44 protein-coding genes, 4 tRNA genes and 1 pseudogene (1 of these 49 only partly in view) are annotated in these 48,824 nt (G+C 66.1%); 15 read left to right on the top strand and 34 right to left on the bottom strand.

Going from position 1 to position 48,824, the window contains the following annotated elements; genetic code table 11:
• Positions 1–380 (bottom strand): annotated as a pseudogene (locus LTH93_RS10340) (histidine kinase); the annotation flags it as partial.
• Between the two features lie 586 nt (positions 381–966).
• A complete protein-coding gene (locus LTH93_RS10335; RefSeq protein WP_241470907.1) occupies positions 967–1,470 on the bottom strand; it encodes a sigma-70 family RNA polymerase sigma factor in 504 nt (167 codons plus the stop codon).
• Between the two features lie 823 nt (positions 1,471–2,293).
• Between LTH93_RS10335 and LTH93_RS10330 the strand changes: the two genes are divergently transcribed.
• Complete coding sequence (locus LTH93_RS10330; protein ID WP_241466304.1) at positions 2,294–2,596, top strand: histone-like nucleoid-structuring protein Lsr2; 303 nt, start codon at positions 2,294–2,296, stop codon at positions 2,594–2,596.
• Positions 2,597–2,950: 354 nt separating this feature from the next.
• Here the strand turns inward: LTH93_RS10330 and LTH93_RS10325 are convergent.
• From LTH93_RS10325 to LTH93_RS10315, 3 genes are all read right to left on the bottom strand, one after another.
• A tRNA-Phe gene (locus LTH93_RS10325) sits at positions 2,951–3,023 on the bottom strand.
• A gap of 62 nt (positions 3,024–3,085) precedes the next feature.
• Positions 3,086–3,159, bottom strand: a tRNA-Asp gene (locus LTH93_RS10320).
• A gap of 125 nt (positions 3,160–3,284) precedes the next feature.
• Positions 3,285–3,357, bottom strand: a tRNA-Glu gene (locus LTH93_RS10315).
• Positions 3,358–3,461: 104 nt separating this feature from the next.
• Here LTH93_RS10315 and LTH93_RS10310 point away from each other — a divergent pair.
• Together LTH93_RS10310 and LTH93_RS13335 are read left to right on the top strand one after the other, a co-directional pair.
• Positions 3,462–3,827, top strand: coding sequence for a metallopeptidase family protein (locus tag LTH93_RS10310; protein WP_241470906.1), 366 nt, complete (start codon positions 3,462–3,464; stop codon positions 3,825–3,827).
• A 597-nt stretch (positions 3,828–4,424) separates the two neighbouring features.
• Positions 4,425–6,290 carry a C40 family peptidase gene (locus LTH93_RS13335; RefSeq protein ID WP_304653872.1) on the top strand — a complete coding sequence of 622 codons (1,866 nt, stop codon included), beginning with the start codon at positions 4,425–4,427 and terminating at the stop codon, positions 6,288–6,290.
• A 148-nt stretch (positions 6,291–6,438) separates the two neighbouring features.
• Here LTH93_RS13335 and LTH93_RS10300 read toward each other — a convergent pair whose 3' ends face one another.
• The 4 genes from LTH93_RS10300 to LTH93_RS10285 all read right to left on the bottom strand — a co-directional run bounded on the left by LTH93_RS10300 (position 6,439) and on the right by LTH93_RS10285 (position 11,166).
• Positions 6,439–7,614, bottom strand: coding sequence for a universal stress protein (locus LTH93_RS10300; protein ID WP_241470905.1), 1,176 nt, complete (start codon positions 7,612–7,614; stop codon positions 6,439–6,441).
• 140 nt (positions 7,615–7,754) lie between these two features.
• Positions 7,755–8,789, bottom strand: a complete 1,035-nt coding sequence (locus LTH93_RS10295) for a glycerophosphodiester phosphodiesterase (RefSeq protein ID WP_241470904.1) — start codon at positions 8,787–8,789, stop codon at positions 7,755–7,757.
• 109 nt (positions 8,790–8,898) lie between these two features.
• On the bottom strand, positions 8,899–9,855 hold the full coding sequence (locus LTH93_RS10290) for an EcsC family protein (protein ID WP_241466309.1): 957 nt from the start codon (positions 9,853–9,855) through the stop codon (positions 8,899–8,901).
• Between the two features lie 42 nt (positions 9,856–9,897).
• Positions 9,898–11,166, bottom strand: a complete 1,269-nt coding sequence (locus tag LTH93_RS10285; RefSeq protein WP_241470903.1) for an endonuclease/exonuclease/phosphatase family protein — start codon at positions 11,164–11,166, stop codon at positions 9,898–9,900.
• Between the two features lie 465 nt (positions 11,167–11,631).
• On the opposite strand from LTH93_RS10285, the gene LTH93_RS10280 reads away from it, so the two are divergent.
• Positions 11,632–13,734 (top strand): BCCT family transporter, encoded by a 2,103-nt coding sequence (locus LTH93_RS10280; protein ID WP_241470902.1) that lies wholly within the window; start codon positions 11,632–11,634, stop codon positions 13,732–13,734.
• Positions 13,735–13,851: 117 nt separating this feature from the next.
• Here the strand turns inward: LTH93_RS10280 and LTH93_RS10275 are convergent, their stop codons facing one another.
• Positions 13,852–14,682, bottom strand: coding sequence for an aldo/keto reductase (locus LTH93_RS10275; RefSeq protein ID WP_241470901.1), 831 nt, complete (start codon positions 14,680–14,682; stop codon positions 13,852–13,854).
• A gap of 232 nt (positions 14,683–14,914) precedes the next feature.
• On the opposite strand from LTH93_RS10275, the gene LTH93_RS10270 reads away from it, so the two are divergent.
• Positions 14,915–15,571: a hypothetical protein gene (locus tag LTH93_RS10270; protein WP_241470900.1), complete on the top strand. Its 657-nt coding sequence runs from the start codon at positions 14,915–14,917 to the stop codon at positions 15,569–15,571.
• Positions 15,572–15,612: 41 nt separating this feature from the next.
• On the opposite strand, the gene LTH93_RS10265 is transcribed toward LTH93_RS10270, so the two are convergent.
• Genes LTH93_RS10265 through LTH93_RS10245 form a run of 5 tightly spaced genes read right to left on the bottom strand, consistent with a single transcriptional unit; the run spans position 15,613 to position 20,387 of the window.
• Positions 15,613–16,413 (bottom strand): LytR/AlgR family response regulator transcription factor, encoded by an 801-nt coding sequence (locus tag LTH93_RS10265; RefSeq protein WP_241470899.1) that lies wholly within the window; start codon positions 16,411–16,413, stop codon positions 15,613–15,615.
• A 42-nt stretch (positions 16,414–16,455) separates the two neighbouring features.
• Positions 16,456–17,781, bottom strand: a complete 1,326-nt coding sequence (locus LTH93_RS10260; protein WP_241470898.1) for a histidine kinase — start codon at positions 17,779–17,781, stop codon at positions 16,456–16,458.
• Positions 17,771–19,456, bottom strand: coding sequence for a sodium/solute symporter (locus LTH93_RS10255; protein ID WP_241470897.1), 1,686 nt, complete (start codon positions 19,454–19,456; stop codon positions 17,771–17,773). The genes LTH93_RS10260 and LTH93_RS10255 overlap by 11 nt, the downstream gene beginning before the upstream one ends.
• Positions 19,453–19,884 (bottom strand): hypothetical protein, encoded by a 432-nt coding sequence (locus LTH93_RS10250; RefSeq protein WP_241470896.1) that lies wholly within the window; start codon positions 19,882–19,884, stop codon positions 19,453–19,455. Before LTH93_RS10250 ends, LTH93_RS10255 begins: the two co-directional genes overlap by 4 nt.
• Before the next feature lie 20 nt (positions 19,885–19,904).
• Entirely contained in the window at positions 19,905–20,387 is a 483-nt protein-coding gene (locus LTH93_RS10245; RefSeq protein ID WP_241470895.1) for a hypothetical protein, read from the bottom strand.
• A gap of 285 nt (positions 20,388–20,672) precedes the next feature.
• Here LTH93_RS10245 and LTH93_RS10240 point away from each other — a divergent pair, with 285 nt between their 5' ends.
• Positions 20,673–20,999 carry a DUF4212 domain-containing protein gene (locus tag LTH93_RS10240; protein WP_241466319.1) on the top strand — a complete coding sequence of 109 codons (327 nt, stop codon included), beginning with the start codon at positions 20,673–20,675 and terminating at the stop codon, positions 20,997–20,999.
• Positions 20,996–22,672 (top strand): sodium:solute symporter family protein, encoded by a 1,677-nt coding sequence (locus LTH93_RS10235; RefSeq protein WP_241470894.1) that lies wholly within the window; start codon positions 20,996–20,998, stop codon positions 22,670–22,672. The genes LTH93_RS10240 and LTH93_RS10235 overlap by 4 nt, the downstream gene beginning before the upstream one ends.
• Positions 22,673–22,857: 185 nt before the next feature.
• On the opposite strand, the gene LTH93_RS10230 is transcribed toward LTH93_RS10235, so the two are convergent.
• The 8 genes from LTH93_RS10230 to LTH93_RS10195 form a co-directional block, all read right to left on the bottom strand.
• A complete protein-coding gene (locus LTH93_RS10230) occupies positions 22,858–23,718 on the bottom strand; it encodes an NAD-dependent epimerase/dehydratase family protein (protein ID WP_241470893.1) in 861 nt (286 codons plus the stop codon).
• 166 nt (positions 23,719–23,884) lie between these two features.
• Positions 23,885–24,286 carry a hypothetical protein gene (locus tag LTH93_RS10225; RefSeq protein ID WP_241470892.1) on the bottom strand — a complete coding sequence of 134 codons (402 nt, stop codon included), beginning with the start codon at positions 24,284–24,286 and terminating at the stop codon, positions 23,885–23,887.
• 192 nt (positions 24,287–24,478) lie between these two features.
• Positions 24,479–25,780 carry an ABC transporter permease gene (locus LTH93_RS10220; RefSeq protein ID WP_370642751.1) on the bottom strand — a complete coding sequence of 434 codons (1,302 nt, stop codon included), beginning with the start codon at positions 25,778–25,780 and terminating at the stop codon, positions 24,479–24,481.
• Positions 25,777–27,180 carry an ABC transporter permease gene (locus LTH93_RS10215; protein WP_255727519.1) on the bottom strand — a complete coding sequence of 468 codons (1,404 nt, stop codon included), beginning with the start codon at positions 27,178–27,180 and terminating at the stop codon, positions 25,777–25,779. The genes LTH93_RS10220 and LTH93_RS10215 overlap by 4 nt, the downstream gene beginning before the upstream one ends.
• A 23-nt stretch (positions 27,181–27,203) precedes the next feature.
• Complete coding sequence (locus tag LTH93_RS10210; RefSeq protein ID WP_241470890.1) at positions 27,204–28,793, bottom strand: ABC transporter ATP-binding protein; 1,590 nt, start codon at positions 28,791–28,793, stop codon at positions 27,204–27,206.
• A gap of 32 nt (positions 28,794–28,825) precedes the next feature.
• Complete coding sequence (locus LTH93_RS10205) at positions 28,826–29,911, bottom strand: BMP family lipoprotein (RefSeq protein ID WP_241470889.1); 1,086 nt, start codon at positions 29,909–29,911, stop codon at positions 28,826–28,828.
• Positions 29,912–30,054: 143 nt separating this feature from the next.
• Entirely contained in the window at positions 30,055–31,422 is a 1,368-nt protein-coding gene (locus LTH93_RS10200; protein ID WP_241466326.1) for an MFS transporter, read from the bottom strand.
• 124 nt (positions 31,423–31,546) lie between these two features.
• The gene (locus tag LTH93_RS10195; RefSeq protein WP_241466327.1) at positions 31,547–32,176 is read right to left on the bottom strand and encodes a hypothetical protein; all 630 of its coding nucleotides are present in this window, start codon (positions 32,174–32,176) and stop codon (positions 31,547–31,549) included.
• 126 nt (positions 32,177–32,302) lie between these two features.
• On the opposite strand from LTH93_RS10195, the gene LTH93_RS10190 reads away from it, so the two are divergent.
• The 3 genes from LTH93_RS10190 to LTH93_RS10180 all read left to right on the top strand — a co-directional run bounded on the left by LTH93_RS10190 (position 32,303) and on the right by LTH93_RS10180 (position 34,386).
• A tRNA-Lys gene (locus LTH93_RS10190) sits at positions 32,303–32,378 on the top strand.
• A 364-nt stretch (positions 32,379–32,742) separates the two neighbouring features.
• Positions 32,743–33,360, top strand: a complete 618-nt coding sequence (locus LTH93_RS10185; protein WP_241470888.1) for a DUF47 domain-containing protein — start codon at positions 32,743–32,745, stop codon at positions 33,358–33,360.
• Between the two features lie 15 nt (positions 33,361–33,375).
• Complete coding sequence (locus LTH93_RS10180) at positions 33,376–34,386, top strand: inorganic phosphate transporter (protein WP_241470921.1); 1,011 nt, start codon at positions 33,376–33,378, stop codon at positions 34,384–34,386.
• A gap of 42 nt (positions 34,387–34,428) precedes the next feature.
• Here LTH93_RS10180 and pstB read toward each other — a convergent pair whose 3' ends face one another.
• The 4 genes from pstB to LTH93_RS10160 all read right to left on the bottom strand — a co-directional run bounded on the left by pstB (position 34,429) and on the right by LTH93_RS10160 (position 38,259).
• On the bottom strand, positions 34,429–35,199 hold the full coding sequence (gene pstB, locus LTH93_RS10175; RefSeq protein WP_241470920.1) for a phosphate ABC transporter ATP-binding protein PstB: 771 nt from the start codon (positions 35,197–35,199) through the stop codon (positions 34,429–34,431).
• Between the two features lie 124 nt (positions 35,200–35,323).
• On the bottom strand, positions 35,324–36,250 hold the full coding sequence (gene pstA / locus LTH93_RS10170; protein ID WP_241470887.1) for a phosphate ABC transporter permease PstA: 927 nt from the start codon (positions 36,248–36,250) through the stop codon (positions 35,324–35,326).
• On the bottom strand, positions 36,247–37,203 hold the full coding sequence (gene pstC, locus LTH93_RS10165; RefSeq protein WP_241470886.1) for a phosphate ABC transporter permease subunit PstC: 957 nt from the start codon (positions 37,201–37,203) through the stop codon (positions 36,247–36,249). The genes pstA and pstC overlap by 4 nt, the downstream gene beginning before the upstream one ends.
• Positions 37,204–37,284: 81 nt before the next feature.
• Positions 37,285–38,259 (bottom strand): phosphate ABC transporter substrate-binding protein PstS family protein, encoded by a 975-nt coding sequence (locus LTH93_RS10160; protein WP_241470885.1) that lies wholly within the window; start codon positions 38,257–38,259, stop codon positions 37,285–37,287.
• 275 nt (positions 38,260–38,534) lie between these two features.
• On the opposite strand from LTH93_RS10160, the gene LTH93_RS10155 reads away from it, so the two are divergent.
• The gene (locus LTH93_RS10155; protein WP_241470884.1) at positions 38,535–39,680 is read left to right on the top strand and encodes an FUSC family protein; all 1,146 of its coding nucleotides are present in this window, start codon (positions 38,535–38,537) and stop codon (positions 39,678–39,680) included.
• A 112-nt stretch (positions 39,681–39,792) separates the two neighbouring features.
• Here the strand turns inward: LTH93_RS10155 and LTH93_RS10150 are convergent, their stop codons facing one another.
• The 5 genes from LTH93_RS10150 to LTH93_RS10130 form a co-directional block, all read right to left on the bottom strand.
• Positions 39,793–40,722 carry a hypothetical protein gene (locus tag LTH93_RS10150; protein ID WP_241470883.1) on the bottom strand — a complete coding sequence of 310 codons (930 nt, stop codon included), beginning with the start codon at positions 40,720–40,722 and terminating at the stop codon, positions 39,793–39,795.
• A gap of 302 nt (positions 40,723–41,024) precedes the next feature.
• Positions 41,025–41,531, bottom strand: a complete 507-nt coding sequence (locus LTH93_RS10145) for an amino-acid N-acetyltransferase (protein ID WP_241470882.1) — start codon at positions 41,529–41,531, stop codon at positions 41,025–41,027.
• Positions 41,532–41,596: 65 nt separating this feature from the next.
• Positions 41,597–42,286, bottom strand: coding sequence for a hypothetical protein (locus LTH93_RS10140; protein ID WP_241470881.1), 690 nt, complete (start codon positions 42,284–42,286; stop codon positions 41,597–41,599).
• Positions 42,287–42,321: 35 nt separating this feature from the next.
• Entirely contained in the window at positions 42,322–42,846 is a 525-nt protein-coding gene (locus LTH93_RS10135) for an arsenate-mycothiol transferase ArsC (protein ID WP_255727471.1), read from the bottom strand.
• Positions 42,846–43,193 carry an ArsR/SmtB family transcription factor gene (locus LTH93_RS10130; protein WP_241466336.1) on the bottom strand — a complete coding sequence of 116 codons (348 nt, stop codon included), beginning with the start codon at positions 43,191–43,193 and terminating at the stop codon, positions 42,846–42,848. The genes LTH93_RS10135 and LTH93_RS10130 overlap by 1 nt, the downstream gene beginning before the upstream one ends.
• 158 nt (positions 43,194–43,351) lie before the next feature.
• Between LTH93_RS10130 and arsB the strand changes: the two genes are divergently transcribed.
• Genes arsB through LTH93_RS10115 form a run of 3 tightly spaced genes read left to right on the top strand, consistent with a single transcriptional unit; the run spans position 43,352 to position 46,041 of the window.
• Positions 43,352–44,479 (top strand): ACR3 family arsenite efflux transporter, encoded by a 1,128-nt coding sequence (arsB, locus tag LTH93_RS10125; protein WP_241466337.1) that lies wholly within the window; start codon positions 43,352–43,354, stop codon positions 44,477–44,479.
• Positions 44,480–44,515: 36 nt separating this feature from the next.
• Positions 44,516–44,926 (top strand): arsenate reductase ArsC, encoded by a 411-nt coding sequence (locus tag LTH93_RS10120; protein WP_241466338.1) that lies wholly within the window; start codon positions 44,516–44,518, stop codon positions 44,924–44,926.
• A 59-nt stretch (positions 44,927–44,985) separates the two neighbouring features.
• Positions 44,986–46,041, top strand: coding sequence for an A/G-specific adenine glycosylase (locus LTH93_RS10115; protein ID WP_241470880.1), 1,056 nt, complete (start codon positions 44,986–44,988; stop codon positions 46,039–46,041).
• On the opposite strand, the gene radA is transcribed toward LTH93_RS10115, so the two are convergent.
• Positions 46,033–47,457, bottom strand: coding sequence for a DNA repair protein RadA (gene radA, locus LTH93_RS10110; protein ID WP_241470879.1), 1,425 nt, complete (start codon positions 47,455–47,457; stop codon positions 46,033–46,035). The two genes, LTH93_RS10115 and radA, sit on opposite strands and share 9 nt — an antisense overlap.
• Before the next feature lie 101 nt (positions 47,458–47,558).
• On the opposite strand from radA, the gene LTH93_RS10105 reads away from it, so the two are divergent.
• Entirely contained in the window at positions 47,559–48,017 is a 459-nt protein-coding gene (locus LTH93_RS10105) for a DUF3817 domain-containing protein (RefSeq protein ID WP_241466341.1), read from the top strand.
• 119 nt (positions 48,018–48,136) lie between these two features.
• Here LTH93_RS10105 and LTH93_RS10100 read toward each other — a convergent pair whose 3' ends face one another.
• A protein-coding gene (locus LTH93_RS10100) for an ATP-dependent Clp protease ATP-binding subunit (RefSeq protein ID WP_241466342.1) crosses the window boundary here: on the bottom strand, positions 48,137–48,824 show its 3' portion. It continues 1,829 nt past the right edge of the window; the window shows 688 of its 2,517 coding nt (coding positions 1,830–2,517); its start codon lies off the right edge, out of view; it ends in the stop codon at positions 48,137–48,139.

Raw genomic sequence — 48,824 nt, 5'->3', positions numbered from 1 at the left:
GTGGTGAGGTCGGTGAGTCGGATCGGGTTGCTGCTCTGGTTCACCGCGCCCAGGACCCCGTGCCCGGCGGGCAGGTCTCCGATCTTCTCGGCCACGTGCTGCGCCATCCCGACGTGGATGAACCGCTCGAGGGAGCCATCAGCGGCGATGACGCCCAGTGCGGCGTACTCGGCGTCCGCGACGGTCCTGGCCTCCTCGGCGATGCGCCGCAGAACATGTTCCAGGTCCAGATCGCTGGCCACGACGTTGCTGGCGTCGAGCAGGGTCTGCAGTCTGCGCTGGGAGCTGAGGACCCGGATAGTGCGCGCGATGGAATCCCCCACCGCACCATTGGCTTCAAGCTTCGGAAGGTAGGTCACCCGAAGTTCATCCGAATCCATAACCCTCCTGGCAACGAAGCCTGACCATATGCCCGCCTCGGTGGGCCCGAGACCAACCGAGCGCGGTGATCGGGGCGTACTGCTCGGCGTCTTTCTCCGCGTCCAGGCAGTTCTTCCCGTCGCACGTGCGACGGGTGAATCTTGAGTGCAAGTTCCCGGGTCGCCGTGGGGAGGGTGCTCGGCGAGCCTTCGTATAGAACAATCAATCACCTTTTCGGCTGGAGACGTCAGCGCCTCATGGTTTTGTGGCACCACTTAGAGGACCCGGTGCCGCATGGTGAAGGGTCCATAGGGGTGATACGTCACCAACTGCGAGCGCGTTCAAGGTGATTCCGAAATTTCTTCCCGACAGTGTCCCGGAAGCAGTGCCGTGGCGCTGCGCTGACCGATGATCATGGCGCAGCGCTGATCGTGGGTGGATCAATCGGCAACGATCGGTGCCCCGCCTGTGGCGGTCACCCGGGCCACCGACGCGGTCGAGCTCGCGCATATGCACGCCAGGTCCGCGAAGGCCGAAACCAGGAAGGCGTTCATCATCGCGGAGACCGCTCGCACCTTGCCGACCGCACTGCGCTCGATCGCATTCTCAGACTTCCAGTGCCGTCCGCAGCGATCTCAGCCCGTAGTACATGCGCGTCCGCAAGGTCGCGACCGGAACTCCTGTCTGTTCCGAAAGCTCTTGATATCCAACGCCGTGCAGTTGAACAGCAACGATGACCTCGCGGTGTTCGGACGTGAGCGTAGCCAGAGACGCATAGAGGTCCAACCGCTCCACGAGGAGGAGATCCTCTGTCACCGGCTCGGTCGCCCCCTCGCTCCCCTCCGGACCCGATCGCGCCGGGTGCCGAGCGCGAGCTCGCAACGCGTCCGCGACGAGGTCCCGTTCGATGGCGAACAACCAGGTTCTCACCGAGCCCCGTTCACTGCTGTACTGCCCTCTGTTCCGCCAGGCACGGATGAAGACCTCCTGAACACAGTCTTCCGCCTCGGCCCGGTCACCCAGCGCGTTGAGTGCGAACGCAAAAAGAGCAGACCCGTGGACAGCGAACGTTGCACAGACGTCGAAGGGCGCCTCACCTTCGTGACGCATCGAAAGCTCCCTCTGGTGCCTCAGGACTCCGGGATTCATTTCTCTGAGCGCTGCACCCCATGGCGTCACGGCCCGGACAGGTGCCGAAGCGGCGAAACTGCTGTGCGTTCGGACCCCGGATCGCTGGAGAAACAGGGAACCTTGGACCTGGCCACGACGAGAGTCTGCGCTTCCCGGCGGTGCGGGTGAGCCCCACGACGCCCACTGGCTTTCCTTCCCAGTCCGCCGTTGACCGTCTCCAGCCGGCCAGTGACCTCCGGTCGGGCCAGCTGTGCGCTCTGGTGCTGGCGACGGGAAGACTCGCACAGAAGCTGCTTTTCACGGTCAGTTGATCAGGCATCGGAACGGGCCTTCCCGTTGCCAGAGCCGGGCTCCGTGCAAGGAGGCTGACTAGCAACGAATAGCTAATAAAAATTTGAACTAAATCTCTACCAGAGTATCCATCAACCATCCGGGGTCCATCGAATGTGATAAATCTCACAAACAAGCGGGAAGCTTCAGCCCCTCGCACTAAACCTTTCGCCGACCCTGACCAGCTCGTGATCAGTGATGATTCTCGTGCCACCCATAAGACGAGGGTGGTAAATGTGTCTCTGCTTTATATGACCAGACCCACGGTTCAGCCAACCTGTCGGGCACTCATGCCCGGACATCTACTCTTCTTTCGAATTAAATTTTTATTTGGGACAAGCTTGAACGCAGGGCACCTTTCCGGAGTAACCATCATTAGCTATACCTTCTGCAGGACTTCTCCTTGCAGGAGTCGATGCGATGGACGAGGCAGGTACTGCCTCATCCTCGATTAAGCAGTGAGGTGTTGAATATGGCTCAGAGGATTGAAGTGGTGCTCGTCGATGATCTTGACGGCAGTGAAGCGAAAGAGACCGTGGCTTTTGGTCTGGATGCTCGGTATTACGAGATCGACCTCAGCGATGAGCACACGAAGGAGCTGCGTGAGACGCTGAAGCAGTACATCCGCAAGGGGCGGGTCATTGCCCCTCCGTCACCGCAGAATGAGGCTCGGCAGATTCGTGAGTGGGCGGTGAACAACGGTTATCAGGTCTCCACGCGGGGCCGATTGCACCGCGACATCGTTGAGGCCTATCGCAACGCCAAGAAGCGCTAGAGAGCGATGAATACTTCAGATGGGTGGAGCCTGGAAGCGCACGCTTCCAGGCTCCACCCATCTGTGAAGTACAAGCTGCTGCGCCTCTTCTACGGCTTCCCGAGCACTCGGGCATCCCACTGTGCGGGCGAGATGGAATCACAGGCCCTGGAATCCTTCCATCACCCGTGTCGTCTGCATAGACGCTGAAGGCGGCCACGGATGCAGCCAGAGTCGTAGAGAAGCAGCTCGCTGGACTGACCTGAATATCCGGGATCTCCGGAATGCGCGACTGGATGCAGGTTCGCACCTGACCCCAGACACAAGAAAACCCCTGGAGATCCAGGGGTTTTCTCACCCGATACCGGGTAAAGGTGGCTCCGACCGGCGTCGATCCGGTGACCTTTCGATTTTCAGTCGAACGCTCTACCAACTGAGCTACAGAGCCATAAATCGCCAACTGCGACGACGACTCGCTCTCCGCCCAGATTCTCTGTACAGAGAGTGAAGCGACCCTGACGGGACTTGAACCCGCGACCTCCGCCGTGACAGGGCGGCGCGCTAACCAACTGCGCTACAGGGCCTTACTTTGTGCCGCTTGGCACGAAGTGAAACCTTACCAGTCCCACCCCTTCGATCCAAATCACACTTCCGTGAGATTCAAGACCATGATCCGCGACTTGCCATCGCAGTCCCCGTTTCACCGGAGTACCCCCAACGGGATTCGAACCCGTGCCGCCGCCGTGAAAGGGCGGTGTCCTAGGCCGCTAGACGATGGGGGCCCGATCCCTGGTGGGAACCTGTAAAAGTTTAGGTCCAGCACCCCCGGAGAGCAAATCCGCCGGCGAAGACCCCCTCTGGATGCGGGTCTCTCTAGGATGAAGCCATGGTCTTTCCCATGAGCGACGAGGAATTTGACGCCGCCACCACCGAAGCCCTGAACAGCATTCCCGCAGAACTGGCCGACCAGCTCGAGAATGTGGCGGTCTTCGTCGAGGACCGATACGAACCACAGTCATGGGAGGATCCCTCGACGGTGCTACTGGGGCTCTACGAGGGGACCCCACTCACTGAGCGCGGCGGGGAAGGCTGGTCCATGCCGGATCACATCACGCTGTATAAGGAGCCGATCCTGCAGATGTGCCACAGCCGCGAGGAAGTGCTCGATCAGATCACGATCACGGTGATCCACGAGGTGGCCCACTTCTTCGGGATCGACGATGACACTCTGCATCGTCTCGGCTGGGGCTGAATACAGCGGCGCCGAGGATATCGGCCGCCACCTATAACGCTATTAGCACAGTGTCATTGCAATGTCGGGGAGGCTCAACCTTCAACCTACTTGAAGGTTGCAACTAAGGCTTTGTGCCGCTAGATCCCCGGAATGACAGGGAAGTAGCCCTCCATAGCTTGATCACAGGAACGACACGACCTGTTGCCAAGATGACAAATCCACAACTATCGTTACCGGCGTAGCGCCAAAAGGCTCGAATCGCGTTTCCCATCGTTACGCTTCGGCCTCTGGATCACACGGCTATCACCGCACGGCGATCACCTTTTTGATTGAGGGTTTTTAAACTGTCTTTCCCTGGGTCCGCCTGGTCACGTGAGTCCAAGAGCTGAGGCAACCGCGATTCGAACCTTGCCCTGTGAGACGGGCTGCGGCGCTTCCCCAGTGAGGACTAAGTGAGGATCTACCGTGAAATACCGTCGCAATCTTGCGGTGGCCGCAATTACTGCCGCCGTCGTGACGACAGCGTTGGTCGGGACAACTCTCCCCGATCTGGTGGCCGATCGCGCCGCCAATGCCGTCGAACAGAATGATAAGAATTCCGCCGACTCAGTCACTTTGACTGAACTCCCCGCGGTTCCATCCGCCAAAGAGATCTCCACCGCCCGGGACTCGTCCCAGGCCACCGAACAGATGATCGACGAGATCTCTGACCGGATCTCCCAGGCCAGCCAACGTGCGCTGGAGCTGGAATCTGCAATGCAGGAAGAACACCAGGCCGCCGTACAGGCACAGGTCGACGCCGATGAGGCTGCCGCTGCAGCCGATGAAGCGCGCACGGCCGCTGAGGAGACTCAGGCGGCTGCCGTGGAGGCGTACCAGGAACCTGAGACTTCCGTCGCAGAGGTCCTGCTCACCGAAGCGGACAGCCTGGCCGACGCCGCGACTGACACACGGCTTCAGGAGCAGGCTGAACAAGACGCCATCGCCGCAGAGCAGGAGGCCGCCGAGGCCGAGAGCCTTGCCGAACAGGCTCGCCAGAACTCCACCAGCGCCGCTGAGGCCAGCGCGAACGCCGAGCGCGCCACCGAGACCACCCGCACCGACGTCGAACAGGTCGGTGAGCGGCTCCAGGAGCTCCTAGAGAACCTGATGGAGCTTGAGGGCTGGGAAGGTGACCTGCAGAGCTTCTTCGAGCAGATCCTCGGTAACAGTGAGTTCGTCGACGAGAACGGCGAAGTCGATCACGAGCAGCTGAGCTACCGGATCACCGCGCTTCGCGCAGACGCCGAGCAGGCTCGCATCACCGATGAAGCCGCTGAGGAGGCCGCCGAGGCTGAGGCAGCAGCCGCCGCCGAAGCTGAAGAGGCGGCAGCAGCAGAGGCCGAAGCCGAGGCAGCCGCCGCGGAAGAAGCTGAGGCAGCAGCTGAGGCCGCAGCTGAAGAGTCGGAGGCCGCCGAAACGGCAGCGGCCGAAGCAGCAGCAGCCGAAGAGGCCGCCGCTGAAGAAGCAGCCGAAGAGGCAGCAGCTGAAGAAGCCGCCGCCGCGCAGGCAGCCGCCGAAGCAGCAGCAGCCGAAGAGGCAGCAGCTGAAGAAGCCGCCGCGCAGGCAGCCGCCGAAGCAGCAGCAGCCGAAGAGGCCGCCGCTGAAGAGACTTCCTCGGAAGGTGCGGCCGGGGAAGCCGCACCTTCCGAGGAGCCACGGCCTGCGCCGGCCACTGCGCCTGCACCGGAGCCCACGATCGCGTCGTTCAGCAGTCTCAGCACGAGCATGCAGACGCTGATGCGCGAGGGCGCTGAGCTTGAGGCCTCCTTCAGCGGAGGCGCTCAGGACTACTACCGGGCAGTGTTGAGCAACGGAGCACTGACCAACGCGGACGGAAATGCCTCGTGGAACAAGATGCGCTGGCACGTGGACTACCTCGCAGCCCAGGTCGAACCAGAACCTGAGCCCGAGCCGGCACCAGAGCCGGAGCCCACCCGGGCCCCTGCGCCCGTCCCGGAACGCACGCAGGCCCCCGCGCCTGCCCCGGAGCGCACGCAGGCCCCCGCGCCTGCCCCGGCACAGAACCCGGCACAGAGCCAGGCGCAGTCCTCGAACGTGGTCCCGGCCAGCAGCAACTCCAACGGTGTTGAGATTGCGATCAACTGGGCCGTCGCGCAGGCCAACCGCGGCGACGTCAGCTACGTGCTGGGCGCCAACGGTCCGAATGCCTTTGACTGCTCCTCCCTGGTGCAGCAGGCCTTCGGACAGGCCGGAGTCAGCATGAGCCGCACCACGTTCAGCCAGGTCAACGAGGGACGGGCAGTCTCCGTGGGTGACATGCGCCGCGGGGACCTGGTGTTCTTCGGCAGCGCCTCTGCACCGGGCCACGTAGGCATCTACCTCGGCAACGGCCAGATGGTCGATGCCTCGAACCCCGCTCGTGGACTCCAGGTCCGCTCGGTCTACCAGACACCCTCAGTCGTGCGCCGCATGATCTGAACAACCACACGCACAACTGAATGACCTCTCACTGGTTCTCCCGCTCGCGGTAGGGCGGCGAGACGGATCGAAGATGAAGATGATGAGGGCCCCCGGCGTCGGACACCGGGGGCCCTCATTTCTCTGTGTCTGGGTCAAGCGGGGAGCGTCAGTCTCCGAGCATCGGTCCGAACTCAGGGCGGTCCTCCAGCCGCGTGTCCTCGTTGTCCGGGACCACCATCAACGGGCCCTCCGCGTGGTGCAGCACGCCCTGGGAGGTAGATCCCAGCAGCATCCCCGCGAAACCACCACGGCCGCGTGTGCCGATGACGGTGAGCTGAGCGCCACGAGTCTCCTGGACCAGGACATCCACGGCGGTGCCGTCGATCACCTCGGCTTCGATCTGCAGTTCCGGGTAGTGGCTGTGCAGCCAGAGTCGACCCGCTTCGAGCTTCTCGCGCAGCTCCTGCAGCGCCGCGTCGTTGTCGATGCTGGTCGGGATCCAGACCAGCGTCGCGCCCACCGGCGGCAGCGCGCACACGATGCGCAGGCTGGTTCCCCGTTCGCTGGCCTCACGGGCGGCCACCAGCGCGGCGACGCGACCGAAGTCCGATCCGTCCACGCCTGCCGCCACCGGACGCGAGTCCTTGGGTCGGATCGGGTGCGCACCCTCGGCGATCACCGAGGCGGGCGCGGCGCTGCCCGGCGGAGTCGCATGAGTCGTCGTCGCACCCTGGGCCGGCCCACCCACGAGCGGGATGGCTCCGGTGGCGGTGGTCACGGCATTGGACTCCTTGGAGGAGAACTTCAGCGGCACCAGGACGGTCGGACACTTGGCGTGGGCCGGAAGCGCAGATGAGACAGACCCGAGCAGCCGCCCGAGGAACCCGCCCCGGCCGCGGCTGCCGACCACCAGGACCACGGCGTCGTGGGAGTAGTCCAGCAGCACTCCGGCCGGGTCCCCCGACTCGACCTCGTAGCGGACCTCCCCGGGGTAGTCACGCAGGAATTCCGCGGCCTGCTCGATGACCTTCTCTGAGCCTTGACGCAGCGCCGAGTCATCCATCAGCGCGTAGCCGCCGTCCATCGAGGAGGCGGCGAAGGCCGGGATCGAATACGCGGTGACCACGGTCAGCAGCAGCTGGCGGCGATGAGCCTCGGCCGCGGCCCAGTGCGCGGCGCGCAGCGACTGCTCCGAGCCGTCCACACCGACGACGACGCCGCGGACCCTGCCCCGCGCCGAACGGGCCGGGCGCGGTGTCTCTTCTGCCGCGGGCGGGTGGGACGCGCGACCGCTGCGCAGGGAGGCGCTGTCTGGGGGTTCACGGTGCGGTGCGGGGTTCATGATGAGCTCCTGGAGGCCGTGGCGGTCAGCTTGGGCCCATGATATCGCTCCATGTCGACTGAGACATCCGCGGGTGGCCGCGTCATCCGAACGCCGCTGATCCGAGGGTTCGCCGGGCTCGGCGCAGGGGCTCGGCGCGCTCAGCTGGCAGAGGCGACCGTCTGCAACAGTCGTGCGGGGTAGTTCGTGGTGATCTCCTGAACCCCGAGATCGATGAGCAGCGCCGCGTCCTGCGGGGCATCGACCGTCCATACGCGAAGCCGAGAGCCCCGTGCCACCCAGGCCTTGACCTCGGCCCGATGGTCTTTGACGTAGGCGAGTCCGGGACCAGCGATTCCGGCCCGTCCGTTCCAGACCAGCGTCTCGGAGTCGCGAAGGGTTCCGCGCATCACGGCGGCCACCACGGGCCGGACCGCCGTCGCCAGCGGCATCTTCTCCAGCCGTTTCTGCACCTGCGCCTCGGTGACCGAGCTGAGCAGGGCGCAGAGCTTGTCCGGGGCCACCATGTCCGCCAGGTAGAGCAGGGATCCGGGGTAGAAGCTCATGAAGGACACGGTCACTGCATGTTGGCCGAACTCACCGGCGGGAATCGCCGACGTCTCTGGGTCCCATCCGAAGCGCAGCAAGGTGCGCAGCACCTTGGTCTCCAGCCGATCCCCATATGGCGAGGGGTGCTTCAGCTCCACGGCGAGGTCGAGATCGCGACCGGCGTCGATCATCAGCTCCAGGACGTCGGCGAGGGTCATCAGCTGCTGATGCTGGGTGCCGTAGTCGCCGGGAAGCTTCGGCGTCTTCCAACTGGTGACGTCGAGGCTGCGCATGTGGGCCAGACTGAGCTCCGCCACCGAGCCGGTGCCGTTGCTGGTGCGGTCAACCGTGGCGTCGTGGAAGCAGACCGGCTCACCGTCAGCGGTCAGGTGCAGGTCGATCTCCAGGCCGTCTGCACCCTCCTGGATCGCCCGGCGGTAGGCCGCACGGGTGTGCTCGGGAAACAGTCCTGAAGCCCCCCGGTGCGCGAAGACCCTTGCCCGCCGACCGCGGGAGTCCGTTGGTGCACCGAGATCCAGCGGATCCTCCGGAGAATGATCGTGCAGCAGCGCGGTGTCCAGGCTGACCGGTGGAGCCGGCCGAAGCGCGCCGCCGGACTCCTGGTTCTGGGCGAGTTCCAATGTCACAGTTCCAGACTGGGCCTAGAGGGACAACGGGGCGCGTCGATCGGGTGGCACATTCGGGAAAGCTTCAGTGAACATGGAGTGAATGACCTCGCGGTGTGGGGGTGGGTGTTCAGCGCCGGGGCGCGTCTGCCATGGGGCGGGTGGTTTCGAGCGCGTCGGCGGAGGATCTGTCGCCGCGGCGCTTCTGGGATCCACGCGCAGCGAGGATCTCGCGCTTGCGTCCGCGGCGCTCCTTGCGCTCGGCGCGCAGCCGCTCGCGCTCCAGCGCTCGCTTCATGTCCGCCACCAGGGCCGCGGGCGTCTGCTCGGGCAGCTCACCGAAGGTCTTGTGGGCAGACTTCACGATCTGGCTGGCCAGTCGATGGTTCGCGGCACCTCCGACGACCATCCCGATGCCGAAGGGAATAGCGCGGCCGATCATCGTCGTGCCCGAGCGGATGAAGAATCGGCGCATGAACTGCCGCTTGATCTGGTTGACCACCAGTCCGGACACCCCGGAGGAGTTGGCGGAGCTGTTCATCGGGACCAGGGAGGAGAACGGGCCGGCACCCTTGCCGCCCGCCTGTTGGGAGAGCTCCCCCAAGAGCTGGCGGCCCTGATCGCCGAGCATCACACCCATCACCAGCAGCTTCGCCCGTTCGGGGTCTGCGGTGCTGATTCCTGAGAGTTCAGCGATCGACTGCGCGTAGAGCGCGCAGGCCTCGAGGAAGCTTCCCGTGGCCGCCGCGGAGAGTCCGAGTGAGGTCACGGTGCCCACTGCAGGCACTGCCGCGGTAGCGCCGATCAGGGCGCCTCCGCCGGTCATTCCGCGGGTGAAGTCCTTGTCCAGCTGGGCGGCCAGCTGGTGATTGGAGAAGCTGGGGTGCGCCTTGCGCAGCCTGCGCAGATTGGCCAGCACCAGCGGCCGCTGCACGGTGACCGCCCGGGTCAGCCAGGTCTCGGCACGCGGGGTCAGCTTGCCGGAATCGTCAAAGGCGTGACCCTTGACCATGGATACCGTCTGCTGGGCGAAGAAGCCGGAGGCTGCAGCACCCATGAGTTTCCCGTTCCCCGAAGACTTCTTCATGACCTCAGTCTAGGGTGTGACCCCGACCAGATGGGAAGCCATTCAGCTCCCGGCGATGTCCAGCCAGACGAGTCGCCCGACCGGCGAGTCAGGGTCGGCAGGGTCCACCAGGTTGAAGCCGAACTCGCCCTCCGCGGGCCAGAAGACGCCGGAGCTGTCGACGTCGAGTGCGGCAGCGGGGAGCACGTAAGAGGATCGCACGGCATCGCCGCCGGTCAGTCCGTGGGTCGCCTGAGGATCTGCGGCAGCGTCGCGGCGCTGCGGCAGCGGCTCGTCGGTGATCGCCTCGGGGCCCGGGTCCTGGATGGTGCCGTCGTTCAACAGTGAGGCGAGCTCTGGGACCTGGCGGTTGGGCCAGGTCTGAAGCTCCTGCGCGTCGGCAAGGCTGCCGGCGACCACGAATGGCGTGCCGGACTCGAGGCCACCATAGGCACCCTCGTCGTCATAGAGGTACCAGGATGCCCCGGAGACGAACTCTGCGACCATCCGGCGCTGGTCCTCACTGCGGGCGACGTCGGGCGTCGTGGGCCCGGGAGGGCTGTTGAGATCGGTGGCCACGACGTGCACGTGATCCGCCTCGCCTGGAACCTCGACCGGAATGTCCCACAGGCTGGTGCTGGGCAGAGGCAGCACCGACTTCTCAAGATCGGAGAACTCGTCCGCGGGCATGGAATTCTCCGGCATGTCCTGCCAGAGGAACTCCTGGAAGGTGCGGACCTCATCCTCAGCGATGGGGTAGGTGGAGAAGACCGCCATGCCGCGCTCCCCCGCGTACCGTCCGTAGCCCAGCGCGTCGGCGGGGCCACCGATCCGTCCGTCACCGTCCAGGTCCGCACCCGAGTCGATGCCCGAGTTGGTCGGCGCCGTATATACATGGGAGTACTTGATGCCGGTCTGGCCGTTCTGGCCGCGGGAGAGGTACTCGTCATTGACCGTCGTGGCGATCTGCTGGTGCTCGTCGTAGCTGAGCCCGGTCAGCACCAACACGTCGGGGGCATTGACCTGCACGGTCTCGGCCAGGACCCGGGCCTGCGGATGCATCCCGCCGTGGAGCTCTTCAAGGACCTCCGCGGAGGAGGCCCCGCGGATCTGCGCGTGAAGGGTAGCCACCCGGATGTCCCCGGCGGCCTTCTCCACGGTCGTGGTCAACTCCTGGGACTCAGGCGTCACGAGGGGCTGCCCCGGGGTGGGGTAGTAGGAAGCGGTGGTCGCGCCGTCGGCGGCGCCGCTCCCGGTCTCGCTGCTGATGCTGTCGCTGCTGGTGGTCGTGGCGTGCGCACCGGAAGATCCAGCCACTAGCAGACCGGCCACGAGGCAGCTGGAGAAACCGCTGCGCATGAATCCTCTGGCCCGCAGCTCAGATCGTTGCTGGCCATTGGGCATGGGTTACACCGTAATGCGGCACTCTGGCCGTGCCAAGCCCAGAACGCAACTTGTGGAAACAGTTACCAAGGCGTAACAGTGGAAATGAGGAGCGACCGACCTCCGCCGCCGGGCCGGGCCGTGATGAAACTCTCCCCCGGTCGCCAGCAGTTGCATTATAAGACCAACGGGTGTGTAAATAGAAGATATACGCTTCAAATTCGAGAGTGCACGACACTTCTGGCGACGACGCAGAGTTCTGCCGACAGTCGCGTTGGCGCAGGGAACCAACCCCGCCGCAGCGACCGGAGAGCCGACGTCGTCTTTTTCTGTGTCTGGAACGAATTGATCGCTGCGCACTGAATCGTCTTGCACATGACTAGAGAACACTCTCACTTCACCGAGGAGGACCACATGGCTTCGCAACCCGAAGCTCGACTACGGGACTGGTCGCCGGCTGACGCCTGGCGCGGCCTGAACAAGCCCGTATTCATCCCCGCCGTGCTCATCATCGTCGCTGGCCTGATCTTCGCAACCATCTGGGGCGAAGCCAATGGCGCTGAAGCTTTCGAGACGCTGAACGCCACCATCGTGAACACCATCGGCTGGTGGTATGTCCTGGTCGCCACCGGTTTCGTGGTCTTCGCCCTCTGGGCCGGAGCCTCCAAGGCAGGCAACATCCGTCTGGGTCGCGACGACGAGAAGCCTGAGTTCTCGCTCGGCTCCTGGTTCACCATGCTCTTCGCCGCAGGCATGGGCATCGGACTCGTCTTCTGGGGCGTGGCCGAGCCGCTGTGGCACTTCATCGCTCCGCCAGACGTCACGGGAGCCGTCGGCATGGACGCCAGCGGCGAGATGGTCGCGGCGGGCGAGTCAGCCGCCATAGGCGCCGCGATGGGCCAGTCCGTCTTCCACTGGGGCCTGCATGCATGGGCCATCTACGTGGTCATCGGACTCGGCATGGCCTATATGACCTTCCGCCGCGGACGCCCACTCTCGGTGCGGTGGCTGCTGGAGCCGATCTTCGGCCGCAAGCTCATCGAGTCCTGGGTAGGGCACGTGATCGATGTGGTCGCGATCGTCGGCACCGTCTTCGGCATCGTGACCTCACTGGGGATCGGCACTCAGCAGATCGCGGCCGGCCTCGGCTTCATGGGATGGATCGAGGATCCGGCGAACACCGTTCTGTTGACCATGATCGTCGTGGTCATCATGGCGATCGCCACCTTCTCGGTGATCACCGGCGTGAACAAGGGTCTGAAGTGGCTCTCAAACTTCAATATGGTCCTCGCCGCGCTGCTGGCGCTGTTCGTCCTGATCGCGGGTCCCACTCTGTTCCTGCTGCAGTCTCTTGTAGGCAACCTGGGCGAGTACCTTATGGCCTTCCCGCAGCTGTTGTTCGAGACCGGGGCCAGCTACGCCGGCGGTGAAGATGGCGGCTGGTCCGCCGACTGGACCATCTACTACTGGGGCTGGTGGATGAGCTGGGCGCCCTTCGTCGGCATGTTCATCGCGCGGATCTCCCGCGGACGCACCATCCGTCAGTTCGTCATGGGCGTGCTCCTCGCGCCGACCCTGGTCGGACTGATCTGGTTCACCATCTTCGGCTCCTCCGGCATCTGGTACCAGGTGACCGAGGGTGTCATGGTGGGCGAAGACGGCAGCATCGACACCGTCGGTGCAACCTTCACCCTGCTCGAGCAGCTGCCCCTGGCGTCGATCACAGCGGTGGTGGCCATTCTGGTGATCGCGATCTTCTTCGTCACCTCCGGAGACTCCGGCTCGCTGGTCACCGATGTGCTCTCCTATGGCGGACGCACCGAGACACCGAAGCTGACCCGCGTGTTCTGGACTGTGTTCATCGCGATCACCGCCATCGTGCTGCTGGCAGCCGGAGGCGGAGAGGCCGCAGATGCCTCCCTGCGCGTGCTGCAGGTCGCTGCGATCAGCGCGGCGGCTCCGATGTCCATCGTGATGGTTCTGGCCGTGATCGCTCAGGTCCGGATGTTCAACTACGAGACGAAGACGATGCCTCGATACGTCCGCATCCGGCCCACGGCCAGCAAATCGGCGCTGGTCGACACCGCGCGCAATGCTCCGGGCGGCGGGGACTCGGCTCCAGGTGTGCACCGGAACGTGCGTTCGATCCTCACCGGTCAGCGCGCTGCGCTGAAGGGCTTCCTCGGAGGCACCTCAGCAACTCTGGCCGGACTGGACAAGCCCACCTCCAAGGAATCAAGCATCTCCACGCCGTTCGACTCCGACGACATGGTGTTCGCGATCCAGGACGTCCCGCCCCACTCCACCGTGGTCAACCCGCAGACGGGCACCATCGGCTGGGACGAGGACGTCGCGTTCAACGATCCGATCGCCGATCAGGTGTTCGCGACTCCGGAGTTCGCGGATTCCGCCACCGGTCAGCAGTGGGAGTCCGAGCAGATCTACGACGAGGCCGTCGGAAACAGCGAGGTCGAGTCAGATCCTGACACGCCCACGGGTGATGACACGCAGCGCTGATGCACTGCGCGATCTGATCACGTGAAAGAAGGGCGGGCCCCAGTTCAAATGAACTGGGGCCCGCCCTTCTCATCTGCCCAGCCGTGTCCGGCCGGATCAGACACCTCCTGCTCGGGATCAGGAGGGGTTGAACTCACCCGGGTTCGGGCCGGTTCGACCGTCGCGCTCAAGCCCGTCGATGGCTGAGAGCTCCTCCTCGGTGAGCTCGAAGCCGAAGACGTCGAAGTTCGACGCGATCCGATCCGGGGTGACTGACTTGGGGAACAGGATGCGTCCACGCTGAAGGTGCCAGCGGATCACGACCTGCGCGGGAGACACCTCGTGCGCCTGGGCCGCGGCGACCACGGGCTCGTCCTCGAAGACGGCACCCTGCGCGAGCGGGCTCCAGGCCTGGGTCTTGATGCCGTGCCGGTCGTTGGCCTCCTGGATGTTGCGCTGCTGCAGCGCAGGGTGGATCTCCACCTGGTTGATCGCTGGAATCACCGTGCCGGCCTCGACCACACGCTCGAGGTGTTCAGGCAGGAAGTTCGAGACACCGATGCTGCGCGTCAGTCCCTCGGCCTGGAGCTCCTCCATCGCCTTCCACGCGTCCAGGTAGGCCTCGTCGGCTGGTGAGGGCCAGTGGATCAGGTAGAGGTCCACGTAGTCCAGGCCGAGCTTCTGCAGCGAGGTGCGCAGCGCCTGCTTGGTGTTTCCGGCCTTGAAGTCGTTCACCCAGACCTTGGTGGTGATGAAGAGCTCCTCGCGAGGAATGCCCGAGGCAGCGATGGCGCGTCCCACACCCTCTTCGTTTCCATAGACGGCGGCGTTGTCGATGTGCCGGTATCCGACCTTCAGCGCTTCGGCGACCACCTTCTCGGCGTCGTCGGCTGGAACCTGCCAGACCCCGAAGCCGAGCTGGGGGATCGCGGTCCCATCATTGAGTGTGATCGTGGGAACAGTAGCCATCGGCAACCTCTCTCATCCTGCGTACATGTCTGAGGGCAGCCCTGCCCTCGTGTTGTGTGAACCACGCAACAGTCAGGATCATTCCATGAGGTCGGTCGACAAGGGTCCATTTCTGCAGACCCCTCGTCAGAGTGCCTACTCACTGGTCAGCCGATGCAGACGGGCCTAAGCTGAAGTCATAGGAGTGCACCGCGCCGGGCGCCGCTCCTCCGCACCGATCAGAGGATTCATCATGGCCGCAGAGGTCACCGCTTCACGACGCCGAGCCACTGGGCGCACCCTGCTGATCGTCTCAGCCCTCGGCTGCGCGGGATTCGCCGGTTGGTCGTTGGCGCAGCTCCAGCTCACCACTTCCGAGACGTTTCTCTCGGAAGCGTGGCACGCCTTCGGGCTGATCGTCTTCGCGGGGCTCTTCGCCCTCGTCGCCTGGCGCCCCCGGGCCTACCCCGGCCTGATGGAGCTGACCATCGTGCACAGCATCGGAATGTTCGTGCTGGCGTTCCTCAATCAGGACGCGGCCGGCGCCACGGCGACCATGATCCTGCACGGGCTTCTCGCGGTGGCTCTGCTCATCGCCTATGTCGTCCTCGGCTGCATCAAGGCGTGGGGGCACCAGCCGGCGACGGAGCAGCCACCGTCGGCCGCCGCGAAGCGACCCGAGGCCACGCGCGATCCCGTCACCGCCGCGAAGGACTCCAGGACGAAGGGGCAGCAGAGCCGCCAGCCAACTGCCGGGAACACTCCGCGGGGGATTGACCGGACTCCCGAAGCGCCGGCGCAGCCAGGCACCCAGGCAGGCGCCGCACCCCACGCGCAGCCCCCGCGGACCGGCACCGCGCCGACGAGGCCATTGCCGCAGGAGCTTCCCGAAGATCGCCCGCGCCCCTGAGTGCGCCTGGGGACGACCGGACACCCGGAAGGGTCCGGGCCTCACACCCCGAGTCGACGGCGCAGCTCGGGTGCGTGCCGTCGGGAGACCTCTACCCGGCTGCGCTGGCGATCATTGAGCACCAGGACCAGTGCGCCGCGGAAGTCTGGCACCAGCTCCCGGACGTAGCGCAGATTGACCAGATATGAGCGGTGCACCCGGAAGAAATGGCCCTGGAGGCGACGCTCGAGCTCATTGAGCGAGAACGACACGAGCACGCGATCATCGGTGAGCTTCAGCGAGGCGTAGCCGCGCGCCGCCACGGCGTAGACGATCGCATCACCGTCGACGAGCACCGTCCGGCCGTCCTTCTGCACCGGGATCCGCACCAGCTGCTGCGCATTTCGTCGGGGTGCGGCCTCGGCCTGGGCGGGCTCCGGAACTGCCGCAGCTGAGACCGCCGCGGCCGGTGACGAGGCGGCCTCGGCGCCGGCGAGCGCGCGTTGTACAGCTCGCTGGAGCCGGTCGGCGGAGAACGGCTTGACCAGGTAGTCCGCGGCCGCGAGATCAAAGGCCTCCACGGCATGATCGGGGTAGGCGGTGGTGAAGATGACCTGAGGCGGGCGCACACCCTCGGGAGCACTCGCGCCGCGCAGCCGCTGCGCGACCTCCAGTCCGGTGAGCCCGGGCATGCGGATGTCGAGGAAGACCAGGTCGTAGGCAAGAGAGTTCAGCAGCAGGAGCGCCTCTTCACCATTGGTGGCTTCTCCCACCACTTGGACGCCGCCGACCTCCTCGAGCAGGAACCGGAGTTCCTCGCGGGCAGGAGCCTCGTCGTCCACGATCAGAGCGCGTGGGTGCATTGACTCAGTATAGGGGGAACATCCAGGTCACTGTGATCGCAGTCACCGAAGCGGGATCTGCAGCTCCACCACGGTGCCTCCGGAGCGCGGGGTCGAGATAGAGAGGTCATAGCGGTCCCCGAACAGCGAGTTCAGCCGTTCGGTGATGTTCTGCAGGCCGACCCCGGCATGCTTCGGGTCATCGGTGAGGGTCTCACTCCCGTCGAGGCGACCGGCTCCGTCGGCCATCTGCGCCAACACCTCGGGGGCCATCCCTACGCCGTCGTCGCTGACCCGGATGCTCGTGGTGCGCGCCAGCGGGTCCACTCTGGCCCGCAGATGCACGGTCCCGCCCGCGGGCTTGCCCGCGATGCCGTGTTTGACCGCGTTCTCCACCAGCGGCTGGATCATCAGCACCGGCACTCTGGTGGTGAGCACCTGCGGGTCGATGTCATAGCGGACCTTGAGCCGGTCCCCGAAGCGCGCCTGCTCAAGCGAGACGTAGGTGCGCACGAAGTAGTACTCCTGGGCGAACTCGGCGTAATGCCCCTCCTGGCGCACCGCGTAGCGGAAGAACTCGGAGAGCCGCAGCAGCAGCTCGCGGGCCTCGTCTGGTCGGGTGCGGGCCTTCGAGGCGATGGTGTTGAGGATGTTGAACAGAAAGTGTGGGTTGATCTGGGCGCGCAGCGCGTTGAGTCGCGCATCGGTGGCCAGCTGCTTCTCACGGTCGAGCTCGGCCAGCTCCAGGTGCAGCGAGAGCATCGCGGCCATGTCCTCGACCAGCTGACGCGGCGGGATGTCGGCCTCGGCCTGGTACACCCCGAGGGTCCCGATCACCCGGGCACCCACGCGCAGCGGCACGATCACCGCGGAGGTCAACTCACAGTCGGGCTTGCGGCAGCCCACACCGGCACGGTCGCGGACCACCTGGGTCCGGCCCTTGGCGATGGTGCGCGGGGCCGCGGAGGTCTGCATCTGGGCCCCCTCGCGGTGGTGATCCGCGCCAGGTCCCACATAGGCGAGGATCTGCTCGCGGTCGGTGATCGAGACGGCATCACCGGAGAGCATCGGGCGCAGCAGCTCGCAGGTCCGCCGGGCGGCCTCCGGGGTGAGTCCGGCGCGCAGCGGCATGGAGCGTCCCGCTGCGGCGAGGTTGCGCACCCCACGGCTGACCTCGACCTCCCGCGGTGAGACCGGACGCTGGCGACGCCGACCGGTGGCCCCGCGCAGCGCCGACGGGTACCCCAGCACCGCTCCGACCGTGAGCCCGAGCCCGAGCCCGAGAGTGGGAAGCATCGGCAGGGCCGGGTCGGCGAACACCTGGGTGCCGAGATAGACCAGAATCCAGATCAGCGTCACTCCCGCTGCCAGCATCGCGCTACCGCGCATCCACGCCTCCTCGGGTCAGTCGGGCCATACGTTCGGCGCGGCGATCCGCCGCGGTGCCGTGCATCCGCACCCAGTGCGCCTGGACCCCGTCGGGGGCCCTGGTTCGCAGCGAGACCAGCACCACCACCGCCACCGTGATCGGCGCGACCACCAGGGTCGGAGCGGCAAGAAGCTCGCGCAGCCAGTCGGCCTCGATCAGTCCGGCCGTCATGAACATGCTCACCGAGAGGGTCGCCCCGGTGAGCAGCCCGGCCAGGGAACCGGCCGCCGTCGTCCGGTGCCACCAGATCGCGAGCACCAGCACCGGCGTCAGTGCGGAGCCGGCCACGGCGAAGGCCCAGGTCACCATGGTCGCGACCAGCGAGGGCATCGCCGGGGCGAAGGCCTCGGGGCGCAGCGCGATGGCCAGTCCGGCCGCGAGCGCTGCGCCCAGCAGCGTGGTGATCCGCCCGGCCCACACTGCCTGGCGCTGCGTGGCGCGGGGGTTGATATGACGCTCATAGACGTCGTGGCCCCAGGTGGCCGCCGAGGCCAGCAGCAGCCCGGCCACCGTGGACATGGCGGCGATCAGGGCGGCGGCGGCGATCAGCCCCAGCCCGGTCTGCTCGCCGTAGATCCGGCCCAGCACCGGCAGCGCGTGCTCAGGGGTGTGCAGCACTCCGTCGACGGTGAGCTCCTGAAGCCAGGGCCTGCCCGCGACGGCGTCAGGGATGATGTCCCGGGCGGCGGTGCCCAGCATGATCGCCATCGCGTAGAACGCGCCGATGAGCACCAGCACCCAGACGGTGGTGGTGCGGGCGGCCTTGCCGGTGGGAGAGGTGAAGTACCGGTTCATCACATGCGGCAGCCCGGCGGTGCCGAGCCCCAGGGTGACCACCAGCGCCACCTGACCCAGCGGCCCGTAGCGGGCGCCGGGCTCACCGAAGAGCGCCGGCTCCCCCGGGTGCATGTGGTTGGTCTCCTCGGTCAGCGTCCACTCCTGCCCGTCGGCGCCGCCGAGCGTGGGATTCGCCAGCGGGGCCTCGCTCAGGCTCTGCACGGCCTCCCCATAGCGGAAGCCGTCCGCGGTGACCACCACGGCGAGCCAGACCAGCGCGGCGAAGAGCAGCAGGAACTGCACGGCCTGGTTCCAGGTGGTCCCGCGCATCCCCCCGAAGGCGACGACCACGGCGACCACCGCAGTGGAGAGCAGCACTCCGGTCGCGTAGGGAGAGAGGCCCAACAGACCCTGCCCGACCAGCAGCTCCCAGGTGATGCCTCCACCCACCGACTGCGGCACCAGATAACAGAGGATGACGAGCTGGACGACACCGACCGACGCCAGCCGGACCGGATCCGAATCCATCCGGCGGCCGAGGAAGTCGGCCAGCGAGAACTCTCCGAAGCGGCGCAGCGGAGCCGCGATGAGCAGCAGCACGGGCACGAAGCCGGCGGCGAAGCCCACCGCATACCAGGCGCCGTCCAGACCCGAGACATACACCGCAGCGGCGACCCCGAGGAAGGAGGCGGCCGAGAGGTAGTCCCCGCAGATCGCCCAGGAATTGGTCATCACACCGACCCGCTGGCCCGCCAGATAGAAGTCCACGGTGGAGGGGCCCCGGGGGCGGCTGATGAAGGAGACTCCGAGCACGATGATCAGCACCGCGGCCAGTGTCACCACCGCGGTCGAGGTCACTTGAGCTCCTCCCCTGCGGCGGAGTCGTCGTCGAGTCCCTGCTGACCCCCAAGCATGCGCGACTCCACCGAGGCACTGAGCCGAGCCGCAGCGATGCCGATGATGGCGAAGACCAGATAGAGTCCGCCGGCCGCGGCGACGAAGCCGGGGCTGAGGTCTCCGAAGACCCGCGCCTGGGTCCACCACTTCAGCGTCATGGTCAGCACCGGGAAGGCGGCCACCAGCACCAGGAAGACGACGAAGTAGGCCAGCGCCACCCCGCGCTGGGCGCGGAAGGCGGCGTCGACCTCGGCGGGGGTGTCACGAACCTCGTTGTCAGAGGGAAAGTCAGAGTCAGAGGGGAAGTCGGCGCCGGCGCGGTGTTCGCTGGCCGAGGGAGGACCCGAGTGAGGGGATTCCGGCGTCGAGCCTGCAGAAGACGGCTTCACGTCCTCAGGCCCATGTCCCCTCAGGCGGGGAGCCACGTCCGGTACATGTTCCAGGAGGACTTGAGCAGGACCACTGCGCCGCCGCCGGCGAGCACGAGACCCATGCCGGGCAGGAGTCCGCCCCAGGCGCCGGAGCTGGCCGAGAAGGCGAGGATGTTCCAGGCCTGCAGCAGCACGATGCCGGTGACGATCAGGCCTGGGATCCCGGCGTGGGCGATCGCCAGCTTGCGGCGCGGCACGAACGCGCCGGCGAAGGCCAGGAAGCCCACCGCCAGGGTGATCACTCCGGGGCCGTCGGTGCCGCGCAGAGCGTAGGTCTCCCCGGTGACCTGCGCCATGAAGGGCAGGTAGACCCAGGGAAGGAAGGCCGAGACGATCAGCATGAGACCGCCGAGGATCATGGCCTTGCTGCCGGGGTGGAAGACGCCCCAGCCCGTGGCGCTGCCAGCCTTCAGCCGCGCGGTGATGCCGCCGTAGATCCCTTTGTCCGCTGTCGTGGTCATGCCGTCATCCTAGATGTGATCGGCGACACAGACGAAGCATGCGCCGGAGAAACTGATCAACGGCGGCTTCCGGGCGTTGAACGGCGTCTTCCGGCAGGTGAACGGTGATTCTGCTTGACTGACCCGCTCAGCGCGGGATTCGCGCCGCTGGCAAACACAGATGCACCGCTGAAGGTCCCCGGGCTTGTGATTTGTGCCACATTTTGACTTTCTTAGACCAGTCCCTGCGCATCCGCGTGGGTGAATCGCCCCGCACTACTCGCACTAGGAAGAAGGGAGTCTCCCATGTCCGATGTGGCACATGAGGGAACCTCCGGCGGTCCGCCAGAGGCGGAGGACACCAGTTGGCGCAAGCGCTACTGGAAGAAGAACCTCCGACTGATGATCACCCTGCTGGTCATCTGGTTCACCGTCTCATTCGGCTTCGGCATCCTGCTGATCGAGCCGCTCAACAACATCGTGATCCTCGGCTTCCCACTCGGCCTCTGGTTCGCCCAGCAGGGATCGATCTACGTCTTCGTGATCCTGATCCTGGTCTACGCGCTGTGGATGGACAAGATCGATGACGAGTTCGGCGTGGCCGAGCGCAACGAAGAAGGTGGTTACAAGTGAACGAGACTCAGTTCTGGACCTTCTTCTTCATCATCCTGACCTTCGGCATCTACATCACCATCGCGTGGCGCTCTCGGGTGAAGGAGACCAAGGAGTTCTACGTCGCCTCTCAGGGCGTCCCAACGCTCGCCAACGGCGCCGCGGTCGCGGCGGACTGGATGAGTGCCGCCAGCTTCATCGGCATGGCCGGCCTGATCGCCTTCCTGGGCTCCGACGGCTCGGTCTACCTGATGGGCTGGACCGGCGGCTATGTCCTGCTTGCACTGCTGCTGGCTCCCTACCTCCGTAAATGGGGCAAGTTCACGGTGCCCGAGTTTGTGGGTGACCGCTATTCGGAGTCGGTGCGCATCGTCGCGGCCATCGCCGCGATCGTCGTCTCCTTCACCTACGTGGTCGGCCAGATGGCCGGCGGCGGCATCGTCTTCAGCCGCTTCCTCGGACTGAGCGTCGAATGGGGCGTGGTGCTGGTCGCCGTCGTCATCTTCATCTACGCCGTTCTCGGCGGCATGAAGGGCATCACCTACACCCAGGTGGCGCAGTACACCGTGCTGATCATCGCCTACCTGATCCCGGCCTTCGCCGTGGCCTACCAGACCACGGGCATTCCGGTTCCGCAGATCTCCTACGGGCAGATCCTGGCAGAACTGGACTCGCTCAGCGTGGAGTTCGGGCTCAATGAGTTCACCGAGGCGTTCTCCGGCCGCGCAGGCGGCCAGATCGACGTCTTCCTGGTGACGCTCTCGCTGATGCTGGGCACCGCCGGTCTGCCGCATGTGATCATCCGCTTCTACACGACCAAGACGGTCCGCGGTGCTCGCTACTCGGCCTTCTGGGCGCTGTTCTTCATCTCGCTGCTCTACCTCACGGCTCCTGCCGTGGGTGCCTTCACCAAGCTGAACCTGCTCCAGGGTGTGCAGGGCCAGGGTCCTGACAGCCTGCCTGACTGGATCAACACCTGGGCTCCGACGGGTCTGGTGACCGTGAACGAGGACGTCGAGACGATCGGAACCGTGTCCAACCTGGCGACATCCGGGGCGGACCTGATCGTCAACAACGACATCCTGGTCCTGGCCTCACCGGAGATCGGCGGGCTTCCCGCTCCGATCGTCGGCCTGATGGCCGCCGGCGGCATGGCGGCAGCCATGTCCACCGCGGCAGGTCTGCTGCTGGTCATCTCCTCCGCCGCTTCGCACGACCTGTACTTCCGGGTCTTCAAGAAGACCGGTGCTTCCGAGAAGGAGCAGATGATGGTCGGACGCATCGCCATGGGCGTTGCGATCCTGTTCGCCATCTGGGCCGGCATCAACCCGCCGGCATTCGTGGCCCAGGTGGTCGCGTTCGCCTTCGGCCTCGCAGCGGCGACCTTCTTCCCGATCCTGATCCTCGGGATCTTCTGGAAGAAGGCCAACGGTCCGGGTGCCACCGCAGGCATGCTGACCGGTCTGGCGTTCACCGGAACCTACATGATCTACACGCTGGAGGTCTTCGGAACCGGCGCGAACGATCACCTCTTCAACGTCTCTCCCGAGGGCATCGGTGCCATCGGTGCCGCGATCAACTTCATCGTGATCGTGGTGGTCTCCAAACTCACGGCGCCGCCGAGCGAGCACGTGCAGGAGATGGTCGAAGATATCCGGTACCCGCAGACCCGAAAGGCGAATGTGCGTTCCTGAATCGGCCTGCTGCGGCAGACCCACACAGACAAGCGGCCCTCGCTCCATCACTGGAGCGGGGGCCGCTCGTCTGTGGCCTGCGGTTCCGAGCCGACGCTGGGTTCGGAGCTGAGGGTTGGTTCGGAGCTGACGATTGGTTCGGAGCTGACGCTGTGCAGGCACAGGGCCCGCGGTCAGCCTGAGGGTCAGCCCGAGGCGGGGTCTGTGGCATCGCGCCAGGAGTGCCTCGGCTCGTAGCCGAGCTCCCGGCGGGCCTTCTCGATGGAGAGCAGCGTGTCATTGACGCCGAGCTCACCGCGCAGCGCGACCTCCGGGAAGACCTCTGCGACGAGTTCCGCGTTGGGCCGGGACATCACCGTGTCCGCGGCGGCGATGATGTAGCGCTCGAACCCCGGGCCGGCGACCTCGAGGGCGCGCTGGACGGCCTGGGCGCCGTCGCGCGCGTCGATGTAGCCCCAGAGGTTCCACTTGCGCAGCCTCGCGTCGGAGTCGAAGGCCGGGAAGTCTGCGTAGTCTTCGGGGTTCATCACATTGGAGAAGCGCAGCGCGGTGATCGAGAGCTGCGGGTTCCAGCGGACCAGTTCGACCGCCATCTGCTCCTCGAGGTGCTTGACCAGAGAGTAGGTGGACTCGGGCCGTGCGGGGTACTGCTCGTCCACCGGGATGTAGGGCGGAGGGGTGTCGAAGGGCAGTCCCAGCACGGTCTCGCTCGAGGCGCAGACGATCCGGTCGATCCCGAGCCGGGCTGCGGCCCAGAAGACGTTGAAGGTGGCCGTCACGTTGTTGTGGAAGGTCGCGACGTCGGTGCGGATTCCGGGCGCCGGGACAGCGGCCAGGTGCACCAGAGCGTCCACGCCGTCGTGCTGATCCGCGACCCCGCCCAGCGCGTCGATGACCTGGCCGTAGTCGGTCAGATCCAGCTTCACGAAGCCCGGGCCGCGGGCGCCTTCGACATCGAGGCCGATGATCTCATGACCCGCGGATCGCAGCTCCCGCGCCACGACGGTGCCGAGCTTGCCTGTGGATCCGGTGACTGCGATTCTCATGGCGCCTCATTCTGGTGTGTACTGGGACTGTGTGCTGGATCTCAACGGATCCAGTGGCCACAGTAATCCACAGCGGCGACCAAGCGGGATCTGACTGGTTGCCTTCTTCCCAGGGTCGGTGTGGGTCGAGGGTCGGTGTGGGTCGAGGGTCGGTGTGGGTCGAGGATCAGTGTGGGGCACGGCCGAGGCCGAGTGCGTCGAACACCGAGGAGGGCTGGGTCAGGCACCAGCTGAAGACCGGGTCTGGGTAGATGATCCCCACCGCATGGTCTCCGTCGAGCACCAGCAGCGGCTGCGCTCCGGAGATGCGGTACCGGGCCAGCACTTCCTCGATCGGGTCCTCCGGGCTGAGTGGGCCGGGGGCGACCCCGATGAGCGCGGCGCAGCGCTTCTTCTCCCACTGCGCAGGATGCTCCAAGGCCACTTCGGCCAGAGCGGCTTCGGTGATCAGGCCCAGCGGCTGGTGGGAAAGTCCGACGACCAGTGCGGCCGAGTCCAGACCACGCACCAGCGCCGCGGCGTCGCTCAGCGACGCGGTCACCGAGACGACCGACTCGACGGGAGACATGAGGTCGCTGACGCGGAGTTCGCGCGCCCCCCGCGAGCGAAGAGTGGCGTGGCGGCCGGTGAGCTGTGCGGTCGAACGTGAAACGTGCTCCATAGGCAACCCTCAAGTAGTGAACCGAGAGCCCGCTGCTTGAGCTGGTAAGAGCCTATAGGGAAGGTCGTCTGCGGTAAAGGCGGCCTATCGGCGCCTTGCCTACTTCACGTATGGGGTGCCGTTGGCCGCAGGAGGCCTGACCCTGCCCACGAAGCCTGCCACCGCGAAGATGGTGATCACATAGGGCAGCATCAACAGCGCCTCGGAGGGCACCGGGGTGCCGATGGTGGCCAGCACGTTGCCCAGTGAGGTGGAGAACCCGAACAACAGGGCTGCCAGCAGCGCCCCGATGGGGTGCCAGCGACCGAGGATCATCGCAGCCAGCGCGATGAAGCCGGCGCCTGCCGACATCTCCTTGCCGAAGGCTAGCCCCTGTCCGATGGTGAAGAAGGCACCGCCGAGTCCGGCGATCGCCCCGGCCAGGATCACGTTGTAGACCCGCATCCGGTTGACCTTGATGCCCACGGTGTCTGCGGCCTTGGGGTGCTCCCCCACCGCGCGGGTGCGCAGGCCCCAGCGGGACCGGAAGAGGAAGATATTCAGGAGCCCCACGATCAGGTACATCAGGTAGACCAGAATGGTCTGGTTGAACAGCACCGGGCCGATGATCGGGATCTGCGAGAGCCCCGGGATCGGCAGTCGCGGCAGCTGCTGGCGGGCGTTCCACAGCTCTGGGTTCTGGGTCAGCGCCGTGGAGAAGAGGAATCCGGTCAGCCCGATGATCAGCACGTTGAGCACCACGCCGACGATGATCTGATTCACCTGGTACTTCACCGAGAAGAACACCAGCAGCGCACCGACCAGCGCACCGGCGATCGGGGCGAAGACCAGCCCCATGTAGGCGCTGGTGAACACCGAGGCGGCGACGGCGGCGAGGAACGCTCCGGCCAGCAGCTGCGCCTCGATGGCGATGTTGATGACGCCTGAGCGCTCACCCACCAGTCCGCACATGGCGCCGAAGATCAGCGGCACCGACAGTGCCAATGCCCCGGTGAGCATGGTGACCAGCGGGATGACGGCGCCGCGGTCGGCGCCGGCCCAGACCAGGAACGCGAACACGAAGAGCACGCCGAAGAGCAGCGGCAGCCACAGCCGGGCCTGCGCGCGGCGAGACGCCTGCCAGAAGGCGAAGCCAGCCAGCACGACAAGCGCCACCGCCGAGATCCAACCTGCTGGGCGCGAGGGCAGCTCCACGATCGGGATCTGAAAGAAGTCCCCGCCCGAGGAGAGTCGGAAGTGAGTCCGCGCGCCCTCCGGAACGGTCAGCGCGAAGAGCACGCTCAACGCTGCCAGCACGGCGTAGGTGATCGGGTACTTCCAGGAGATCGGACGAACCCCGGTGGAAGCCCGCTTCAGCGGGTCCGCCTGGACGGCAGCGGTGCTCACGGTCTGTTCGCTCACTTGCCAGGCTCCTGTGTCGTGGTGCTCGGTGGCTGCGTGTCATTCGGCCCGGTGCCCGGCGCATGGGTGCCCGATGGTCCGGTGCTCCGCGAACCGGCGCTCGGTGCGCCGGAGGTCTGCAGCTCCCGCTCCGTCGTGGAGCCGGTGGGGGCCGCACCCTTCGCCGTGCGCCGGGAGCGTCGGGTGCGGATCCGCGGGCGCCCATCGGCGTGGGGCAGGAAGAAGATCGCGCGCACCAGCGGCGGGGCCGCGATCATCAGCACGATCACGGCCTGCAGGACCAGCACGATGTCGATCGGGGTGCCGGTCTGAGCCTGCATCAGCACGCCGCCGGCGCGCAGCCCGCCCAGCAGCAGCCCCGCCAGGAAGGTGCCCAGGGGCTTGGAGCGTCCGAGCAGCGCCACGGTGATGGCGTCGAAGCCCAAGGTGCCGGCCACGCCGCCGGCGAGTCGATACTCGGTGCCCAGCACGTGGGCGGCGCCGCCGAGGCCGGCGAGACCACCGGCGATCACCAGCACCAGCGCGGTGGCCTTGGGCACGTTGATCCCGGCAGTCCGCGCTGCCTCTGGGTTCTCCCCGATGGCGCGGAACTCGAAGCCGAGCGTGGAGCGCTCCAACAGCCACCACACACCGAGGGTGGCCAGGATGGCGATGAGGAACCCGGCGTGGAGTCGGAACCCGGATCCGAGCAGCGAGAAGAGCTGCGCGGATTCATCGACCGAGCTCGAGAGCGGCTGGTTGGAGCCGGTCTGCTTGTACCACTGCTGCTGCAGCAACCAGGCGAGCAGATAGATGGCGATGTTGTTGAGCATGATCGTCACGATCACCTCGTTGGCCCCGGTGCGCGCCTTGAGCACTCCGGCGATCCCACCCCAGATGGCGCCGCCGAGGATGCCGCCGGCGAGCGCGAGCAGCGCGTGCAGTCCCACCGGCATCGAGAGCGCATAGCCGAGGAACCCGGCGGAGGTGGCGCCCAGGATGATCTGTCCCTGGCCGCCGATGTTCAGCATCCCGGAGCGGAAGCCGATGGCGATGCCGAGACCGGCCAGGATCAGCGGCACCGAGTAGACCATCGTCTCGGTCAGCGGTCGGATCGAACGCGCCGCCGAGGGCGCCTGCCAGTCGAAGACCGCCCCGCGGAACAGCGATGAATACGCCTCCCGCAGCACCTGGAAGGAGGTCTCCAGGAAGGCGGTGGGCTGGGCGAAGAAATAGCTCAGGCTGGCCTGGACGTCGCGGTTGGCGGCGAGGATCAGCACCGCGCCGACCACGAGGGCGACGACGACTGCCAGCACGGTCACCAGCCAGGAGGTCTGGCCCAGCTCGCGCAGCACACGCGAGAGTCGACCCTCGGCCTCGGCCCAAGGGCTCTGCTGCTCGGGCTTCGGGGCAGGGGTCATTCCCTGCTGCGACCCTGATGCGCTCACTTGTTCTCCTCTGCTTCGGCCTGCTCGTCGGCCTCGGCCAGCACGGTGTGGTGGGTGGCTGCCTGGGCCTGCGCCTCATCGGCGGGCACCCCGGCCATCATCAGTCCGAGCACATCGCGGCTGGTGCTGGCCGGCACGATCCCTACGATCCTGCCGCGGTACATGACCGCGATCCGATCGGCAAGGTTCAGCGCCTCGTCAAGCTCTGTGGAGACGATCAGGCAAGGCGTGCCCTTGTCGCGCTCCTCGATGATCGTGCGGTGCACGAACTCGATGGAGCCGACATCGAGGCCGCGGGTGGGCTGGCTGGCCACGAACAGCCGCAGGTCTCGGCTCATCTCACGGGCCAGCACGACCTTCTGCTGATTGCCCCCAGAGAGCGTAGAGATCGGGTCATCCACGCCGCCCATGCGCACATCGAAGCGCTCCGCCTGGGTCTGCGCGGCCTCGCGCATCACCGGCAGCCGCAGCGCGACGTTTCCGGGGCCCCCGGCGTAGGGGGGCCGGTCATACATGTCCAGCACATAGTTCTCGGTGATGGTGAAGGCGCCGATGACGCCGTCGGTGCTGCGGTCCTCCGGGACGAAGCCCAGTCCGGCCGCCAGGCGCTGCTTGACGCTGAGCGGAGCCAGATCCTTGTCATCGAGCAGGATGCTGCCCGCCACCGGGGTCCGGAGCCCCAAGACGGTCTGGGCGAGCTCGCTCTGCCCGTTGCCGTCGACCCCGGCGATGACCAGGATCTCGCCCCGGCGCATCTGGAAGTCGACGTGGTCGACGACCACCTTGTCCGCGCTGTTGAGCACCGTCAGTCCGCGCACCTCGAAGCAGACCTCACCGGGATCCGCCGGTTCCTTGGCGGTGGTCAGGTTGACCTCGCGGCCGACCATCAGCCCGGCGAGCTCGGTCTCGGTCGACTGCGGGGAGGTCTCCCCCACCACGGCGCCGCGCCGAATCACGGTGATGCGATCGGCCACGGCGCGGACTTCACGCAGCTTGTGGGTGATGAAGACGATGGAGGTGCCCGAGTCACGCAGCTGTCCCATGATGGTGATCAGCTCGTCGGTCTCCTGCGGGGTCAGCACCGCGGTGGGCTCGTCGAGGATGAGCACCTTCGCGTCGCGGGACAGCGCCTTGATGATCTCCACGCGCTGCTGAGCCCCGACCGGGAGGTCCTCGATGCGCGCATCGGGGTCCACGTCGAAGCCGAAGCGCGCAGAGATCTCCAGGACCTTCGCGCGGGCCTGAGCCATGTCCATGATGCCCGCGGCGCGGGTGGGCTCGTAGCCCAGCGCGACCGACTCGGTCACGGTGAACACCGGGATCAGCATGAAGTGCTGGTGCACCATGCCGATCCCGGCATCCACGGCGTCACCGGGCCCGTTGAAGCTGACCACCTGGTCATCCAGCAGAATCTCACCCTCGTCGGGGCTGTAGAGCCCGTAGATGGTGTTCATCAGAGTGGACTTGCCAGCTCCGTTCTCACCGAGCAGGGCGTGGATCTCGCCCGGCTCCACGGTGAGGGAGATCCGGTCATTGGCGGTGAAGGAGCCGAACCGCTTCGTGACTCCTCTGAGCTCAAGCTTCATCGCTGCGGTGTCGCCAATCAGTTATTCGCGGGTCAGGACGGGGCGTTCTCGGACTCGATGACGGTCTCGCCATCGATGATCTCCTGGCGCAGCTGCTCGATGGCCTCTGCCACCTCGGAGGGCACCTCGTCCTCGAAGTCGTGGAACGGTGCGAGTCCGACACCCTCGTTCTCAAGGGTGCCCACGTAGGACTCGTTGGTGAAGCCGTCCTGGACACCTTCATCGATGGTGGCGTAGACGGCGGCGCCGATCTCCTTCATCACCGAGGTCAGCACGATGTCTCCGTAGTCGGTGGACTCGTAGCCGTCGGAGTCGACCCAGATCATCTTGGCGTCGGCTGCCTCCAGGGCGGGACCTGCACCGACTCCGGCGTTGCCGGCCACGGGCATGATGACGTCGGCGTCCTGGCTCAGCAGCTGCTCGGTGACCTCACGGCCCTGGGTCTGGTCGCTGAAGTCGCCGGAGAAGCTGCCGTTCTGGCCGTCCTTGTCCCAGCCGACCACCTCGACGTCGTCGTCGTTGTCCTCGTTGTAGCGCTCCACGCCGTCGGCGTAGCCGTCCATGAAGACGGTCACCGAGGGGATCTGGATGCCGCCCCAGGTGCCGACCACTCCGGTCTCAGACATCGCGGCGGCGACGTAGCCGGCCAGGTAGGCGGCTTCACCGGTGTTGAACACCAGCGGCTTCGCGTTCTCCGGCTCTTCACCCTCTTCGAAGTTGAAGTAGGAGTCGATCAGCGCGAAGTCGGTCTCGGGGTTGGCCTCGGCGGCTTCACGCAGGCCCTCTTCAAGCAGGAAGCCGACGCCGAAGACGACGTCGCAGTTCTGCTGGACCATCGTGTCGACGTTGGGGCCGTACTCAGACTCGGCGGTGGACTGCGCATCGGCGGAGTCGACGCCGAGCTCGTCGATCGCCATCTCCAGGCCCTCGAACGCAGACTGGTTGAAGGAGCGGTCATCCCAGCCACCCTCATCGGAGACCAGGCATGCCTTGTAGTCGACCTCTTCGGAGGCGGCGCCGTCGCCCTCCTCCTCAGGGGCCTCTCCACAGGAGGACAGGATCAGTGCTGCGGCGGCCGTCGCGGCGATGGCACCGCTGGTCTTGAAGGACCTCTTCATGGGGTTCTCCTCATGGTGCAAGAACGGCACCCATACGGGTGCCGAGAAACGAGTGATGCAGGCAATAGTACGGCACATTTCCCGCTCAAACATTGCTCGGATGTTTCGGTGATGTTCACTGGCCTGATGCAGCAGAACTCGGCTCAGGCAAGCTCTTTGGCCGTGGTGTCCGGAGCCAGCTTGAGCATCAGCAGCACCGCCAGAACCACCCCGATCAGGCAGATCCCGAAGGCTCCGGCCAGCCCGAAGGTCGGCTCCATCCAGGCGATGAAGAGCAGCGGGCCCAGCCCGGCGCCGATCCGCGAGATGGTCGATGCCCAGCCGAAGCCCGATCCGCGCAGTTCCGTGGGGTAGAGCTCAGAGACGTAGGTGTAGAGCACCGGGATCGCGATCTGGATCACCATGCCGAAGCCAAGCAGCAGGATCAGCACGGCGGTGGGCAGGTGCATGGTCAGCCCGAGCACCACCAGCATCGCGGTGGCCACCGGAGCGGAGATCGCCAGCAGCACCCGGCGTCCGGTGATCTCCACGAGCACCGTGGAGATCACCACCCCGACGAGTCCGACGGCGGCCATTCCTGCGGTGCGGATGAACGCTTGATCTTGTTCGTACCCGGCGTCGATCAGAAGGGTGGGCATCCATTGAATCGCGATGTAGTAGACGGTCATGATCGCGAGGAAGAGCACCCAGGAGACGGTGGTGACCCGCCAGCCGTGCGCCCAGACGAGCTTCAGCTGCTCTCCCACCGCACGGAAGCTGAGCTTCGCGGGAGCCTGGGTGGTCTCCATCGTGTACTCCTGGACCGGCGCCCCGGTGCGGGTCACCATCGAGTCGATGACCTTGCGCGCCTCCTCCATCTGCCCCTGGCGCATCAGATACATCGGAGACTCAGGCACATAGAGCCGCACCGCGAAGACCAGCAGCGCGGGCAGGATCATGGCCAGCAGCGGCAGCCTCCAGTCGCCCCATGTCCCGACCAGCCAGGCCGAGACGAACCCGGCGAGCGCCGCTCCGATGGGCCACCAGCCGTCCATGGCGGTGAGCACCCGTCCGCGCTGCTTGGCCGGGGTGAATTCGCCCACCAGGGCGTAGTCCACCGGGATGCAGCCGCCGAGGCCGACGCCGGCGAGGAAGCGGAAGAGCACGAACCATTCCAGGCTTCCGGTCATGGCACCGGCCACGGTGAACAGCGAGAAGATCAGCAGCGTCCAGGCGAAGGCCTTCTTGCGCCCGATCCGGTCGGCGATCGTGCCCCACATGACCGCACCCACGGCCATGCCGATCAGGTTCGCCGTGCCGATCCAGGCGGCGTCCGAGGGTGTCAGGTTCCACTCTTCGGAGAGAAGCGGGATCAGGATGCCGTTGAGCGAGACGTCCCAGGCGTCGAACATGAAGCCGAGCCCACCGATGAGGAAGATCCGGCCCTGGGTGTTCCACCGCCAGGGCAGGCCCTGCAGGACGGATTCACCGGTGGGCAGCGCCGTGGGGAGATTCGCAGTGTTCTGGTGCACGAGGAGAGTGTAAGCCCGCGGGAGGGGACCCTACTCCCAGATGACCTCCAGCTCATCGGCAGTCGTGTCCACCAAAGGGGTTCCGAGGGTGCCCACGTCCCCAAGTGCAGCGCGGAGCGGCCGCTCAGTCGAGAGTTCCGGCGCGACAGCCCCGTGCGGCGCTCTCAAGCTCCTCCGCGGTGCGCAGCAGCTGGTCGGCACGCTCGGTGAGCCGGCGGGCCGATTCCGGGCTGTGCTCTTCGGAGCCTCCCGCCCACAGTGCCTGCCCGCGGGCAATGACCCGACAGAATGCCCCAGCCCGGTCGAAGGCCGAATCGATGTCTCCGCGGTACATCCCCGCGAGCACCAGATCTGCCAGTCGGTCCATCTCCTGGGCGGTGGGCGGCTCGGCGACGCCCGCGATCGCGTGGGGCGCCGAGTCGGTCTTGCCCAGCTGGTAGTACTCACTCATCCGTTGTGGATCTTTGTTCACAGCGGCTCGGATCGCGTAGATCCTCCAGAGACCGCCGGCCAGCGAGTGTGCCGGAGAGTCGGCCCAGAGCTCGGCGATGGCCTCGATGCCTTCGGTCTCGGCCAGTCGTATGAACCGCTCCGTCACCTCGGGATCATCGGAGTCGCGACCGTGGAAGACCAGCGCGTGGGCGGTGTCGTGGGCGGCCTGGGAGATGATGGCCGGATCCGCGCCGCCCTCCCGCTGATCAAAGGCTGCCGGCTCCGTGTAGCTCGGCCGACGGTGGCGGGGCTGTCTGGTCATCGCGTCCTCCTTGAAGAGATTCGCTTCGGTATGCGGGCCGCTCAACTGACGACCTGCATAGTGTCCGTCATTATGCCGCAGGCCCCGGCGGCGATACCATAGGGCACGTCTTCAGAGGCTTCACAGGGGCCTTTAGCTCAGTTGGTAGAGCATCGGACTTTTAATCCGCTGGTCGCGGGTTCGAGTCCCGCAGGGCCCACCATAGCCCTCCACTGGAGACAGGTATGCCCAGGTCAGCGCTCAGCGTAGGCCTGGGCATACTTCATCGGGGGGCGGATTTCGAACCTGCCCCGACGCGTAGTTGACCGAGTGCCCGAACAAGGAGCACACTTGAGGTGTGCCGGGCTGCGGTAACCCCCGGGCTCCATTATTGAGCCGCTTCGAGCGGCCCCGCGCCGTGAGGCGTTCCCAGCCCGGCACACCTTAATCTTCCACGCCGATTCGGCCAGCTCTTCTGCACGTGCCCTCACCGGCGCTCATCCCAGGCCATCACGGCCGAGTTCATGTTCGGGCTATACACTCGTGGCCGACACGTCGACACTCGTTCACCTGGGGAAACACACCGCATGATCGTACGCAGAGGCCAGCGAAAGCCTGAGGCCACCGACCTGCTGGCCAGCATCGCCCGGGAAGTGCGCTCCGGGGTGCAGCTGATCTCGCAGCTGCTCGGCAGCCCGAACGAGGACCGGGCCGCCCTGCGGGACCAGCTGCTCGGCCTGGAGGGTCGAGCGGTGGACCTGCACTTCAATCTGATGACTCATATCCGCAGCGTCTTCCTGACCCCGCTGCCGCGTCACGACATCTATGCCCTCTCCCAGCAGCTCAACCGCACCATGGAGCACGTGGTCGCCGCAGGTGACCTGATCCTCGCCCGCCCACATCTGAGCCTGCCCAGCCAGAGCGCCGACCAGCTGGAGACGCTGAGCCGCCAGCTGGACCTCACCGTGGCGGCGATGTCCCGGTTGGAGGACTTCGATCTGCTGGAGGAGTACTGGATTCAGATGCAGCGCCTGACCAAACAGGCAAACCGGACCCACCGGGTGTGGATGACCAGCACCGACAATGCCTTCCAACCGAACATCGCGCTGCAGCAGGCGCAGATCGCAGATGCACTGCTGGCCGCGATAGACGACCAGCGGACGGTGGCGGTCACTGCCGGTTCAATCATCGTTCGCGAGTCCTGAGGCGCCCGCGTGGAGATGATTCTGCTCGGACTCATCTGCCTTGTGCTGGTTCCCAACGCCTACGTGGCCGGGCTCCATGATGTTCCCAATGCCATCGCCATTCCGGTGCGCACCAGGGCGCTCACACCTCGGGTGGCGACACGTGTGGCGGCGGGTTTCAACGCCCTGGGAGTTCTGCTCACTCTCCCGCTGGGGATCTACCTCTTCACTTGGTTCGAATTCCCGGAGATGGATCCAGTACTGCTGCTGACGGTGACGCTCTGCGCGGCGTCGACCCTGCTTGGGTGGAATATCTTCACCTACCTCAGGGGCATGCCGACGTCAATCACCCATGCTCTGCTGGCGGCATTCCTCGGGGGCACCCTGGCTGCCGCGGTCGTCGCGGATCTCGATTTCGCGGAAGTTCTTGCCATGCCGTGGGTCGGGGTCGCGCTCACGCTCCTGCTGTCTCCGCTGGTCGCGTTCGGGCTGGCCTACCTGTTGGTCTTCGCGGCTGTGCGCTTCGCGCGCGGTGGTGATCCCGACGCCGTCAACTCCACCTCACGCATGGCGCAGTCGGTGAGTGTCGGCGTGACATCCCTGGGCACCGGACTGCAGCAGGGTCAGCGGTTTTCCTTCGTGCTGATCACCGCCTCAACGGCAGCGCAGATCGAAGCGGCTCAGGCCTGGTTGCCCTACGCGTATGTCGCGTTCGCGCTGCTGATCGGTGCTGGCTGCCTGACCGGAGGGTGGCGAATCGCGCACACGCTGGGCCATCGTCTGGTGGACATCGACCCGCTGCGCGGCATGGTGGCCACAACGACCACTTCGGGACTGCTCTTCATCGGATCGCTGGGGTTCGCCCTGCCGCTGTCCACGTCACTGACCGCGGCTTCATCGGTGATCGGGGCTGGGTCGAATCAGCGCTTCGCCACGGTCCATTGGCGTCAGTTCCGACTCATCTGCCTCTACTGGGTGCTGACCCCATTGGTCGCCGCCACAGTGACGGCGCTGCTCACGACGGTGATGAGCCTGCTGCTTGTCTAGGCGCGTCCTGATCGGACGCGCCCAGGCCCAGCAGCAGAACGATCAGCCGAAGCGTCCGGAGACGTAGTCCTCGGTGGACTTCTCGGCCGGGTTGTTGAAGATGGTGGAGGTGTCGTTGTACTCCACGAGCCGCCCGATGCGCTTTCCGTTGTCCTGATCGAGGCCAGCGGTGAAGAACGCGGTCGTGTCAGAGATGCGCGCGGCCTGTTGCATGTTGTGGGTGACGATGATCTGGGTGTACTCCTGTTTGAGGTCTGTCATCAGATCCTCGATCGCGGCGGTGGCGATCGGATCGAGCGCAGAGCATGGCTCATCGAGCAGAATCACGTCCGGAGACGTAGCGATGGCACGGGCAATGCAGAGGCGCTGCTGCTGGCCGCCGGAAAGACCGAAGGCAGAGCCCTTCAGATTGTCCTTCACCTCGTCCCAGAGGGCCGCGCGGCGCAGTGACTGCTCCACGAGATCATTCATGGACTCGACCTTCATCTTGGTCACCCGCGGCCCGTAGGCAACGTTGTCGAAGATCGACTTCGGAAAGGGATTGGGCTTCTGGAAGACCATGCCGATGCGACGCCGCACTTCGATCGGGTCGATCTTCGGCTGGTAGATGTCCTGGCCGTGATAGGTGACCTCACCCTCGATCCGCGCCGAGGGAATGAGGTCGTTCATCCGGTTCAGGCTGCGCAGCACAGTCGACTTGCCGCAGCCCGACGGACCGATGAGCGCGGTGACCTCACGACGGTTGAAGTTGAGGTTCACATCATCCACCGCATGGAAATCGCCGTAGAAGACGTTGAGTCCCTTGGTCGCCATCACCGGAGGCACGTGGCCGCGAGTGTCGTTGGAAGCATCTGTGCTGGTCTGGGAAGTCATAGTCATTGGTCCTTGTCGATCAGTGGTGCAGAGCAAGTCGTCAAGATGGAGGAGCGCGCGTGACTCACAGGTCGTAGCGAGAGTAGCGGTTGCGCAGCCAGATCGCGGCTGAGTTCATGATCAGGAGGATGGCGATCAGCAGGATCACACCAGCGGCCGCGAGTTCGCGGAACTCCGGCTGTGGACGTGAGGCCCACTGGAAGATCTGCACCGGGATCGCGGTGTAGGCACCGCTGAATGCGCTGTCCGGGTTGAAGGTCACGAAGGTCGTGGCACCGACGAGCAGCAGCGGGGCAGTCTCACCGATGGCCCGAGACATGGCAAGGATCGTGCCGGTGATCATGCCGGGGACCGCGACCGGGAGCACCTGATGCCAGACCGTCTGCCATTTGGTGGCGCCCATGCCATAAGACGCCTGGCGGATCGAGTCCGGCACCGCCTTGAGCGCCTCGCGGGAAGCGAGGATCACCGTGGGCAGGACCAGCATCGCCAGAGTGAGCGAGCCGGCGTAGGCCACCGGCCCGAAGGCGAAGCCCTCACGGACCACGTAGGCCAGACCCAGGATGCCGAAGACGATGGACGGGACCGCAGCGAGGTTCTGGATGTTCAGCTCGATGAACCGATTCCACCAGCGTTCGGTGTCCGCGTACTCCTCCAGGTAGACAGCCGCGGAGATACCCAGAGGGACCACCGTGACGAGCACACCGACCATGAGGATCACGGTGCCCCAGATCGCAGACTGCATCCCCGACGTCTCCGGATTCAGCGTGGAGGGCATCTGGGTGATCAGGTTGAGGTCCAGACGGGAGCGGCCCATCCACGCCGAGTGGATGATCAGCGCCAGCAGCGTGGCGAAGGCGATCACGATGCAGAGGATGAGCACATACTTGAACAGCTCTTCCTTCCAGATGCCCTTGCGCTTGCCCATCGCGATGCGGCGAGTGGTCTCGCGGGCCGCTGTTGACGCCTTCTCGGCGCGCGTGCTCATCATTCGTACTTCTCCCGGAATCGGCGGACGAGGGCGATGGAGATCATGTTCATCACGAAGGTCATGGTGAACAGCAGGGCACCCACTGCGAAGATCGTGAAGTAGACATCGGTGCCGGTGGAGATGTCACCGGTGGCGGTGCGTCCGATGAAGGCCGTCATCGGCAGCACCGACTCGTTGGGCATCAGGGTCATGTTGGGACTGGCACCTGCTGCCAGCAGCACGACCATCGTCTCGCCGATGGCCCGCGAGACACCGAGGACGAAGCCCGCGACGATGCCGGAGAGGGCTGCCGGGACGACGACCTTGGTCGCGACCTGCATGCGCGTGCTGCCAAGCCCATAGGCACCTTCTCGCAGTGATCGCGGCACTGCGGACATAGAGTCCTCTGCAATGGACGCGACGGTCGGGATGATCATGATTCCGAGCACGATGCCGGCGGCTCCAGCGGAGAAGATCCCGGGCGGATTTCCCAGATCACCCGGCAGCCACGTGGGCCAGTTCTCACGCAGCAGCGGAGTCACGAAGGTGAAGGCGAAGATGCCATAGGCGACGGTGGGGACGCCTTCGAGCACCTCGAGGATCGGCTTCAATACCTTCCGGGCACGCCGACCGGCGAACTCGCTGAGATAGATCGCGGCACCCAGTCCTGCCGGAAGCGCGACTATGAGCGCATACATGGTGACGTTCAGCGTGCCGACGACGATGTTCCAGACGCCGAAGCTGGGGGTGGCCAGCGCCGGCGCCCAGGTGTCGGTGGAGAAGAACTCTCTGAAGTCGACCCGGCTGAAGAATTCAGGCAGCGGCGAGAACAGGGCCAGCACGATGCCGACCGTGATGATCACCGAAGCGACCGCGCAGAAGGCAAGCCAGAATTGGATCAGCTTCTCGCCCCAGCGAGAGGACTGCGCGACCAGGACCACACTTGGCCGGTCGGTTCGCGTCGTAGTGCTCACCTTGCTCCTTCTGCTGTGAAAAACGTGAAGAACGGAGGCTCGGAGCCCTGGACGGGCACCGAGCCTCCGCAGTGGTGTGGATCAGTTGCCAGTGAGCTCGTCCACTTTTTCCTGGGCCTCTGCGGCCTGCTCCTCAGTCAGCCCGATGAAGTTCGCAGATTCCGCGAGGGCCTCGTTGTTCTCAATCGTGAAGGCCAGGAATTCCTGGACCTCGGTGCGCTCGAGCGCCACGTCAGAGGGGTACATGAACAGCTGGCGACCCAGGGGGTTGTAGCTGCCGTCCTGGACCGTCTCGAAGGCGGGCTCCACGCAGTCGCCCTCTTCATTCTCGATCTCGAGGGTCCTGATCGGCTCAGCCTCAGCTTCGACGGTGTAGGAGAGCGGGACGAAGGCCATCGCGAACTCGTTGCCGGAGGTGCCGGTGATGGCGGCGAAGTCGTCCTCACCGATGTCGTTGTAGTCGGAGCGGATGTTGCCCTCTTCGCCGTTGATCTCTTCGGTGAAGAAGTCAAAGGTGCCCGAGTCGGTTCCGGGGCCGTAGAGCTGAATAGCCTCATCCGGGTAGGAAGGATCTATGTCGGACCAGTTGGTCGCTTCGGAATCCTGGTTCCAGATCTCGGAGAGCTCATCGACCGAGACACACTCGAGGAAGTCATTCTCTTCGTTGACGATGACGGAGAGTGCGTCATTCGCCACACCGAGCTCCTCGTAGGAGATTCCCGCTTCATCACATAGCGCGATCTCCTCGTCGGAGATCGAGCGGGAGGCCTCGGAGATGTCGGTCTCGCCGCGGCAGAAGCTCTCGAAGCCGCCACCGGTGCCGGACGTGCCGACCGTCACCTGGACATCGGGGTTCTCCTGCATGAAGGTCTCAGCTGCAGCCTCGCCGAAGGGCGCCACAGTTGACGAGCCGTCGATGACGACCTGGCCTGAGGCCCCGTTGCCGCCCTCTTCGGTGCCAGTCTCAGCTTCGCCCTCTTCTCCGCCGTCGCCACATCCGACCAGTGCCAGGGTTGCAATGGACAGGATGGCCGTTGAACGACCAAAAGTTCTCATCTTCACGGGTATGCCTCTCTGAGTGATTCATCAAGCGCGAGGAAGCGCCGTTTTTCAAGCCTTGTGAGGTTCTCCGCGGATGCCTCCGGCGAACCTCGAATCACATTAGGAGGGGCAAGTGACAGTGGGCCGCTCAGCAGGTGGCCAAGGTGCCCACTTAAGATGAACGCTCGGTGAACTGGCGCGCCTCACCGGTGTGTCCTGCGCCACACCGGAGGCCGGGAAGATGTGAGGTCCTCGTATCCCCGGGACTGGTCGCGGCCTACACTCATGGGGTGACGACCGAGCGCTCCACTCCCCCACTGCTGGCCCGTGCGCGCCGCTTCACGCAGCGCAGAGTCAAGGTCGGTGCCCGCAGGATGCGACGCTCGGTGATCCCTGCGCTGCAGATGACCGTGGCCGGCGTGGGTGCCTACACGATTGCTGAACGGGTCCTGGGCCACGACGATCCGCTCTTCGCGGCCATCGCTGCGATGATCGCGCTGGGCTTCACCAAAGAACCACGGATGCGCAAGGTCCTCGAGGTCAGCGTGGGCTGCACCTTGGGCATCCTCATCGGTGACCTGCTGCTGCACCAGCTCGGCTCGAACCTGGGCACCGCCACGCTGGTCCTCTTCCTCTCCATCATGTTGGCCCGATTCCTGGACTCAGGACCGGTGCTGGCCATGCAGATGGGCCTCCAGGCCCTCCTGGTGGTGCTGATCCCGCCCCCCGAGGCAGCCGCACTCGGCCCGTTCACGCGCAGCCTGGACGCCATCGTCGGCGGTGCGGTGGCGCTGGCGATCACGCTGCTGACCCCGAAGGATCCGCGCCGCGAGCCGATCGCTGAGCTCAAGAGCGTGGTGGACGCGATGACCGCCTCGCTGCGCGACGTCGCCGAGGCGGTGCGGAACTCAGACTCGCGCCAGGCCTGGCACTCGCTGATCCGCTGCCGCGGCCTGCAGCCGCAGATCGATGAGCTGCGCAATGCGGTGCGTTCGGCCAAGGAGCTGACAGTCTTCTCCCCCGCCTACCGCAAGCACCGCCACTACGTCCGGCACATGGCCGAGGTCGCGGACCACGTGGACCTCTCGGTGCGCAGCATGCGGGTGGTGGCACGCCGGATCATCAGCACCGTGGACCACGCCACACTCACTGACGAAGCGGTGGCGAACCTCTCGGCGGTGCTGGACGAGTTCGCCGACGGCTCGCTGCTGCTCTCCCAGGCAGTGTCTGAACCTGGCTCGGCCTACACGCGCCGGATGAACACCGCCCAGGAGGCACTGTCCGCTCTGGCCCAGCGGCTGCACCCGAAATCGCTGGGCATCGGGACGCTCGAGGGTGAGACGGTGGTGCTGCTGCTGCGCACGCTGGTGGTGGACATGCTTCAGGCGACAGGGGCCAGCCACGAAGACGCCACCGAGCAGCTGCCCGAGCTTTGAGGCCCCGCCAACCAGGTGTCACCTACGTCGTGACTCAGGTCGGCTAGTTCCACACGCGGATGAATGTGCACGCTCAGACATGGCCTGGTCGCCGGGGGTGAGACTGTCGCGCTCAGCCAGGGCCGCCTTCCTCGTCGACGAACCACAGGCAGTCTGGCCCCGGCTGGCACCACTGCCCGGCCCGATGTGGCTCCAGCGGCGCGAGCACGGGGAGCGAGGCGCGTTCCATCACGGTGAGTCTGGGCGCCTCCCCGGAGGGCAAGGGGCAGCTGGTCTCCACGAGCACAGGTTCGTCGAAGGAGAGACCGATCTCGGCTGGGACTGGCCACACCGCCGACTTCCAGAGAGCACATGCCTGGATGAGGGTCTCCTCCGCACGGCTGCTGCGCACCTCCTGTCCGGTGTCGAGCGTGTACACGATGTCCGTGCCGGTCACCCGAATGCCGGTCACCGGGTTCTCCGCAGCGCCGGGCCGGATCATGTCCGTGTAGTCACCGATCGGATCTCCGACCAGGCTCTCGCCGACCGGAAGCGCCAGGCACTGCTCGTCCGCGGCCGCGCACTGCACGATCGGCCCCCGCTCTTCGGGGTCCCACGGCTTGATCGCGACCACCTCGGTGCTGTCGTAGCCTCCGGCGTACCAGATCACCGGGTCGCTGATCGTCAGCAAGCCCAGGACCAGAGGCTCATCCCCCAGGGCCAGGGCCTGGGTGTCGGCCTTGAACGGGCCCGATCCCTCGCTGTCCTGGATGTCGCGGCGTTGCACCACCTGTCGGGTCACCGCACTCTCCCCGTCCAGCTCGAACGTGACAGTGTCGTCCTCGATCCGCACCACGACACGCTCCGCGCCGTCGGCGCTGAGAGCGGCGTAGCCTCCCGGGATCCCCTCAGACCCCTCCTCGGCCCACTGCTCCGTCGTAGGGAGCAGCGCGCCGTACACCCCGTCATCCACCGCGTGCAGGTACGGCCGCCCGCAGCCGACAGAGCCTGCCCCCAGGAGCAGCACCGCAGCTGCCGTCCATGTCACCCATGCTCGGTCCATGATGTGCCGCCTTCGTCACAAGCACCCTAACCGACGGTGGATCAGTGGCGAGAGGGTCTGCGTCTCCCAGACCCGGTACGGCGGCGGTTGATGCGACGTTCATGGCAGGTGAAGCGGCTGCAACCCTTCTCGTCCACAGTCGGAGCCATGACCTTCGTCAACGTGGGCCCCCTCGGCGCGGCCCCTGGCGAGCGAGACCTTCTCGTGGAGATCCTGACACGGTCGCAGCGCTGATCGCATCCGCGCCAACATCGGAACGAGTCCTGCCAACCAGGTGTCATCGACGTCGTGACTCAATACATCTAGAGCTGCAGGATCATCCTGGTGTTGCCCAAGGTGTTGGGCTTGACCCGGGCGAGGTCCAGGAACTCCGCGACACCTTCATCAGGTGAACGCAGCAGCTCGGTGTAGACCTCCGGATCCACCGCCGCCTGGTCATCCATGATCCCGAAGCCGTGCCGGGTGAAGAACTCCACCTCGAAGGTCAGGCAGAACACCCTGCTGACACCGAGGGCGTGGGCACGAGCCGTGAGCTCTTTCAGCAGTCCTGAACCCACTCCGTGACCCCGACAGCGGGAATCGGTGGCCAGGGTGCGCACTTCGGCGAGGTCCTTCCACATCACGTGCAGGGCGCCGAACCCGATCAGGGCACCGTCCTGGGCTTCGGCGACGACGAACTCCTGGATCGCCTCGTAGTAGGCGACGGCCTCCTTGTGCACCAGCACGCGCTGATCCACCAGGGGCTCCGCCATGTCCATGATCGCGGCGACATCGGCGGTGCGCGCCGGCCTGATGATGAAGGAACCCATCGGCACAGTCTAAGCGCGGACGCAGAGCCAGGCGGGCCGCGCATCGCGGACTGCAATTGAGTCGATCAGCCCTCGTTCAGGGTGAAGTCATGCGGCTCCGAACGGATGCCGCTGAGGCTCACGGTCAGCTGATAGCTGCCGGGATTCAGCGCGATCGGCTCTGCGCAGTCCTCGGCTGAGTCTGAGCGTGGCCACGTGAAATGCGCCTGCTCCACCTGGCCCGGCTCCAGCTGCACCGGAAGCGACTCTCGGGAGACGGAGCATTCGGCGGTGGAGAAGACGGTGGCTCCGGCGTGCTCGACCAGGAACTCCTGCTCCGCCGTACCCAGGTCAGCCTCACAGGCGTAGTCGGCGGTGTTCTCCACCTCCATGACCAGCCTGGGGGCGTAGCCAGGTCCGTAGGACTCTGAACCGGTGGATGCCCGAACCTCAAGATCGCCGGTGCGGCAGCTGCCATCCTCGGGAGGCTGGTCCTGAGGCGCCTCCGCCTCGGGGTCCTGGCCGTCGGCGTCGGCGGAGTCCTCGGAGCCTGGCGGCGAGTCATTCTGGGACCCTGGATCTGAACCTGCCTCGTCCTGCGCAGCGGCACCCTCAGCGGCCTCCTGCGGATCGGCCTCGTCCGTGTCCTGGCCCCCGCCCATGGCGAGGCCGGTGAGCCATCCTGCAAGAACCAGCAGCACCACGGCGAGCACCCCGACCAGGATGCGTCGGCGCCTGTACACCTCGGCAGACTGCCGCCTTCGCTGGGAACCCATGGCCCCAGGTTAGCGGAGGAGACTGGCGCTGTTTCTCAGCCGAGCAGGCGTTCCCTGAGCTCGCGCACGCGCAGGTGGATGTCATCGCGGACCAGCTCCATGCGCTCCCGCCCTTCGATCCCGCGGCTGCTGGGCTCATCGACCTCCCAGCGTTCGATCTCAACACCCTCCAATGGCTCCACTTCAGCTTCGGCACCGATGATCACGACGTGCCCAGCCTCACGCATCGCCTCCGGGGTCAGCTGGGTGGGAGTCTCTCCGGCGATGTCGGCCCCGATCTCCGCAAGCACCTCTGTCGAGAGCGCATTGACCTTCGAACCCGGCCGCGTGCCGGCCGAGGAGACGACGACGGCGCCCTCGAGTCCCGCCGCAGCGAGGTCCTGGCGCATCAGCCCGGCGGCCATCTGAGATTTGCCGCCGTTCTTCACGCACACGAAGAGCACCGCTGGCTTGTCGGCGCGCTCAGTGGAGTGCGCCACCGGGGCGACCTCCTCCTCTGCGCCGCGCACCGGCTGATCCGAGGGTCTCGTGGAGTTCTCCGGGGTGGTCGTCTCGCGCATCAGTGTGCGGTCCTTTCGGTCATGGAGTTGAAGAGGTCCTGCAGGGCGCCGGGCACCACCGAGTAGTAGGACCAGGTGCCGCGCTTCTCACGAATGAGCAATCCGGCATCGACCAGCACCTTCAGGTGGTGGGAGACGGTGGGCTGGCCGAGGCCGAGCGGCTCGGTGAGGTCGCAGACGCAGGCCTCCCCGGTCTCCTCGGCGGCGATCAGGGTGAGCAGCGTGATGCGATTCGGGTCCGCGAGCGCCTTGAATCCGACGGCGAGCTCGGCGGCGCCCTCTGGGTCCAGCGTGACGCTCTCCGCCAGGGGCGCCTGCGGGGGCGTGCAGTCGATCTGGGTGATCATCGCTTCTCCTCGAGGGTTCGTCATCGGTCTTGGGAGCAGTGCTCCGAGCTCTATCGTCCCAGCCTGCCCCCATGGCGAACGTCACATGGATTGACATGCATCGATGTTTCTGACGATACTCGGGGCATCGAAGTTTGTCGATCTTCCCAGGAGTGTTTGTGAGCCAGTCTGCCCCACCCGTCCCGGACCCCTCGGCCGTGGTGGCCAAGCTCTCGGTGCTCGATCGCTTCCTCCCCGTGTGGATCATCGCGGCCATGGGGCTGGGACTGGCGCTGGGCGCCGTCGTCCCCCAGGTGGGTGTGGCGATGGAGTCCATGGAGGTGGCAGGCGTCTCGCTGCCGATAGCCATCGGACTGCTGATCATGATGTACCCGGTGCTGGCGAAGGTCCGCTACAACGAGACCGGCCGGGTGCTCTCGGACAAGAAGCTGGTCGTCACTTCGCTGCTGATCAACTGGATCCTCGCACCGGCCTTCATGTTCGTCCTGGCCTGGGTCTTCCTCGCCGATCTGCCGGAGTACCGCACCGGGCTGATCATCGTCGGCCTCGCCCGCTGCATCGCCATGGTGCTGATCTGGAACGATCTGGCCTGCGGTGATCGTGAGGCTGCTGCGGTGCTGGTGGCCATCAACTCTGTGTTCCAGGTCTTCATGTTCGGCGTGCTGGGCTGGTTCTACCTGCAGGTCCTGCCGGGCTGGCTCGGGTTGGAGACCACCTCGGCCGAGTTCTCCATCGTTGCGATCACGGTCTCGGTGCTGGTCTTCCTGGGCATCCCGCTGCTCGCCGGGTACCTCACCCGCACCCTGGGCGAACGAGCCCGGGGTCGCGAATGGTACGAGGCCAAGGTCCTGCCGAGGATCGGCCCTTGGGCGCTCTACGGCCTGCTCTTCACGATCGTGGTGCTCTTCGCGCTGCAGGGCGAACAGGTGCTCAGCAGTCCGATGGACGTGGTCCGGATCGCCGTCCCGCTGCTGGTCTACTTCGTGGTCATCTTCGCCGCCTCGATGGTCATCGGTTGGATGCTGCGGATGGGCTACGAGCGCACCACCACACTGTCCTTCACCGCGGCCGGCAACAACTTCGAACTCGCCATCGCGGTCTCCATCGCCACCTTCGGCGCCACCAGCGGTCAGGCCCTGGCAGGAGTCGTCGGCCCGCTGATCGAGGTCCCGGTGCTGGTCGCGCTGGTCTACGTGGCGCTGTGGGCGCGCCGGTTCTTCATCGGATCGAACATCCCCGCCAAGCAGGAGAGCCCGATCGCTGCAGCTGCCCCACACAGTCTCTGACCCCCACTGTTCTCACAGCTTCTCGGAAGGAACACCATGAGCACCCCCAGGCCCACCGTCCTCTTCGTCTGCGTCCACAACGCTGGGCGCTCGCAGATGGCCGCCGGATTCCTCCGCGAGATCGCCGGTGATGCCGTAGAGGTATTCTCCGGCGGCACGGCGCCGAAGGAGTCGCTGAACCCCATCGCGGTGGAAGCCATGGCGGAGCTCGGGATCGACATCTCGGAGAACACACCTGAGAAGCTCACCGATGATTCGGTGAAGCAGTCCGACGTGGTCATCACCATGGGCTGCGGGGACGAGTGCCCGTTCTACCCGGGCAAGCGCTACGAGGACTGGAAGCTCGATGACCCGGCAGGGCAGAGCCTCGAGAAGGTCCGGGTGATCCGCGATGACATCCGCACCCGCGTGCGCCAGCTTCTCGGCAGCCTGAACGTGAAGGTCTGAGCTCAGCCGGTTCCACCAGCTGAGCACGGCGGAGGCCGAGATTCTCTAGACTCATGGCGATGACACCCGCCGCCGAGTCTCCCGCCAGCGCCACTCCCGCGAGCCCTCCTGCTGCCGCTCGGGACGGCTCCGTCCGTCCCGACGTGGGCTTCACGCCCGAGCCCACGCTGGTCCATGACCGTGTGATCGAGTGGTTCGAGGACAACGCCCGCCCGCTTCCCTGGCGTGAGCCCGGCTGCACCCCCTGGGGCGTGCTGGTCAGCGAGATCATGCTGCAGCAGACCCCGGTGGTCCGGGTGCTCCCTCGCTGGGAGTTCTGGATGAAGCGCTGGCCTCGCCCGGCTGACCTCGCTGCGGCGCCGACCGCGGAGATCCTCACCGCCTGGGACCGGCTCGGCTACCCACGCCGCGCACTGCGACTGCAGGCCGCCGCGGCGGCCATGGTCGAACGCCACGGCGGGAAGGTGCCCAGCGCTGCGACGGAGCTGCGCGCATTGCCGGGAGTGGGCGAGTACACCGCCGCCGCCGTGGCCTGCTTCGCCTTTCAGGAGCCCGAAGTTGTGGTGGACACCAATATCCGACGAGTCCACGCTCGAGCCTTCACCGGACACGCCCTGCCGGGCAAGACCTACACCTCCGCGCAGCGCCGGCTCGCCCAGGAGCTGATGCCCACCACCGATCACGACGGCGGCGCCACCGCCTGCGCCTGGAACGCCTCGGCCATGGAGCTCGGGGCGCTGATCTGCACCGCACGTGCGCCACAGTGCCAGTCCTGCCCGGTGGCTGACCTGTGTGCCTGGCGTGCCGCAGGATCGCCACCGCCCACCGCGGAGCAGCAGACCCGCGGCCAGGCCTGGGCGGGCACAGACCGTCAGGTGCGTGGCGCGATCATGGCTGTGCTGCGCACGGGCCAGACCGTGGAGCGCACGGAGCTTCTCGCCGGACTGGCGCTGCCCGAGGCCGCGGAAGAACAGCGGAGCCGGTGCCTGGACTCGCTGCTGCGCGACGGGCTCGCCGCCGCCGATGAAGGGCTGATCAGCCTTCCCGGTGGGCTGGGCGCCTCCGCGCCTGTCCTTGCCGGAACTGCCGCCAGAGATTCTGCAGGCTCAGCCTGACCGGCCGCCGTCGAGCACCAGGTTCAGCGCCTCGGCCAGTGAGCCGACCTCGCGGACCCGCATCCCCTCCGGGGTGGCGTCCTTCTCCGTGCCGGTGGATCTGCGCGGGACGATCGCATGGGTGAAGCCCAGCCGCTGGGCCTCCTCCAGTCGCTGACGCAGACCCGGCACCGGGCGCACCTCCCCAGCCAGGCCCACCTCCCCGAAGGCCACGAACCGGTTCGGCAGCGGCTTCTCCAGCGCCGCGGAGGCCACCGCCAGAGCGATGGAGAGATCAGCCGCGGGTTCAGTGATCCTGACCCCGCCCACTGTGGCCACATACGCCTCGGACTTCATCAGCGCGGTGAGCTTGGCGCGACGCTGGAGCACTGCGAGCAGCATCGAGACCCGGGGAGAATCCAGGCCGGAGACCGCACGGCGGGGCTGGGCCGCCTGAGACTCGGCCACCAGGGCCTGGACCTCTGCGGTGAGCGGCCTGCGACCTTCCAGGGTGATGGTGATGCAGGTGCCGGGGACGCGTTCGGTCATCGCTGAGACGAAGAGCCCGCTGGGGTCCGCCAGCGAGGTCAGGCCGTCCTCATTGAGATCGAAACAGCCCACATCATCGGTGGGACCGTAGCGGTTCTTCACCGCGCGCAGCAGCCGCAGCCGGGAATGTCGCTCCCCTTCGAACTGACAGACCACATCCACCAGGTGCTCGAGCATCCGCGGCCCGGCGATGCTTCCGTCCTTGGTCACATGCCCCACCAGGATGGTGGTCATGTTCTTGCGCTTGGCCGACTCGATCATCGAGGCGGTGACCTCGCGGATCTGGGTGACGCCGCCGGGGGCGCCGTCGACCTCGGCCGAGGAGAAGGTCTGCACCGAGTCCATGATCGTCAGCTGGGGTGAGAGCTTCTCCACCTGGCCCAGCGCCTGGCCCAGATCGGATTCGGCGGCGAGGTAGAGGCCGTCGGAGATCGCGTCGATGCGTTCGGCGCGCTTCTTCACCTGGGCTGCGGATTCCTCACCGGTCAGGTAGAGCACCGGGGCATCGGGGTGGGCGCGGGCCACCGCGGAGGCCACCTGCAGCAGCAGCGTGGACTTGCCGACGCCGGGCTCGCCGGCCATCAGGATCACCGCGCCCGGGACGAGCCCTCCGCCGAGCACCCGGTCCAGCTCCCCGATGGAGGTGGGACGGAACTCCGCCTCGGAGGCATCCACCTCGTGGATCACCCGGGCCGGCTGAGCAAGCTGGCTCGCCGCCGTCGTTCTGGCAGTGACCTGGCCCTTCTCCTCCACCGAGCCCCAGGCCTGGCACTCCGGGCAGCGGCCGACCCACTTGACGGTCTGCCAGCCACATTCAGTGCATTCAAACGCCGGGGATCCCTTGGACCGGGACTTCCCCGTACTCCGTGACGCGGTGCGAGTTGCCATGGTCCCTACGTTACCGCCGGGCACAGACACATTTCGGCGCACCCCGGTCACAACCCGTACGATGCTCGGAGCCCCCATCCCCCTTTCGACTCAGGAGACCTGTGTTCCGCTCCCCCAAGATGTTCTTCCGCGTGCTGGCCTTCGCCGAAGCCGTCTCCTGGACCCTGCTGATCGGCGGGATGATCCTGCGCGCGACCAACGGCCTGGACATCGCGGTGAGCATCGGCGGCGGCATCCACGGCTTCGTGTTCCTGGCCTATGCCGCGACCGCAGTGATCGTGGCGAAGAATCAGCGCTGGAGCGCCGGCCCCACCTCGGTGGCGGTGATCAGCGCGGTGATCCCCTATGCGACGATTCCGGTGGATCTCTGGCTCAAGCGCAGCGGCCGGCTCGAGGGGCCCTGGCGCACGGCGCTCACCGAAGATCCGCGGGACAGAAGCTGGCATGACCGCGCACTGCGGGTGCTGCTGAACCGGCCCGGACTCGTCGGCGGGGTGCTGAGCGCCGGGGTCGTCATGCTCTTCGTGGTGCTGCTGATCATCGGCCCGCCCGGGGGCTGACAGCCCCGGAAGGCCCGAGAGCTTCAGCGTTGCAGGGACCCAGACATGAGTGAAGCGCCGCCGGATGATTCCGACGGCGCTTCACTCATGTCTGGGTCAGCGCTGGCCGACCCGAGGGATCAGCTCTCGATGGCGGCGGGCTCTTCTGACGCCTCGATCTGATCCTGCGGCTCGTGCCACTCGAAGGTGAGCTTGCGCTCCTTGCCTTCACCCTCGACGCCGATCTCGATGCCGGCGCCGTGGGGGATCTCGCCGTAGAGGATCCGCTCGGAGAGCTCGTCCTCGATCAGGGTCTGGATGGTGCGGCGCAGCGGCCGGGCACCCATCGCCGGATCGTAGCCGGTCTCGGCGAGGAACACCCGAGCGGGCTGGGTGACCTCAAGGGTCATGGCCTGCTCGGCGAGCCGTGAGCGCAGCCTGTTCACGAAGAGGTCCACGATCTGGACGATCTCCTCCTGCTTGAGCTGCGGGAACACGATCGTGTCATCGACACGGTTGAGGAACTCGGGCCGGAAGTGCTGGCGCAGCTCCTGGCTGACCGTGGCCTTCATCCGCTCGTAGTTGGTCGAGGTGTCCCCACTGGAGGTGAAGCCGGTCATCACGTTCTTGGAGATGTCCCGGGTGCCGAGGTTGGTGGTCATGATGATCACCGTGTTCTTGAAGTCCACGGCGCGGCCCTGGGAGTCGGTCAGTCGACCGTCCTCGAGGATCTGCAGCAACGAGTTGAACAGGTCCGCGTGGGCCTTCTCGACCTCATCGAAGAGGACCACGGAGAACGGACGGCGACGCACCTTCTCGGTGAGCTGA

It is taken from the genome of Nesterenkonia sp. DZ6 (assembly GCF_022565835.1).
Taxonomy (GTDB): domain Bacteria; phylum Actinomycetota; class Actinomycetes; order Actinomycetales; family Micrococcaceae; genus Nesterenkonia.
The sequence above is the reverse complement of the archived record's forward strand: the minus strand, read 5'-3'. Positions and strand labels throughout refer to the sequence as shown.

Excerpts from the sequence above, each read along its gene's own strand:
- LTH93_RS10335 (WP_241470907.1), bottom strand. The coding sequence starts at position 1,470 with ATGCGTCACGAAGGTGAGGCGCCCTTCGACGTCTGTGCAACGTTCGCT.
- LTH93_RS10330 (WP_241466304.1), top strand. The coding sequence starts at position 2,294 with ATGGCTCAGAGGATTGAAGTGGTGCTCGTCGATGATCTTGACGGCAGT.
- LTH93_RS10310 (WP_241470906.1), top strand. The coding sequence starts at position 3,462 with ATGGTCTTTCCCATGAGCGACGAGGAATTTGACGCCGCCACCACCGAA.
- LTH93_RS10300 (WP_241470905.1), bottom strand. The coding sequence starts at position 7,614 with ATGAACCCCGCACCGCACCGTGAACCCCCAGACAGCGCCTCCCTGCGC.
- LTH93_RS10290 (WP_241466309.1), bottom strand. The coding sequence starts at position 9,855 with ATGAAGAAGTCTTCGGGGAACGGGAAACTCATGGGTGCTGCAGCCTCC.
- LTH93_RS10280 (WP_241470902.1), top strand. The coding sequence starts at position 11,632 with ATGGCTTCGCAACCCGAAGCTCGACTACGGGACTGGTCGCCGGCTGAC.
- LTH93_RS10275 (WP_241470901.1), bottom strand. The coding sequence starts at position 14,682 with ATGGCTACTGTTCCCACGATCACACTCAATGATGGGACCGCGATCCCC.
- LTH93_RS10270 (WP_241470900.1), top strand. The coding sequence starts at position 14,915 with ATGGCCGCAGAGGTCACCGCTTCACGACGCCGAGCCACTGGGCGCACC.
- LTH93_RS10265 (WP_241470899.1), bottom strand. The coding sequence starts at position 16,413 with ATGCACCCACGCGCTCTGATCGTGGACGACGAGGCTCCTGCCCGCGAG.
- LTH93_RS10260 (WP_241470898.1), bottom strand. The coding sequence starts at position 17,781 with ATGCGCGGTAGCGCGATGCTGGCAGCGGGAGTGACGCTGATCTGGATT.
- LTH93_RS10245 (WP_241470895.1), bottom strand. The coding sequence starts at position 20,387 with ATGACCACGACAGCGGACAAAGGGATCTACGGCGGCATCACCGCGCGG.
- LTH93_RS10240 (WP_241466319.1), top strand. The coding sequence starts at position 20,673 with ATGTCCGATGTGGCACATGAGGGAACCTCCGGCGGTCCGCCAGAGGCG.
- LTH93_RS10230 (WP_241470893.1), bottom strand. The coding sequence starts at position 23,718 with ATGAGAATCGCAGTCACCGGATCCACAGGCAAGCTCGGCACCGTCGTG.
- LTH93_RS10225 (WP_241470892.1), bottom strand. The coding sequence starts at position 24,286 with ATGTCTCCCGTCGAGTCGGTCGTCTCGGTGACCGCGTCGCTGAGCGAC.
- LTH93_RS10215 (WP_255727519.1), bottom strand. The coding sequence starts at position 27,180 with ATGACCCCTGCCCCGAAGCCCGAGCAGCAGAGCCCTTGGGCCGAGGCC.
- LTH93_RS10210 (WP_241470890.1), bottom strand. The coding sequence starts at position 28,793 with ATGAAGCTTGAGCTCAGAGGAGTCACGAAGCGGTTCGGCTCCTTCACC.
- LTH93_RS10205 (WP_241470889.1), bottom strand. The coding sequence starts at position 29,911 with ATGAAGAGGTCCTTCAAGACCAGCGGTGCCATCGCCGCGACGGCCGCC.
- LTH93_RS10195 (WP_241466327.1), bottom strand. The coding sequence starts at position 32,176 with ATGACCAGACAGCCCCGCCACCGTCGGCCGAGCTACACGGAGCCGGCA.
- LTH93_RS10185 (WP_241470888.1), top strand. The coding sequence starts at position 32,743 with ATGATCGTACGCAGAGGCCAGCGAAAGCCTGAGGCCACCGACCTGCTG.
- LTH93_RS10180 (WP_241470921.1), top strand. The coding sequence starts at position 33,376 with ATGATTCTGCTCGGACTCATCTGCCTTGTGCTGGTTCCCAACGCCTAC.
- pstB (WP_241470920.1), bottom strand. The coding sequence starts at position 35,199 with ATGGCGACCAAGGGACTCAACGTCTTCTACGGCGATTTCCATGCGGTG.
- pstA (WP_241470887.1), bottom strand. The coding sequence starts at position 36,250 with ATGATGAGCACGCGCGCCGAGAAGGCGTCAACAGCGGCCCGCGAGACC.
- LTH93_RS10160 (WP_241470885.1), bottom strand. The coding sequence starts at position 38,259 with ATGAGAACTTTTGGTCGTTCAACGGCCATCCTGTCCATTGCAACCCTG.
- LTH93_RS10150 (WP_241470883.1), bottom strand. The coding sequence starts at position 40,722 with ATGGACCGAGCATGGGTGACATGGACGGCAGCTGCGGTGCTGCTCCTG.
- LTH93_RS10145 (WP_241470882.1), bottom strand. The coding sequence starts at position 41,531 with ATGGGTTCCTTCATCATCAGGCCGGCGCGCACCGCCGATGTCGCCGCG.
- LTH93_RS10140 (WP_241470881.1), bottom strand. The coding sequence starts at position 42,286 with ATGGGTTCCCAGCGAAGGCGGCAGTCTGCCGAGGTGTACAGGCGCCGA.
- LTH93_RS10135 (WP_255727471.1), bottom strand. The coding sequence starts at position 42,846 with ATGCGCGAGACGACCACCCCGGAGAACTCCACGAGACCCTCGGATCAG.
- LTH93_RS10130 (WP_241466336.1), bottom strand. The coding sequence starts at position 43,193 with ATGATCACCCAGATCGACTGCACGCCCCCGCAGGCGCCCCTGGCGGAG.
- LTH93_RS10120 (WP_241466338.1), top strand. The coding sequence starts at position 44,516 with ATGAGCACCCCCAGGCCCACCGTCCTCTTCGTCTGCGTCCACAACGCT.
- LTH93_RS10115 (WP_241470880.1), top strand. The coding sequence starts at position 44,986 with ATGACACCCGCCGCCGAGTCTCCCGCCAGCGCCACTCCCGCGAGCCCT.
- radA (WP_241470879.1), bottom strand. The coding sequence starts at position 47,457 with ATGGCAACTCGCACCGCGTCACGGAGTACGGGGAAGTCCCGGTCCAAG.